The sequence below is a fragment of the Kitasatospora sp. NPDC024654 genome (genome assembly GCF_055559155.1).
Genome location: NZ_JBVHLF010000008.1, coordinates 49,975 through 105,968 on the forward strand (window position 1 = coordinate 49,975; position 55,994 = coordinate 105,968).

At 73.7% G+C, this 55,994-nt stretch carries 52 protein-coding genes and 1 riboswitch (1 of these 53 running past the window's edge); of the genes, 18 read left to right on the forward strand and 34 right to left on the reverse strand.

Annotation, left to right across the window (positions count from 1 at the left end):
* Positions 1-124 precede the first annotated feature (124 nt).
* The 15 genes from ACZ38L_RS07265 to rsmH form a co-directional block, all read right to left on the reverse strand.
* Complete coding sequence (locus ACZ38L_RS07265; RefSeq protein WP_465690095.1) at positions 125-1,456, reverse strand: DivIVA domain-containing protein; 1,332 nt, start codon at positions 1,454-1,456, stop codon at positions 125-127.
* A 49-nt stretch (positions 1,457-1,505) separates the two neighbouring features.
* Positions 1,506-1,796, reverse strand: coding sequence for a YggT family protein (locus ACZ38L_RS07270; protein WP_110665401.1), 291 nt, complete (start codon positions 1,794-1,796; stop codon positions 1,506-1,508).
* An 81-nt stretch (positions 1,797-1,877) separates the two neighbouring features.
* The gene (locus ACZ38L_RS07275) at positions 1,878-2,480 is read right to left on the reverse strand and encodes a cell division protein SepF (RefSeq protein ID WP_465690097.1); all 603 of its coding nucleotides are present in this window, start codon (positions 2,478-2,480) and stop codon (positions 1,878-1,880) included.
* Positions 2,481-2,737: 257 nt separating this feature from the next.
* Positions 2,738-3,487 carry a YggS family pyridoxal phosphate-dependent enzyme gene (locus ACZ38L_RS07280; protein ID WP_465690099.1) on the reverse strand — a complete coding sequence of 250 codons (750 nt, stop codon included), beginning with the start codon at positions 3,485-3,487 and terminating at the stop codon, positions 2,738-2,740.
* Between the two features lie 169 nt (positions 3,488-3,656).
* Positions 3,657-4,871, reverse strand: coding sequence for a cell division protein FtsZ (gene ftsZ, locus ACZ38L_RS07285; protein ID WP_465690101.1), 1,215 nt, complete (start codon positions 4,869-4,871; stop codon positions 3,657-3,659).
* A gap of 365 nt (positions 4,872-5,236) precedes the next feature.
* Positions 5,237-5,998 carry a cell division protein FtsQ/DivIB gene (locus ACZ38L_RS07290; protein ID WP_465690103.1) on the reverse strand — a complete coding sequence of 254 codons (762 nt, stop codon included), beginning with the start codon at positions 5,996-5,998 and terminating at the stop codon, positions 5,237-5,239.
* Positions 5,991-7,097 carry an undecaprenyldiphospho-muramoylpentapeptide beta-N-acetylglucosaminyltransferase gene (gene murG / locus ACZ38L_RS07295; protein WP_396561594.1) on the reverse strand — a complete coding sequence of 369 codons (1,107 nt, stop codon included), beginning with the start codon at positions 7,095-7,097 and terminating at the stop codon, positions 5,991-5,993. The genes ACZ38L_RS07290 and murG overlap by 8 nt, the downstream gene beginning before the upstream one ends.
* 6 nt (positions 7,098-7,103) lie before the next feature.
* Positions 7,104-8,474 carry a putative lipid II flippase FtsW gene (gene ftsW, locus ACZ38L_RS07300; RefSeq protein ID WP_465690106.1) on the reverse strand — a complete coding sequence of 457 codons (1,371 nt, stop codon included), beginning with the start codon at positions 8,472-8,474 and terminating at the stop codon, positions 7,104-7,106.
* A gap of 26 nt (positions 8,475-8,500) precedes the next feature.
* Complete coding sequence (murD, locus tag ACZ38L_RS07305) at positions 8,501-9,952, reverse strand: UDP-N-acetylmuramoyl-L-alanine--D-glutamate ligase (RefSeq protein ID WP_465690108.1); 1,452 nt, start codon at positions 9,950-9,952, stop codon at positions 8,501-8,503.
* On the reverse strand, positions 9,937-10,998 hold the full coding sequence (gene mraY / locus ACZ38L_RS07310) for a phospho-N-acetylmuramoyl-pentapeptide-transferase (protein ID WP_465690304.1): 1,062 nt from the start codon (positions 10,996-10,998) through the stop codon (positions 9,937-9,939). The genes murD and mraY overlap by 16 nt, the downstream gene beginning before the upstream one ends.
* On the reverse strand, positions 10,998-12,404 hold the full coding sequence (locus ACZ38L_RS07315) for a UDP-N-acetylmuramoyl-tripeptide--D-alanyl-D-alanine ligase (RefSeq protein WP_465690110.1): 1,407 nt from the start codon (positions 12,402-12,404) through the stop codon (positions 10,998-11,000). Before ACZ38L_RS07315 ends, mraY begins: the two co-directional genes overlap by 1 nt.
* Positions 12,401-14,098: a UDP-N-acetylmuramoyl-L-alanyl-D-glutamate--2,6-diaminopimelate ligase gene (locus ACZ38L_RS07320; protein WP_465690112.1), complete on the reverse strand. Its 1,698-nt coding sequence runs from the start codon at positions 14,096-14,098 to the stop codon at positions 12,401-12,403. Before ACZ38L_RS07320 ends, ACZ38L_RS07315 begins: the two co-directional genes overlap by 4 nt.
* Positions 14,099-14,101: 3 nt before the next feature.
* Positions 14,102-16,156 (reverse strand): peptidoglycan D,D-transpeptidase FtsI family protein, encoded by a 2,055-nt coding sequence (locus ACZ38L_RS07325; protein ID WP_465690114.1) that lies wholly within the window; start codon positions 16,154-16,156, stop codon positions 14,102-14,104.
* Complete coding sequence (gene ftsL, locus ACZ38L_RS07330) at positions 16,153-16,761, reverse strand: cell division protein FtsL (RefSeq protein ID WP_465690116.1); 609 nt, start codon at positions 16,759-16,761, stop codon at positions 16,153-16,155. Before ftsL ends, ACZ38L_RS07325 begins: the two co-directional genes overlap by 4 nt.
* Before the next feature lie 77 nt (positions 16,762-16,838).
* A complete protein-coding gene (rsmH, locus tag ACZ38L_RS07335; protein WP_396561608.1) occupies positions 16,839-17,804 on the reverse strand; it encodes a 16S rRNA (cytosine(1402)-N(4))-methyltransferase RsmH in 966 nt (321 codons plus the stop codon).
* Positions 17,805-18,147: 343 nt separating this feature from the next.
* Here rsmH and ACZ38L_RS07340 point away from each other — a divergent pair, with 343 nt between their 5' ends.
* The 4 genes from ACZ38L_RS07340 to ACZ38L_RS07355 all read left to right on the forward strand — a co-directional run bounded on the left by ACZ38L_RS07340 (position 18,148) and on the right by ACZ38L_RS07355 (position 23,745).
* Positions 18,148-18,690, forward strand: a complete 543-nt coding sequence (locus tag ACZ38L_RS07340) for a beta-class carbonic anhydrase (protein WP_396561610.1) — start codon at positions 18,148-18,150, stop codon at positions 18,688-18,690.
* 348 nt (positions 18,691-19,038) lie between these two features.
* Positions 19,039-20,013 (forward strand): AAA family ATPase, encoded by a 975-nt coding sequence (locus ACZ38L_RS07345; protein WP_465690306.1) that lies wholly within the window; start codon positions 19,039-19,041, stop codon positions 20,011-20,013.
* Position 20,014: 1 nt separating this feature from the next.
* Complete coding sequence (locus ACZ38L_RS07350; RefSeq protein WP_465690119.1) at positions 20,015-21,349, forward strand: DUF58 domain-containing protein; 1,335 nt, start codon at positions 20,015-20,017, stop codon at positions 21,347-21,349.
* Positions 21,346-23,745, forward strand: coding sequence for a transglutaminase TgpA family protein (locus ACZ38L_RS07355; RefSeq protein WP_465690121.1), 2,400 nt, complete (start codon positions 21,346-21,348; stop codon positions 23,743-23,745). Before ACZ38L_RS07350 ends, ACZ38L_RS07355 begins: the two co-directional genes overlap by 4 nt.
* Positions 23,746-23,838: 93 nt before the next feature.
* Here the strand turns inward: ACZ38L_RS07355 and ACZ38L_RS07360 are convergent, their stop codons facing one another.
* From ACZ38L_RS07360 to ACZ38L_RS07370, 3 genes are all read right to left on the reverse strand, one after another.
* Positions 23,839-24,228, reverse strand: a complete 390-nt coding sequence (locus tag ACZ38L_RS07360; RefSeq protein WP_465690123.1) for a DUF3040 domain-containing protein — start codon at positions 24,226-24,228, stop codon at positions 23,839-23,841.
* Positions 24,229-24,494: 266 nt separating this feature from the next.
* Positions 24,495-25,247, reverse strand: a complete 753-nt coding sequence (locus tag ACZ38L_RS07365) for a methyltransferase domain-containing protein (RefSeq protein ID WP_465690125.1) — start codon at positions 25,245-25,247, stop codon at positions 24,495-24,497.
* Between the two features lie 72 nt (positions 25,248-25,319).
* Positions 25,320-25,820 (reverse strand): SAV_6107 family HEPN domain-containing protein, encoded by a 501-nt coding sequence (locus tag ACZ38L_RS07370; RefSeq protein WP_465690127.1) that lies wholly within the window; start codon positions 25,818-25,820, stop codon positions 25,320-25,322.
* Positions 25,821-26,074: 254 nt separating this feature from the next.
* On the opposite strand from ACZ38L_RS07370, the gene ACZ38L_RS07375 reads away from it, so the two are divergent.
* On the forward strand, positions 26,075-26,677 hold the full coding sequence (locus ACZ38L_RS07375) for a DUF4126 domain-containing protein (protein ID WP_465690129.1): 603 nt from the start codon (positions 26,075-26,077) through the stop codon (positions 26,675-26,677).
* 32 nt (positions 26,678-26,709) lie between these two features.
* On the forward strand, positions 26,710-28,092 hold the full coding sequence (locus ACZ38L_RS07380) for a phytoene desaturase family protein (protein WP_465690131.1): 1,383 nt from the start codon (positions 26,710-26,712) through the stop codon (positions 28,090-28,092).
* 10 nt (positions 28,093-28,102) lie between these two features.
* Here the strand turns inward: ACZ38L_RS07380 and ACZ38L_RS07385 are convergent, their stop codons facing one another.
* Both ACZ38L_RS07385 and metF read right to left on the reverse strand, forming a co-directional pair.
* Positions 28,103-28,996 (reverse strand): hypothetical protein, encoded by an 894-nt coding sequence (locus ACZ38L_RS07385; protein ID WP_465690133.1) that lies wholly within the window; start codon positions 28,994-28,996, stop codon positions 28,103-28,105.
* Positions 28,997-29,112: 116 nt separating this feature from the next.
* Complete coding sequence (metF, locus tag ACZ38L_RS07390) at positions 29,113-30,027, reverse strand: methylenetetrahydrofolate reductase [NAD(P)H] (protein ID WP_465690135.1); 915 nt, start codon at positions 30,025-30,027, stop codon at positions 29,113-29,115.
* 182 nt (positions 30,028-30,209) lie between these two features.
* Here metF and ACZ38L_RS07395 point away from each other — a divergent pair, with 182 nt between their 5' ends.
* Positions 30,210-31,316 (forward strand): polyprenyl synthetase family protein, encoded by a 1,107-nt coding sequence (locus tag ACZ38L_RS07395; RefSeq protein ID WP_465690137.1) that lies wholly within the window; start codon positions 30,210-30,212, stop codon positions 31,314-31,316.
* Here the strand turns inward: ACZ38L_RS07395 and thiE are convergent.
* From thiE to ACZ38L_RS07410, 3 genes are all read right to left on the reverse strand, one after another.
* Positions 31,310-31,954, reverse strand: a complete 645-nt coding sequence (gene thiE, locus ACZ38L_RS07400) for a thiamine phosphate synthase (protein ID WP_465690139.1) — start codon at positions 31,952-31,954, stop codon at positions 31,310-31,312. The two genes, ACZ38L_RS07395 and thiE, sit on opposite strands and share 7 nt — an antisense overlap.
* Positions 31,954-32,310, reverse strand: coding sequence for an Rv2175c family DNA-binding protein (locus ACZ38L_RS07405; protein WP_465690308.1), 357 nt, complete (start codon positions 32,308-32,310; stop codon positions 31,954-31,956). Before ACZ38L_RS07405 ends, thiE begins: the two co-directional genes overlap by 1 nt.
* Positions 32,311-32,375: 65 nt before the next feature.
* On the reverse strand, positions 32,376-33,566 hold the full coding sequence (locus tag ACZ38L_RS07410) for an NAD(P)/FAD-dependent oxidoreductase (RefSeq protein WP_465690141.1): 1,191 nt from the start codon (positions 33,564-33,566) through the stop codon (positions 32,376-32,378).
* A 78-nt stretch (positions 33,567-33,644) separates the two neighbouring features.
* Positions 33,645-33,758, forward strand: a riboswitch (TPP riboswitch).
* Here ACZ38L_RS07410 and thiO point away from each other — a divergent pair.
* The 4 genes from thiO to pknB all read left to right on the forward strand — a co-directional run bounded on the left by thiO (position 33,752) and on the right by pknB (position 37,973).
* Positions 33,752-34,903 (forward strand): glycine oxidase ThiO, encoded by a 1,152-nt coding sequence (gene thiO / locus ACZ38L_RS07415; RefSeq protein ID WP_465690143.1) that lies wholly within the window; start codon positions 33,752-33,754, stop codon positions 34,901-34,903. (Overlaps the previous riboswitch by 7 nt.)
* Positions 34,900-35,109, forward strand: coding sequence for a sulfur carrier protein ThiS (gene thiS, locus ACZ38L_RS07420; RefSeq protein ID WP_396561637.1), 210 nt, complete (start codon positions 34,900-34,902; stop codon positions 35,107-35,109). The genes thiO and thiS overlap by 4 nt, the downstream gene beginning before the upstream one ends.
* A 5-nt stretch (positions 35,110-35,114) precedes the next feature.
* A complete protein-coding gene (locus tag ACZ38L_RS07425) occupies positions 35,115-35,912 on the forward strand; it encodes a thiazole synthase (protein ID WP_465690146.1) in 798 nt (265 codons plus the stop codon).
* A 123-nt stretch (positions 35,913-36,035) separates the two neighbouring features.
* Entirely contained in the window at positions 36,036-37,973 is a 1,938-nt protein-coding gene (gene pknB, locus ACZ38L_RS07430; protein WP_465690148.1) for a Stk1 family PASTA domain-containing Ser/Thr kinase, read from the forward strand.
* A 3-nt stretch (positions 37,974-37,976) separates the two neighbouring features.
* Here pknB and ACZ38L_RS07435 read toward each other — a convergent pair whose 3' ends face one another.
* Positions 37,977-38,606 (reverse strand): sulfite oxidase-like oxidoreductase, encoded by a 630-nt coding sequence (locus ACZ38L_RS07435; RefSeq protein WP_396561643.1) that lies wholly within the window; start codon positions 38,604-38,606, stop codon positions 37,977-37,979.
* A 228-nt stretch (positions 38,607-38,834) separates the two neighbouring features.
* Between ACZ38L_RS07435 and bfr the strand changes: the two genes are divergently transcribed.
* Complete coding sequence (gene bfr / locus ACZ38L_RS07440) at positions 38,835-39,314, forward strand: bacterioferritin (RefSeq protein WP_465690150.1); 480 nt, start codon at positions 38,835-38,837, stop codon at positions 39,312-39,314.
* Positions 39,315-39,333: 19 nt separating this feature from the next.
* Here bfr and ACZ38L_RS07445 read toward each other — a convergent pair whose 3' ends face one another.
* Positions 39,334-39,594: a (2Fe-2S)-binding protein gene (locus tag ACZ38L_RS07445; protein ID WP_465690152.1), complete on the reverse strand. Its 261-nt coding sequence runs from the start codon at positions 39,592-39,594 to the stop codon at positions 39,334-39,336.
* A 167-nt stretch (positions 39,595-39,761) separates the two neighbouring features.
* Entirely contained in the window at positions 39,762-41,096 is a 1,335-nt protein-coding gene (locus ACZ38L_RS07450; protein ID WP_465690154.1) for a class II 3-deoxy-7-phosphoheptulonate synthase, read from the reverse strand.
* Positions 41,097-41,394: 298 nt separating this feature from the next.
* Here ACZ38L_RS07450 and ACZ38L_RS07455 point away from each other — a divergent pair, with 298 nt between their 5' ends.
* Both ACZ38L_RS07455 and ACZ38L_RS07460 read left to right on the forward strand, forming a co-directional pair.
* The gene (locus ACZ38L_RS07455) at positions 41,395-43,362 is read left to right on the forward strand and encodes an anthranilate synthase family protein (protein WP_465690156.1); all 1,968 of its coding nucleotides are present in this window, start codon (positions 41,395-41,397) and stop codon (positions 43,360-43,362) included.
* Positions 43,363-43,412: 50 nt separating this feature from the next.
* On the forward strand, positions 43,413-44,069 hold the full coding sequence (locus ACZ38L_RS07460; RefSeq protein WP_465690158.1) for an NADPH-dependent F420 reductase: 657 nt from the start codon (positions 43,413-43,415) through the stop codon (positions 44,067-44,069).
* Here the strand turns inward: ACZ38L_RS07460 and ACZ38L_RS07465 are convergent.
* Positions 44,066-44,869 carry a 1-acyl-sn-glycerol-3-phosphate acyltransferase gene (locus ACZ38L_RS07465; RefSeq protein WP_465690310.1) on the reverse strand — a complete coding sequence of 268 codons (804 nt, stop codon included), beginning with the start codon at positions 44,867-44,869 and terminating at the stop codon, positions 44,066-44,068. The two genes, ACZ38L_RS07460 and ACZ38L_RS07465, sit on opposite strands and share 4 nt — an antisense overlap.
* A gap of 198 nt (positions 44,870-45,067) precedes the next feature.
* Here ACZ38L_RS07465 and ACZ38L_RS07470 point away from each other — a divergent pair, with 198 nt between their 5' ends.
* Both ACZ38L_RS07470 and ACZ38L_RS07475 read left to right on the forward strand, forming a co-directional pair.
* The gene (locus ACZ38L_RS07470) at positions 45,068-45,841 is read left to right on the forward strand and encodes an alpha/beta hydrolase (RefSeq protein ID WP_465690160.1); all 774 of its coding nucleotides are present in this window, start codon (positions 45,068-45,070) and stop codon (positions 45,839-45,841) included.
* Positions 45,842-45,871: 30 nt separating this feature from the next.
* A complete protein-coding gene (locus ACZ38L_RS07475; protein WP_465690162.1) occupies positions 45,872-46,429 on the forward strand; it encodes a hypothetical protein in 558 nt (185 codons plus the stop codon).
* Between the two features lie 7 nt (positions 46,430-46,436).
* Here the strand turns inward: ACZ38L_RS07475 and ACZ38L_RS07480 are convergent, their stop codons facing one another.
* The 5 genes from ACZ38L_RS07480 to ACZ38L_RS07500 form a co-directional block, all read right to left on the reverse strand.
* The gene (locus ACZ38L_RS07480) at positions 46,437-47,228 is read right to left on the reverse strand and encodes an endonuclease/exonuclease/phosphatase family protein (RefSeq protein WP_465690164.1); all 792 of its coding nucleotides are present in this window, start codon (positions 47,226-47,228) and stop codon (positions 46,437-46,439) included.
* Positions 47,229-47,297: 69 nt separating this feature from the next.
* Positions 47,298-48,242, reverse strand: a complete 945-nt coding sequence (locus tag ACZ38L_RS07485; RefSeq protein WP_396561661.1) for an ROK family glucokinase — start codon at positions 48,240-48,242, stop codon at positions 47,298-47,300.
* Positions 48,243-48,440: 198 nt separating this feature from the next.
* Positions 48,441-48,686 carry a DUF5304 family protein gene (locus ACZ38L_RS07490; protein WP_465690167.1) on the reverse strand — a complete coding sequence of 82 codons (246 nt, stop codon included), beginning with the start codon at positions 48,684-48,686 and terminating at the stop codon, positions 48,441-48,443.
* 95 nt (positions 48,687-48,781) lie between these two features.
* Positions 48,782-49,996 (reverse strand): ArsA family ATPase, encoded by a 1,215-nt coding sequence (locus ACZ38L_RS07495; protein ID WP_465690169.1) that lies wholly within the window; start codon positions 49,994-49,996, stop codon positions 48,782-48,784.
* 8 nt (positions 49,997-50,004) lie between these two features.
* Positions 50,005-50,436, reverse strand: coding sequence for an SRPBCC family protein (locus ACZ38L_RS07500; protein ID WP_396561667.1), 432 nt, complete (start codon positions 50,434-50,436; stop codon positions 50,005-50,007).
* 260 nt (positions 50,437-50,696) lie between these two features.
* Between ACZ38L_RS07500 and ACZ38L_RS07505 the strand changes: the two genes are divergently transcribed.
* Entirely contained in the window at positions 50,697-52,487 is a 1,791-nt protein-coding gene (locus ACZ38L_RS07505; protein WP_465690172.1) for an AMP-dependent synthetase/ligase, read from the forward strand.
* Positions 52,488-52,509: 22 nt separating this feature from the next.
* Here ACZ38L_RS07505 and ACZ38L_RS07510 read toward each other — a convergent pair whose 3' ends face one another.
* Complete coding sequence (locus tag ACZ38L_RS07510; RefSeq protein WP_465690174.1) at positions 52,510-53,649, reverse strand: glycosyltransferase family 4 protein; 1,140 nt, start codon at positions 53,647-53,649, stop codon at positions 52,510-52,512.
* 186 nt (positions 53,650-53,835) lie between these two features.
* On the opposite strand from ACZ38L_RS07510, the gene ACZ38L_RS07515 reads away from it, so the two are divergent.
* Entirely contained in the window at positions 53,836-55,239 is a 1,404-nt protein-coding gene (locus ACZ38L_RS07515; RefSeq protein WP_465690176.1) for a glycosyltransferase 87 family protein, read from the forward strand.
* A gap of 26 nt (positions 55,240-55,265) precedes the next feature.
* On the opposite strand, the gene ACZ38L_RS07520 is transcribed toward ACZ38L_RS07515, so the two are convergent.
* Positions 55,266-55,994, reverse strand: partial view of a hypothetical protein gene (locus ACZ38L_RS07520; protein WP_465690178.1) — the 3' portion only. It continues 408 nt past the right edge of the window; 729 of the gene's 1,137 nt are visible here — the last part of the coding sequence; its start codon lies off the right edge, out of view — the gene reads right to left on this strand; its stop codon occupies positions 55,266-55,268.

Below are 55,994 nucleotides of genomic sequence, written 5' to 3' on the forward strand. Positions count from 1 at the left end.
CTAGCCCTATCTCCGGAGCGAAGCCTGGTCGTTTGCCTCCTGTTCCCGCCCCCCCACCAGCCAGGGAAAGGAACGCCCCCCCCCTGGCGGGGGGGGGGCCCGCTTTCGTGCGGAAGGCGGCGGACTAGTTGTCGCCGTCCTCGTCGATCAGGAAGCCGCGCATCGGGGCCGGGGCCTGCTGCATCGGCTGCATGGGCTGCGGCGGCTGCGGGCGGACCGCGGCCATCGGCTGGGTCATCCCGGCCGGGGCCATCTGCGGAGCGCCGTTGCCCGAGGGCTGACCGCCGAACGAGGGCTGGCCGTTGCCGCCACCGAACGACTGACCGCCGCCGAAGGGCTGGTTGCCGCCGAACGAGGGCTGGTTGCCGCCGAAGGACGGGCTGCTCATCCCGGAGCCACTGGCCGGCGCCATCGACGACGCGGCCGGCGGCAGCGAGGCGGTGGCGGGGATCCGCGGCGGGGCGAGCGAGTCGTCGGCCTGCGACTCCAGCTGGCGCAGCTGGGTCTCCAGGTAGGACTTGAGCCGGGTGCGGTACTCACGCTCGAAGGCCCGCAGGTCCTCGACCTTGCGCTCCAGCGTGGCGCGGGCGGACTCCAGGGAGCCCATCGCGACCCGGTGCTTCTCCTGCGCGTCCCGCTCCAGGGCGTCGGCCTTGGCGCGGGCGTCGCGCTCCAGACCCTCGGCGCGACTGCGCGCCTCGCCGACGATCTTGTTGGCCTCGGACCGGGCCTCGGAGATCGCCTGGTCGGCGGTCTGCTGCGCGAGCGCCAGCACCCGGGCGGCGCTGTCGCCACCGGGGCCCTGCTGCTGCATCGGGTTGCCGCCGAGCGGGCCGCCCATCGGCTGCTGCATCGGACCGCCCATCGGGGCGAGCTGCTGCTGACCTCCCATGGTCTGACCCATCGGCTGCTGCATCGGGCCACCCATCGGGCCGCCCATCGGCTGCAGCATCTGGCCGCCCATCGGCTGCACCAGCTGCTGCTGGCCACCCATGGTGCCCATCTGCTGCTGGCCGGGCACACCCTGCATCGGGCCGCCCTGACCGGGAACGCCCTGCATCGGACCGCCCTGGCCGGCCGGGAGCTGCGGAGCACCCGACGGCAGGCCCAGCGGCTGACCGCCCATCTGCTGCTGCGGGCCGCCCATCTGCTGCTGCGGCTGCTGCTGCGGACCGCCCTGCTGGCCGGGGACCGGCGGGCCGGATATGGCAGCGGGGACCGGAGCACCCGGACGCGAGTCCTGCGGCGGCTCCTTGCGCATGTTCGCCTGGTTCTGCGCGGCGGCCCGGGTCGCCGCGGCCAGCTTGGCGCGCAGGTCCTCGTTCTCGCGGAGCAGTCGGGTCAGCTCGGCTTCGACCTCGTCGAGGAAGGCATCGACCTCGTCCTCGTCATAGCCTTCGCGCAGGCGGACGGTCGTGAACTGCTTGTTCCGAACGTCCTCGGGGGTCAACGGCATCTCTTCACCTCAACGTGATCGTCGGCACACTGGCATCCTGCCGCATCGCTCACCACGGCAGACGCTGCACGAGCGAGATCAGGACATACACAATGATCATCAGTACGAAGAAGGACAGGTCGAGCGCCACGCCCCCGAGACGCAACGGCGGAATGAACCGCCGAAGAAGCTTGAGTGGCGGATCCGTGACAGTGTACGTGGCCTCCAGGACCACGACCATGGCCTTCCCGGGACGCCACGAACGGGCGAACTGGAAGACCCAGTCCATGACCAGGCGGAACAGCAGAATGACCAGGAAGACGGTCAGTGCGTAGTAGAGCACTGCCCCCACGATCCCCATCGGGTATCCCTCTCCCAGTTCAATCCGGTGCCGCTCGATCACTCACTGTCCATCAGACCCACACATGACGTCGTGGCCGGGTCAGCTCTGGTTGAAGAACCCACCCTCGGCGATCCGCGCCTTGTCCTCCGCCGTGACATCGACGTTAGCAGGCGACAGCAGGAACACCTTCTGCGTCACGCGCTCAATGCTGCCGTGGAGACCGAAGACGAGTCCAGCCGCGAAGTCTACGAGCCGCTTCGCGTCGGTGTCGTCCATCTCGGTCAGATTCATGATCACCGGGGTGCCCGAACGGAACTGTTCCCCGATGGTACGGGCCTCGTTGTAGGTCCGCGGGTGCAGCGTGGTGATGCGGTAGGGCTCCCGCTCGTTGACGACCTTGGGCATGATCACCGGTGCGCTCTTCTCCAGACTCTGACGACGTTCGGGTGTGATGGACGACACGGGCGCCATCCGCGGCGACTCCTGCCGGATCGGCACGGCGGCCGGAACCGACTGGGGCGCGATCGTCGCGACCTGCGCCGGGGGCGCGGCCGCGGGTCGCGGGATGTCCTCGGTGCGCCCGGTTCGGATCGGCTCGGGGTCCGCGTCGTAGTCGTCGTCCGGGTCGTAACCCTGGCCGTCGTACGTCTCGTCCTCCACGAGGCCGAGGTAGACCGCCATCTTGCGCATTGCGCCGGCCATGCTCCTGTCCTCCGCTCTGTGGTGGATCGGCCCGTCACCGGCCGGACCCCGCCGGACCGTTACCCATTCGAGTACGGTGGTTCCGACGGGACCGCGGTCCGCTCACAGACTGTCAGACCACGGCCACTGAGCGCCGAGATTCCGTCAGTCCGTGCGCGTGGCCGCGGACATACGATCCACAATTGGTTGGCATCCTCAGGACGAATCATTGATTTGTCCTGATTTGTCCTGCAGTCTGATCTACTTACCCGGTGACGTTACCCGAGCGGTGACCGCACTCCGAGCACCGCCGTACCGATGCGTACATGTGTCGCTCCGGCGGCAACCGCCTGCTCAAGGTCCCCGCTCATCCCAGCGGACACCATCGTGGCAGCAGGATGGGCCGCGCGTACGGCGGTTGCGATTTCCGTCAGCCTCGCGAACGCGGCGGCGGGGTCGCCGGCCAGCGGTCCGGCCAGCGGAGCGACCGTCATCACACCGTCCAGGCGCAGACCCGGGGCGTCGGCGACGGCGTCGGCGAGGGCGAGCACGTCGGCGGGGGCGACCCCGGCCCGACCCTCCCCCGCGCCGGCCTCCTTGTCCAGCGCGACCTGGACCAGGCAGCCCAGTTCGGGACGCTCGGCCCGCAGCACGGCCGCTGACAGCGCCTCGACCAGCCGCAGCCGGTCCACCGAGTGCACCTCGTCGGCATATCCGACCACCGAGCGCACCTTGTTGGTCTGCAACTGTCCGACGAAGTGCCAGGTCAGCGGCAGGTCGGCGCAGGCGGCGGCCTTGGCGGCGGCGTCCTGGTCGCGGTTCTCGGCCACCTCCCGGACCCCGAGCGAGGCCAGCAGCCGGGTGTCCGAGGCCGGGTAGGTCTTGGTCACCACGATCAGGGTCACCTCGGACCGCGGGCGCCCGGCCGCCGCGCAGGCCGCGTCGATCCGCCGCTCCACGGCGCCCAGGCCGGCGCGCAGTTGCGCGAGCCGTTCGCCCGGGAACTCCTGCTCCTGCTGGTTCGTCATCTGCTGTGATCCCTCGTCGATCCGCCGCGCCACGGTGCCCCGGCGTCCGGTCCCGGCGCGCTCACGCCAAGGTGCCCGCCGCGCGGCACCGGTGGTGTCGCACGGCGGGCACCTTGGCCCTGCCAAAAATACTTCTTATTACTGTCGCCGCTACTCAGCGGCCGGCCCGCTACTTCAAGAAGTCGGGAACGTCCAGTTCCTCGGCCGGGCTCTCCACGTACAGCGGCCGGGTGGGCTGCACCTGCGGCGGCACCGGCGGGACCGACGGCTCGACCTTCGGGCGCTCCGGCGCGGCGGCGGGCTCATCCGAACGGTTCGTCACCGATCCGATCCCGCCGTACGGTCGGGTGGCCGGACGCTCCGGCGTCGCCGGGGCGGACGAGCCGGCGCTGGACGGGGTGGACTTCACCACCGGGTCGCGGACGATGGCCGGCGGCTGGCCGCCGTCGAAGCCGGCGGCGATCACGGTGACCCGGACCTCGTCGCCGAGCGCGTCGTCGATGACCGCGCCGAAGATGATGTTGGCCTCGGGGTGGGCCGCCTCGCTGACCAGCTGGGCCGACTCGTTGATCTCGAAGAGGCCGAGGTCGGAACCGCCGGAGATGGAGAGCAGCACGCCACGGGCGCCGTCGATCGAGGCCTCCAGCAGCGGCGAGGAGATCGCCATCACGGCCGCCGCCTTGGCGCGGTCCTCGCCGCGGGCCGAACCGATCCCCATCAGGGCCGAACCGGCGTCCGACATGACGGACTTCACGTCGGCGAAGTCGAGGTTGATCAGACCCGGTGTGGTGATCAGGTCGGTGATGCCCTGGACACCGGAGAGCAGCACCTGGTCGGCGGAGCGGAACGCGTCCAGCACGCTGACCTGCCGGTCGGAGATGGAGAGCAGCCGGTCGTTCGGGATGACGATGAGGGTGTCGACCTCCTCGCGCAGCCCGGCGATGCCGTCCTCGGCCTGGTTGGCGCGGCGGCGGCCCTCGAAGGTGAAGGGGCGGGTGACCACGCCGATGGTGAGGGCGCCCAGCGAGCGGGCGATGTTGGCGACCACGGGCGCGCCACCGGTGCCGGTGCCGCCGCCCTCGCCGGCCGTGACGAAGACCATGTCGGCCCCCTTGAGGACCTCCTCGATCTCCTCGCGGTGGTCCTCGGCGGCCTTCCGGCCGACCTCGGGGTTGGCACCGGCGCCGAGGCCCCTGGTGAGCTCGCGGCCGACGTCCAGCTTGACGTCCGCGTCGCTCATCAGCAGGGCCTGCGCATCGGTGTTGATCGCGATGAACTCGACACCCTTGAGACCGACCTCGATCATCCGGTTGATGGCGTTGACACCGCCGCCGCCGATCCCGACGACCTTGATGACTGCGAGGTAGTTCTGCGGTGCTGCCACGTCGAAGGCCTCTCGCCTCGAATTTCCGGGTCGGCTCCTGGGTCGCGGACGCCGACGGATGTCGATGGGTGGGGAGCCCGGTTCCTGACTGAATGTCCGAAATGGAGACCGCCGACCCGAACCCTAAACTTGACGTTGAGGGTTCATGCTGTGTCTGCGTCAGCTCACTGCGCTACACAGCCTGGTGACACAGGACACTAAGTCGCGGCGGGCCCGTGTTCAACGAACACGCCGAGCTTCCCTTTTTTCTTTTGAGCCTATGTGATCATCGAGCGCCGACAGGAACCGGGGTGACCACAAGGATCGGGAGTCACCGACGGTTGGTCAATGGTCCCCCCAGAGAGGAGAACCTACCCGATTGCGGGCTACCCCGAGATCGCCGGGGCGTCGGGGGCGCTCACGTCGTAGGTGGTGGCCTTGTGGGTCAGCAGTGCGAGCAGCACCTTGGCCTTGCGGTCGGTCCGCTCCGGACTCCCCCAACGGACGGTGGCCCCGCTGCTCAGGTGCAACTCGATGTCATCGTACGAACGAACCTGCAATGAACCCGCCTGCGCGGCCACCGCGGGCGGCAGGCCGGCGGCCACCTGGACCGCGGCGCGGACCAGATCGGCGGGCGGGAAGGCCGACAGGGCGTTCTGCCCGGCCGGGCTGAGCTGGAGTTCGACGACCGGAACGCCGGGCGGCGGAGTCGGCCCGGTGGCGAAACTCACCCCATCCGCATCCATTTGAGTGAACTTTCCGTCATCACCCTTGACAGCGGCGACCGCTTGGCGCTCCACCACCTTCACCTGAAGGGTGTGCGGCCAGCCACGCCAGACCTCCGCCGAGGCCACCCGGGGCAGCGCCTGGACCCGGTGCTTCACCGCGTCCAGGTCCACCTGGGCCAGCGGGCCGTGCTGGAGCGTCCCGATCGCCGTCCGCACCTGGTCCGCCGTCAGCTGGTCGTCCCGCAGACCCTGGACCGCCACCGAACGGACGTCCAGTACCGAGGAGAAGAAGACCACCCAGACGACCGACCCGAGCAGGACCGCGCCCAGTGCGGTGAGGACCACGATCCCCCGGCGGGAGAGGCGGAGACGAGGGAGCCGTTGCTCCTCGTCGTCCGCCCCCCGCCGGTCGTCAACCACGACGACGGCCGCCCCGAGCGGCGTCGATCGCCTCGTAGACCATCCCGACCAGCAGGTCGTCGGCGTCCCGACGGCCGAACTCGGCGGCCGCCCGGCTCATGTCCCAGAGCCGCTGCGGGTCGGTGAGCACCGGCAGCACGTTGCCCAGCACCCAGTCCGGAGTGAGCTCGGCGTCGTCCACCAGCAGCCCGCCACCGGCCTTGACCATCGGCTGGGCGTTCAGGCGCTGCTCGCCGTTGCCGATCGGCAGCGGCACGAAGGCGGCGGGCAGGCCGACCGCGGCCAGCTCGGCCACCGTCATGGCGCCGGCCCGGCAGAGCATCAGGTCGGCCGCCGCGTAGGCGAGGTCCATCCGGTCGACGTACGGCAGCGCGCGGTACGGCGGCATGCCGGGGATGTCGTCGATCCGCGGCAGCTCGTTCTTCGGGCCGACCGCGTGCAGGATCTGCACGCCGTACTGCTGCAGCCGCGGCGCGATGGCCTGGACGGTCTCGTTCAGCCGCCGGGCGCCCTGCGAGCCGCCGGAGACCAGCAGGGTGGGCAGCCGCTGGTCCAGGCCGAAGTAGGCCCGGGCCTCCGGACGCACCGCGTTCCGGTCCAGGGTGGCGATGGTGCGGCGCAGCGGGATGCCGATGTACCGCGAGTCGCGCAGCTTGCTGTCCGGGGTGGAGACCGCGACGAAGTCGCTGTACCGGGCGCCGATCTTGTTGGCCAGGCCCGGACGGGCGTTCGCCTCGTGCACCACGATCGGCACGCCCGCGCGCTTGGCCGCCAGGTAGGCGGGCATGGCGACGTAGCCGCCGAAGCCGACCACGACGTCCGCCTTGACCCGCTCGATGATGTCCTGGGCGGCCCGCACCGTGCCGCGCAGCCGGCCCGGCACGGTGATCAGCTCGGGCGTGGGCTTGCGTGGCAGCGGCACGGCCGGGATCAGCTCCAGCTGGTAGCCGCGCTCCGGCACCAGCCGGGTCTCCAGGCCGCGCTCGGTGCCGAGCGCGGTGATGCCGATGCTGGGGTCGTGCCTGCGCAGCGCGTCGGCGAGCGCCATTGCGGGCTCGATGTGTCCGGCGGTACCCCCGCCGGCGAGTACGACATGCACCGAAATTCACCGCTCCCTGCGCGGCGGCCGGGCGGCCGGGCGCGCTGTGGTTCGTCGTCGTGGCAGCACCCGGCGCAGACCTGTCCTGAACCGGGACTTCGAGCTCCGGGCGGCCAGGGCCGCCTTCGCCCCCGGCATGCTGCGTGCGAAGCAGAGCAGCATGCCCAGGGCGCACATGGCCGACAGCATGGCGGACCCCCCGTAGGAGAACAGCGGGAGGGGGACGCCCGCGATGGGCAGCAGTCCCAGCGCCGACCCCAGGTTGATCACGGCCTGGGCCATGATCCACGTGGTGGCGGCTCCCGCGGCGTACCTGACGAAGGTGTCCTTCGTGCCGATGGCCACACGGATACCCGCATACCCTAGTGCCGCGAAGAGACCGATGACCGACAGCGTCCCCACCAGACCCAGTTCCTCGCCGGTGGCGGCGAAGATGAAGTCGGTGTGCGCCTCGGGCAGCTGGCCCCACTTCTCGTAGCCCGCGCCCAGCCCGGTCCCGAAGATCCCGCCCAGCCCGAAGGCGTAGAGGCCGTGCAGGGCCTGGAAGCAGTCGGGGCCGGGCACCTGCTTGGTGATCCCGATGCAGGCCAGCCGGTCGAGCCGGTGCGGCACGGTGATGATCAGTGCGGTGCAGGCCACCACCGCGATGCCCAGGGTGGCGACGAACAGCCGCAGCGGTGCGCCGACCATCCAGAGCAGTGCGAAGACCATGGCGACCAGGATCATCGAGGTCCCCATGTCACCACCGAGCATGATCAGCAGAAGCAGCAGCAGGGCGCCCGGCACCAGCGGGACCAGCAGGTGCTTCCACTGGGTCAGCGTGCCGGCCTTCTGCTTGCGGGCCAGTAGGTCGGCCCCCCAGAGCACCAGCGCGAGCTTGGCGAACTCCGAGGGCTGGAGCTGGAAGAAACCGAAGTTCAGCCAGTTCTGGTTGCCGTTGATCCGCATCCCGATGCCCGGGATGGCCACCAGCACCAGCGCGCCGATCGCGCCCAGCAGCACCGGGTACGCCAGCACCCGGTGCACCGCCGGCGGCACCCGGGCCGCCGCCACCAGCAGCACGCTGCCCAGCAGCACCGCCACCAGCTGCTTGCGGAAGTAGTACAGCCCGGGCAGACCCTGGTGGATGGCGGTGATGTTGGAGGCCGAGAAGACCATGATCAGACCGAGCACCAGCAGCAGCGCCGACGCCCCGAGGATCAGGTAGTACGGCGTGAGCGGCCGGGCCAGCGTGTAGCGCAGCCGGTCGCGCAGCGCGCGCAGCCGGCCGGTCAGGCCCTCGGTCTTGAAGGTCGTGGTGGTCGCCGAGATGAAGTTCAGCCGGGAGGGGCCGCGCTCCGGCGGTGCGGTCGTCTCCGCCCTGCTCTGACCCGCCACCGCGCCGCCCCTCTCCCGTGTGCCCGCTACTTCGTCAGCTCCCGTACCGCCGCGGCGAACAGGTCGCCCCGCTCGCCGTAGTTGGTGAACATGTCCATCGACGCACAGGCCGGGGCGAGCAGGACCGTGTCCCCCGGCCGGGCCAGGCTCGCGGCCGCACGCACCGTCTCGGCCATCGTCACCGCGCCAGTCTCACCTTCGGCCGGTTCGATCACTGGTACATCCGGGGCGTGTCGCGCCAGCGCCTCACGGATCAGCGCCCGGTCGGCACCGATCAGCACGGCACCGCGCAGCCGGCCGGCCGCGCCGCGGACCAGGTCGTCGAACTCGGCGCCCTTGGCCAGGCCGCCGGCGATCCACACGATCGGCTGGTAGGCCGCCAGCGAGGCGGCCGCCGCGTGGGTGTTGGTGGCCTTGGAGTCGTCGATCCAGGTCACCCCGGCCACCTCGGCCACCCGGGCGATCCGGTGCGCGTCGGGCGCGAAGGCCCGCAGCCCGTCCCGGACCGCCTTGGTGTCCACCCCGTAGGCCCGGGCCAGCGCCGCCGCCGCCAGGGCGTTGGCGATGTTGTGCGGGGCCGGCGGGTTGACGTCGGAGACCGCGCCGATCTCGGCGGCGTTCTTCTGGCGGTCCGGCACGAAGGCCCGGTCCACCAGCAGGCCGTCCACCACGCCGAACTGGGAGAGGCCCGGTGCGTCGAGGCCGAAGCCGATCGCTCGGCAGCCCTCCTCGACGTCGGCCTCGCGGACCAGTTCCTCGGTGGCCGGGTCGGCCAGGTTGTAGACGCAGGCGACCTGGTTGCCCTGGAAGATCCGGCCCTTGTCGGCGGCGTAGGCCGCCATCGAGCCGTGCCAGTCCAGGTGGTCCGGGGCCAGGTTGAGCACCGCGGCGGAGTGCGGGCGCAGGCTGGGCGCCCAGTGCAGCTGGTAGCTGGAGAGCTCGACCGCGAGCACGTCGTACGGCTCGCCCTCTCCCTCGAAGCCGGCCAGCACGGCGTCCAGCACCGAGACCCCGACGTTGCCGACCGCGGCGGTCCGCCGGCCCGCGGCGGTCAGGATCGAGGCGAGCATCTGGACCGTGGTGGTCTTGCCGTTGGTGCCGGTGACGGCCAGCCAGGGGGCCGGCTCGCCGGTGGCGGGCAGCGGCTTGCGCAGCTGCCAGGCCAGCTCCACGTCGCCCCAGACCGGCACGCCGGCCCGGTCCGCGGCGGCGAAGAGCGGGCTGCTCGGCGGCCAGCCGGGCGAGGTGACGACCAGTCGGGTGCCCTCGGGCAGCGTGTCACCGTCGCCGAGGCGGACGGTGACGCCGGTCAGCTCGGCGGCCCTGGCCCGCAGCGCCGGGCCGTCGCCGCCGTCCACCACGGTGACCTCGGCACCGAGGTCGCGCAGCACCCGGGCGGCGCTGATCCCGGAGACCCCGAGGCCCGCCACGGCGACCGGCAGCCCGGTCCACTCCTGGATCGTCAACTGGTCACCCATCCCGCGTAGAAGAGGCCGAGGCCGACCGCGACGCAGAGGCCCTGGATGATCCAGAACCGCACCACGATCAGCACTTCGCTCCAGCCCTTGAGTTCGAAGTGGTGCTGTAGTGGCGCCATCTTGAAGACCCGCTTGCCGGTCATCCGGAACGAGCCGACCTGGATGATCACCGAGAGGGTGATGATCACGAAGAGGCCGCCGAGCAGCGCGAGCAGCAGCTCGGTGCGCGAGCAGATGGCCAGCCCGGCCAGTGCGCCACCGAGGGCCAGCGAGCCGGTGTCGCCCATGAAGATCTTGGCGGGCGAGGTGTTCCACCACAGGAAGCCGAAGCAGGAGCCCATCAGCGCGGAGGCCACCACCGCCAGGTCCAGCGGGTCGCGGACCTCGAAGCAGTTGGCGGTCGCGCTCAGCATCCGCGAGCAGGTCTGGCCGTACTGCCAGACGCCGATGAAGGTGTACGCGCCGAAGACCATCACCGACGCGCCGGTGGCCAGACCGTCCAGACCGTCCGTCAGGTTCACGCCGTTCGACATCGCCGCGATCATGAAGTACGCGAACATCACGAACAACACCGGGCCGATCGACCAGCCGAAGTCCCGGACGAACGAGAGGTGCGTGGAGGCCGGGGTGATCCCGCGGTTGTCGCTGAACTGCAGCGACAGGATCGCGAAGGCCAGTGCCACGAAGGACTGCCCGAGCAGCTTCGCCTTGGCCCGCAGGCCCAGTGAGCGCCGCTTGACCACCTTGATGTAGTCGTCCAGGAAGCCGACCAGGCCCAGACCCGCCGTCAGGAAGAGCACCAGCAGCGCCGAGGCGCTGGGCCGCTCACCCGCGATCGCCTTGGTGGCGAAGTAGGCGATCAGGGTGGCCAGGATGAAGGCGATCCCACCCATGGTCGGGGTCCCGCGCTTGCTGTGGTGCGCCTTGGGGCCGTCGTCCCGGATGTACTGGCCGTAGCCGTGCCGGGCCAGCAGCTTGATCAGGGCCGGGGTGCCGAACAGCGTCAGCACCAGCCCGATCATGCCGGAGTAGAGGATCTGCTTCATCACCGGGCATCACCACCGGCGAGTAGCGCCTCGGCGACCTTCTCCAGACCCACCGATCGGCTGGCCTTCACCAGCACCACGTCCCCAGGCCGCAGCTGACCGCGCAGCAGCTCGACCGCCGCCTCCGCGTCGGACACCAGCACCGACTCCTCACCCCACGAACCTTCGTTCCTCGCGCCCAGTTCCATGCAGGCCGCCTCGCGCCCGCCCACCGCCACCAGCTTGGTGACGTCGAGTCGGACCGCGAGCCGCCCGATGGCGTCGTGCTCGTCGAGGCTCTCCTCGCCGAGCTCCCGCATCTCGCCGAGCACCGCCCAGGTGCGGCGGCGCTCCGGACCGCGGCCCCCCATCGTCGCGAGCGCCCGCAGCGCGGCCCGCATCGACTCCGGGTTCGCGTTGTAGGCGTCGTTCACGATCGTGACACCATCGGCCCGCTCGGTGACCTCCATGCGCCAGCGGGACAGCGCACCCGCCTCGCCCAGGGCGGCGGCGGTGTCATCGACGGACAGTCCGAGCTCCATCGCCACCGTGGCGGCGGCGAGGGCGTTCGAGACGTGGTGCTCACCGTACAGGCGCAGCTGAACCGGTGCGGAACCGGCCGGGGTGATCAGCGTGAACGATGGACGGCCGGTGGAGTCGAGGCGAACATCCTGTGCGCGGACCTGGGCCTCCCGGCCCTCGCCGAAGAAGACCACCCGGGCCCGGGTGCGCGCGGCCATCGCCCGCACCAGCGGGTCGTCCGCGTTCAGCACCGCGACGCCGTCCTCGGCCAGCGACTCCACCAGCTCGCCCTTGGCCTCGGCGATGCCCTCCTTGGAGCCGAACTCCCCCAGGTGCGCGGAGCCGACGTTGAGCACCAGGCCGATCGACGGGCGCACCAGACCGGTCAGGTAGGCGATGTCGCCCTTGTGCCGGGCGCCCATCTCCAGCACCAGGTGCCGGGTGGACTCCTCGACCCGACTGACCGTCAGCGGCAGGCCGAGCTCGTTGTTGAGCGAGCCCTCGGTGTACACCGTCGGCCCGATCCGCTCCAGCAGCTGGGCGATCAGGTCCTTGGTGCTGGTCTTCCCGGCCGAGCCGGTCAGCGCCACGGTGCGGACCGCCTTGGCCCGCTCGGCCACCGCCCGGGTGAGCAGGCCGAGCGCCGTCTGGGCGTTCTCGACCAGCACCGCGGGCACCCCGACCGGCCGCTCGGCCAGCACCGCCACGGCACCCGCCGCGATCGCGCGCTCGGCGTAGTCGTGGCCGTCCACCCGCTCGCCGAGGAACGCCGCGAACAGGCCGCCCGGCTCGACCTTCCGGGAGTCGACCACCACCGGGGCGGTCACCTGGGCCTGCGGGTCCGTCACGTCGGCGAGACGGCCACCGGTGGCGGCGGCCACCTCGGCCAGGGTCAGTGCGATCACGGCTGCTCTACTCCTCGGTGGCCCTCGACGCCGGTCGGGTGGGTGCGGGCGATCGCCGCGCGCAGCACCTCCCGGTCGTCGAACGGGCGGATCTCGTCACGTACGTACTGGCCGAGCTCGTGCCCCTTGCCGGCCACCAGCACGGTGTCACCGGCGTGCGCCCGGGCCACCGCGGCGGCGATCGCCTCGGCCCGGTCCGGCACCAGCAGCACCTCGCCGCGCTCGGCCTCCGGCACCTCCAGCACGCCGCCCAGCATGCTGCCGAGGATCGCCAGGGCGTCCTCCGAGCGCGGGTTGTCGCTGGTCAGCACGGCGGTGTCGGCCAGCCGGGCGGCGATCGCGCCCATCGGGCCGCGCTTGAACGGGTCGCGGTCCCCGCCGCATCCGACCACCACGTGCAGCCGGCCCTTGGTGACCTCGCGCAGCGAGGAGAGCACCGCCTGCAGGGCGTCCGGCTTGTGCGCGTAGTCCACCACGGCCACGTAGGCCTGCCCGGCGTCCACCCGCTCCAGCCGGCCCGGCACGCCCGGCACGGCGGCCACCCCGGCCGCCGCCTCGGCCAGCGGCAGCCCGGCGGTCACCAGCACGGTGATCGCCGCCAGCGCGTTGGCGACGTTGAACGGGCCGGGCAGCGGGACGGCGGCGTCCGCCGACTGCCCGCCCGGGCCGACCACCCGGAAGGTCGAACCGATCGGACCGAGCTGGACGTCCACCGCCCGCCAGTGGGCCTCGGCCGCGCCGGTCGCGGAGAAGGTGGTCACCGGGATGGCGGCCTCGGCGGCCAGCCGGCGGCCGTAGGCGTCGTCCAGGTTGACCACCCCGGCCCTGGTCCGGCCCGGCTCGAAGAGCCGCGCCTTGGCCCGGAAGTAGTCCTCCATGTCCGGGTGGAAGTCCAGGTGCTCCGGGGTCAGGTTGTTGAAGAGCGCGACGTCGTACTCGACGCCGTCCGCCCGGCCGAACACCAGGGCGTGGCTGGAGACCTCCATCACCACCGCGTCCGCGCCGCGCTCGCGCATCACCGCGAGGATCGCGTGCAGGTCGGTGGCCTCGGGGGTGGTCCGCTCGCTCTTGATCCGCTCGGTGCCGACCCGCATCTCGACGGTGCCGATCACGCCGGGGGTCCGGCCGGCACCGCGCAGCCCGCCCTCGACCAGGTACGAGGTGGTGGTCTTGCCGTTGGTGCCGGTCAGGCCGAGGGTCAGCAGGGACTTCGACGGGTCGCCGTAGATCCGGGCCGCCAGCGCGCCCATCCAGGCCCGCGGGTTCTCCACCACCAGCAGCGGGACCCCGTGCTCGGCGGCCTGCTCGGCCCCGGCCCGGTCGGTCAGCACCGCGACCGCACCCGCCGCCACCGCCTGGCCGGCGAAGGCCGCGCCGTGGTGGTTGGCGCCGGCGAACGCCACGTACACGTCGCCCGGACGGACCGCGCGGGAGTCGTGGGTGATGCCGGTGACGGCGGCTCCGGCGACCTCCGGCAGGCCGAGGGTCGCGGCGATCTCGGCGAGCGGGGTCGGCGCCGCCGTGCTCGGGCGGGGCGGGGTCACACTGGTTTGGTCTGATTTCGGCACGGCGGGCAGGCTATCGGCCCCGGGGCCGTCGAGGCCAAGTGAGGCCCCGTCGGTCTCCTGGGACACCGGGGCCAGCGGACCCCCGGGTGTGAGCGGGTTCACAGCGCGGTCGGGCTCGGTGCTCATGGTTCAGGGCTTCCAGTCGACGGGCAGGTTGGGGGCCTCGCTGCCGCTCGGCGGCACCTGGAGGGTCTCCAGGGCGAACTCCATCACCTGTTTGAACACCGGCCCGCAGAGCGGGCCGCCGAAGTGACTGCCGGTGGTCGGGTTCTGGATGACGCAGGAGACGGTCAGCCGGGGCTGGTCGGCGGGTGCGAAGCCGATGAACGAGGCGGTGTACCCGTTGTAGAGGCCGGTCTTGGGGTCCACCCGGTTGGCGGTACCGGTCTTGCCCGCGACCCGGTAACCGGGGATCTGGGCGGTGTTGCCGGTGCCCTGGTCGTCGGTGACCACCGACTCCAGCATCTGGCCGAGCGTCTTGGCGGTCTGCGGGCTCACCACCCGGCTCTCAGCCGGGGCCGGCGCCGGGGTGTACTTGCCGTCCGGGCCGGTGGTGCCCTCGACCAGGGTGGGCGCGACCCGCACGCCGCCGTTGGCGATCGTCGAGTAGACCGAGGTGGCCTGCAGCGCGTTGACGGAGAGGCCCTGGCCGAACGGGATGGTGTACTGCTGGGTGCCCTTCCAGCTCTGCGGGTCGGCCAGGATGCCCCGGGTCTCGCCGGGGAACCCGAGCCCGGTCGGCTGCCCGATGCCGAACTTCCGCAGGTAGCCGCCGAGCACGGCGTTGGCCTCCGGCTGGGTCTTGCCCAGGTGCTCGGCGGCCTCGATGGTGCCGATGTTGGACGACTTGGCGAGCACGCCGTTCAGCGTCAGGTACCAGGTGCCGTGGTCCACGTCGTCGTGGAAGACCTGGCCGGCCCGGGTCAGCGTGCCGGGCACGGTGACGTGGGTGTCCCAGGTCGCCGCGCCGGTGTCCAGCACCGCGGCCATGGTCATCAGCTTGGCGGTGCTGCCGGGCTCGTAGGCGTCCTGCAGGGCCGGGTTGCCGAGCTGGTCCGGGCTCGCGCTGCTCAGGTCGTTCGGGTCGAAGCCGGGCGAGGTGGCCATGGCGAGGATCTGACCGGTCCGCACGTCCTGGACGATCACGTAGCCCTTCTCCGCCCCGGACGCGCTGACCTGGTCGGTGATGGCCCGCTGGGCGGCCCACTGGATGTCCCGGTTGATGGTCAGCCGCAGGTCGCTGCCGGGCACCGCGGGCTTCGTCGAGTCGGAGCCGGTGGGGATCTGCTGGCCGCCGGACTGCTCCGAGTAGCTGTAGCCGTCCTGGCCGGCGAGCTGCTGCTGGTACTGCAGCTCCAGGCCGCCCGCGCCGTCGCCCTGCGCGTTGACGAAACCGACCAGGTTGGACGCCAGGCCGTCGGCCGGGTAGATCCGCTTGCTGGTCAGGTCGCCGGAGAAGACCCCGGTGAGCGGGTTGACGCAGGAGTCGTCCAGGCTGCTCCGGCCGCCCTGGTCGGCCGGCTTGGCCAGCTGCGCCTGCTCGGCCCGGCAGGCCTTGGTGTTGATCTTCTGGCTGAGCGAGGCCTTGAGGTCCAGGATCTGGTTGCGGACCTGCGGGCTCTGCTTGAACGCCAGCGTGACGCCCCGGCTCTTCGGCGTGCGCAGCTTGGCGGCCAGCTTGTCCCTGGCCAGGCCCAGGATCGGCGCCAGCAGGTCGGCGGCCTGCTCCGGGCCGTCCGGGACGTGCAGCTGGTCCGCGGTGAACATGGTCGGGTCGGCGGTGATGTCGTAGGCGTCCACGGTGGTCGCCAGGGCCACGCCGTCGGAGGACGTTATCGAGCCGCGCTGGGCGGGCAGCACCACGTCCTGGTAGCGGTAGCGGCTGGCGTCCCGGCTCAGCTCGCCGGCGTCGAGGAGCTGGATCTGCACCAGCCGGCCGGCGAAGATCGAGAAGACCACGGCCAGTGCCACGGTCACCACCCGCAGCCGGCGGCGCGGGTCGGCCAGCTGGAGCCGGCGCGGCTGCGACCGGGCCGGTGGACGCGGGGCGGGCTTGCGCGGACGCTCGCCCGGGCGCGGGACCCGCTGCGGAGGGCGCGCGGTGCCGGCGCCCTTGCGCTGCTGGGGTGCGGCGGGCTTGCGCGGACGATCGTCCGGGGTCCGGGGGCGGCGCGGGGTCGTCATCGCGTGGCACCGCCGTTCGGCGACGGGGTGACCGGGTCCACCCGGATCGCGCCCTCGCCGGCGGCGGCCGGGGCGGAGGCGACCGGCGACGGGGGGGCGGGCGAGGCCGCGGTGGCCGGCGACTGGCTGGGCTGGCCGGCCGACTCGCCCGGCCAGAGGTCGGCGTTGGTGCGCGACACCGGCGGGCTGTCCTTGGCCGGCGCGGGCGAGCCGAGCACCTTGCCGTCGTCCTGCAGGAAGGCCGGGTCGCCCCCCGGCACCATGCCCAGCTGCCGGGCGTTGCGCTCCAGCGCGTCCGGCGCGGAGTTCTGCGCGATCTGCTGCTGCAGCTCCTGCTGCTGGTCGGTCAGCTGGGTGGTCTGCTTCTGCAGCTTGGACAGCTCGAAGGAGCCCTCGTTCAGCGCGGTGTTGAGCATCAGCAGTCCGAGCAGGCCGGCCGTGAGGAGCAGACCCATCAGGATCGCGAACGGTGCCCGCCCGCGGCCGCCGCGCGGCGAACGGCCCGGACGGACGGTGATCCGGGCCCGCCCCGCCTGCCCCGGCAGCAGTCTGCCCCGCTGGATGCCATCGTTGGCCGCCGGTACCGGCACCACGCTCTCCCTCACGCCTCGCCCGTCATCGCCCCCCGCACGGCCGTGCGGCCCCGGGTGCCCGCCCGCGTCCCACAGCCGATCACCCGCCGTCAGCGGGTCGCTCTGATCCTCTCCGCCACCCGCAGCCGCACGGGCGCGGCGCGCCGGTTCTGCTCGATCTCCTCCTCGGTGGCCAGCTCGGCCCCGCGGGTGAGCAGCTTCAGCCAGGGCTGGTGCTCCTCCGGGATGAACGGCAGCCCGGGCGGCGCGGTGCTGGTGGCGCCGGCGGCGAAGTACTGCTTGACCAGCCGGTCCTCCAGCGACTGGTAGGACATCACGGCGATCCGGCCGCCCACCGCGAGCCTGGCCAGCGCGCCCGGAATGGCCCGGTCGAGCACCTCCAGCTCGCCGTTGACCTCGATCCGCAGCGCCTGGAAGGTCCGCTTGGCCGGGTTGCCGCCGGTCCGCCGGGTGGCGGCCGGGATGGCGTTGCGCACCAACTCGACCAGACGCGCGCTGGTGGTGAACGGTTCCTTCGCCCGCTCCCGGAGGATCACCGAGGCGATCTTGCCGGCGAACCGCTCCTCGCCGTAGACCTTGAGGATCCGGGCCAGGTCGCCGTGGCTGTAGGTGTTGAGCACCTCGGCGGCGCTCAGCCCGCGGGTCTGGTCCATCCGCATGTCGAGCGGGGCGTCCTGGGCGTAGGCGAAGCCGCGCTCGGCCTCGTCCAACTGCATCGAGGAGACCCCGAGGTCGAAGAGGACGCCCTGGATCTCGGGGAGGCCGAGCCGGTCCAGCACCTCGGGGATCTCGTCGTACACGGCGTGCACCAGGGTGGCCCGGTCGCCGAACGGCGCGAGCCGCTCGGCGGAGAGCCGCAGCGCCTCCGGGTCACGGTCCACCGCCACCAGCCGCACCTCGGGGAACTGGGTGAGCAGCGCCTCGCTGTGGCCGCCGAGGCCGAGCGTCGCGTCCACCACCACCGCGCCGGGCGCGCTGATCGCCGGGGCGAGCGCGTCCATGCAGCGTTGCAGCATGACCGGTACGTGCTTGGGGTCCGGGCTGCCTGTGGCCATGCGCTGGTGCGCCTTTCCTCGGTACGGAGCCGTCCGCCGGGCGCGGACGGCGCCGGGGAGCTGTGATCCGACCATTTTGGCCCACCGCGACGGGTGGGCCGGACACCGCCCGGGGTCCCCGCCCGCTCGCGAGGGGGAAGGCTGTGACCGCCCGGCGCCGGGGAAGGTGCGCCAGGTGGCACGGAGCGGGACGAGGCCGCGGGCTGCTACTGCGGCCCAGCGTACCGCGCGGGGTCGCGCCGGCCGCGCCCCGCCACGCGCTCCCTATGTGCTCCATCACACCGGTGGGCCTGGTTTGGGCAGGACTCACCGCGACCAGCGAATTCCTACTAACGTCGTACCTATGACCGTCACCCCCGATCGGCCCGCCCCGGGCCGTCCCACGGCTCCGGCCACCGAGACGATTATCGATCGCTTCGTCGCCGCCAACCGCGAGTACGCCGTCTCCTTCCGGGACGGCGGCATGGACGCCCGGCCCGTGCAGAAGGTCGCCGTGGTGGCCTGCATGGACGCCCGCCTGGACCTCTTCGCGGCGCTCGGCCTGGAGCTGGGCGACGCGCACGTGCTCCGCAACGCGGGCGGGGTCGTCACCGACGACACCATCCGCTCGCTGACGATCAGCCAGCGCGCCCTGGGCACCCGCGCGATCGCGCTGATCCACCACACCGGCTGCGGCCTGCTCGGGCTGACCGAGGACTTCCGCCGCGAGCTCGAGCTGGAGGTCGGCCAGCGCCCGCAGTGGGCGGTGGAGTCCTTCGTCGACCTGGACGGCGACGTGCGCCAGTCCATGCAGCGGGTCCGCACCTCGCCGTTCCTGCCGCACACCGACAACGTCCGGGGCTTCGTCTTCGACGTCCACACCGGCCTGCTCCGCGAAATCCACTGACCTGACGTCAGGCCCGCCGCGACCTCGCCCGGGTCGGGCGCTTCGGGCAGCCGTCACCTGCTCGGGTGACTTCTGGCCACCGCTCAGGGAAGAATGCCGCTGCGGACCCGCGCCCCGCACCACCTGGGGCGGTCCGTCCGGGTACCCCGTTCCCGACCAGCCGGTTGCGATGGGCGACCATCGGTGAGCGGAAACGACTTCGGGGTGGGCCGGCTCCGATCGGACGGACCGGCGCGAGCAGGGCGAGGAGCAAATCGGGTGACGACCTACAACGAGCAGGCCCCTCTGGACGGGCGCGCCGGCAGGCCGCGGCCCGGCGCCGGGGCGTTCCCGGCCGGACCGGCCGGGTTGCCCGAGCTGGGAGCGGTGGTCAACCGGGTCCGGGCCTCGATCGAGAGCGTCATCGAGGGCAAGCCGGAGGCCGTCCGGATCGCGCTGACCGTGATGCTGGCCGAGGGGCACCTGCTGCTGGAGGACGTGCCGGGCGTCGGCAAGACCATGCTCGCCAAGGCACTGGCCCGTTCGGTGGACTGCACGGTCCGCCGGATCCAGTTCACCCCCGACCTGCTGCCCTCGGACGTCACCGGCACCAACGTCTTCGACCAGCAGCGGATGGACTTCGAGTTCCGCCCCGGCGCGATCTTCGCGCAGATCGTGGTCGGCGACGAGATCAACCGCGCCTCGCCGAAGACCCAGTCCGCGCTGCTCGAGTCGATGGCCGAGCGGCAGGTCACCATCGACGGCGAGACCTACGAGCTGCCCTCGCCGTTCATGGTGGTGGCCACCCAGAACCCGGTGGAGATGGAGGGCACCTACCCGCTGCCCGAGGCCCAGCGGGACCGCTTCATGGCCCGGATCTCGATCGGCTACCCCAGCCCCGAGGCCGAGCTGGCGATGCTCGACGTGCACGGCGGCGCCTCCCCGCTGGAGGACCTGCAGCCGGTCGCGCACGCGCACGACATCCTCAAGCTGATCGACGTGGTCCGCGCGGTGCACGTGGCCGACAGCGTCCGCCGCTACGCGGTCGACCTGGTGGCCGCCACCCGGACCTCCCCCGAACTGCGGCTCGGCGCCTCGCCGCGGGCCACCCTGCACCTGGTCCGGGCCGCCCGGGCGGCGGCCGCCCTGGCCGGGCGCGAGTACGTGCTGCCGGACGACGTCCAGGCGCTCGCCGTCCCGGTGCTGGCCCACCGCCTGCTGCCGACCGCCGAGGCCCAGCTGGCCCGGCGCGGCGCGGAGCAGATCATCCGGGACCTGGTGGCCCGGTTGCCGATCCCACGTCCGCAGCAGCCCCACCCGCAGGGCCCGGCGCGGCGAGGCTGAGGTGGCGGAGCAGGATGACCCGTCCGGGTTCCGGGCCGGGCTGCGCGGCCTGACCACCCGCGGCCGCGCGTTCCTGGCCGCCGGCCTGACCGCCGTGGTCTGCTCGTACCTGCTGGGCCAGGCTCCCCTGCTGCGGGTCGGCGTGCTGCTGGCCGCGCTGCCGCTGGCCGCCGCCGTGCTGCTGGTGCGCACCCGCTACCGGGTCGCCTCCGGGCGCCGGCTCACCCCGCACCGGGCCACCGCCGGGCAGGAGGCCCGGGTGCACCTGCGGGTCGACAACGTCTCCCGGGTGCCCACCGGGCTGCTGATGCTGGAGGACATGGTCCCGTACGTGCTCGGGCCGCGCCCGCGCTTCGTGCTGGACCGGGTCGAGCCGCGCGGCCACCGCGAGGTCTCCTACCGGGTCCGCTCCGACCTGCGCGGCCGCTACCGGCTCGGCCCGCTGCGGCTGCGGCTCTCCGACCCGTTCGGGATGTGCGAGCTGACCCGCGCGTTCAACGCCTCCGACGTGCTCACCGTGGTGCCGCAGGTGCTGCCGCTGCCCGCGGTGCGGGTCTCCGGCGAGTGGGCGGGCTACGGCGAGAGCGTCTCCCGGGCGCTCGCGCAGGCCGGGGACGACGACGCGGTGCCGCGCGAGTACCGGTACGGCGACGACCTGCGCCGGGTGCACTGGAAGTCCACCGCGAAGTACGGCGAACTGATGGTCCGGCGCGAGGAGCAGCCGGTGCGCGCCCGCGCCACCGTACTGCTGGACACCCGCGAGATCGGCCACCACGGCAGCGGCCCGGCCGGCTCGTTCGAGTGGGCGGTGAGCTGCGCCGCCTCGGTCGCGGTGCACCTGCTGGAACGCGGCTTCCGGACCCGCCTGCTGACCGACACCGGTGAGTCGCTGCCGGACACCGCGGGCCTCACCGTCGGCTCGGTCGGCGAGTCGGTCGGTCTGGTGCTGGACGCGCTCGCCGCGGTGGAGCTGTCCGACGGCGCCGGACTCGACCGGGCCGAGGAGGCGCTGCGGCTGGAGGGCGAGGGCCTGCTGGTGGCGATCCTCGGCACGCTCGACGAGGAGCGGATCGCGAGCCTGGGCCGGCTGCGCCGGCGGGCCGGCACCGCGGTCGCCTTCCTGCTGGACACCGGCAGCTGGACCGGGCTGGGCCGGCCCCTCCCGGACGACGGGCGGGAGAGCGGCCGACCGCTGCGGCTGCTGCGCGAGGCCGGCTGGACCGTCCTGCCGGCCCGGGCCGGGGACGCCGTACCCGATCTCTGGCGGCAGCTGGACCGATACGCCCAGGCGGCCGGCGCCGACCGCGGCCCGACCCGGAAGGGGGCGAGCGGATGACCGCCGGCGCCCGGCTCACCGTCAGCGCCACGGCCGCCACCGGCCTGGCCACGCTCAGCCTGACCCCGCTGCTGAAACCGGCCGGTTGGCTGGTGCCCGCGCTCTTCCTGCTGCTGGTCAACGCCCTGGTCGGGATGGGCCTGCGGCGGGTCGCGCGGCACCCGCTGCTGGTCGTGGCGGGCCAACTGCTGGTGCTGTGCTACCTGCTGTTGCTCGGCGCGGTGCGCCCCTCGCTGATCGGCGGCCTGCTGCCCGGGCCGGCCACTCCCGGCGCGGTGAGCGACCTGCTCAGCTCCGCGGGCAGCGACATCCGGCTGTACGCCATCCCGGCCCCGGCCACCCCCGGCCTGCGGTTCCTGCTGATCGCCTCGGTCGCGGTGGTCGCGGTGCTGGTGGACGCCCTGGCGGTGACCCACCGGCGGGCCGCGCCGGCCGGGCTGCCGCTGCTGGCGCTCTTCACCGTCGGCTGCGGGCTGGCCGGGAGCAGTGGGGCGGCCTGGCTCTGGTTCCTGCTGGCCGCCACCGGCTACCTCGCGCTGCTCTACGCCGAGGGCCGCGACCGGCTCTCCCGCTGGGGCCGGGTGTTCCGCGGCCCGACCGCCGGGAACGGCCCGGACAGCACCGCACTCGCCGCCGGCGGGCAGCTGATCGGCGTGCTGGCCCTCGCGGTGGCCCTGATCCTGCCGGGGCTCGCCCCGAACCTGGACCTCAGCCTGATCAACCGCAACCCCGACGCCGGCGCCGGCAACGGCGACAGCATCGACGCGCTGAACCCGGTGGTCTCGCTCGCCGACGGGCTGCGCGACCAGCGCAGCGAGGACCTGATCCGCTACCACAGCGACAGCCCCGACGCGGCGAGCTCCTACCTGCGGATCACCTCGCTGGACGACTTCACCGGGGTGGAGTGGAAGCCCAGCCAGCAGGACACCGAGCCGGTCCCGGGCACCCTGCCGCCCCCCGACGGGCTCTCCACGGCGACGGCCAGCAGCACCATGCAGACCCAGGTGGTGGTCAGCAACCAGCTCAGCACCCAGTGGCTCCCCGCGCCCTACCCGATGACCCGGGCCGACCCGTCCGGCGACTGGCGCTACGAGCCGGTCAGCCGCTCGCTGATCGGGGACTCCGGCCAGAAGGCCACCGGCCTCTCCTACACGGTCACCTCGCTGCTCCCCAAGCCGACCGCCGACCAGCTCCGCCAGGCCGGCCCGGCGCCGGCCTCGGTGACCAGTCGCGACCTGGCGCTGCCGAGCAACCTGCCGAGCGTGGTGCGCAGCACCGCGTTGCAGGTCACCCAGGGGCTGGACGACGACTACGACAAGGCGATGGCGCTCCAGGCCTACTTCGCCACCTCCGGGCTGTTCACCTACAGCTCGCAGGTGGACCCGGGCACCGGACCCGCCGCCATCGCCAAGTTCCTGCAGGACAAGAAGGGGTTCTGCGTGCACTTCGCCGCCTCGATGGCGGCGATGGCCCGCACGCTGGGGATCCCGGCCCGGGTCGCGGTGGGCTTCGCTCCCGGCCGGTCCCTCGGCAACGGCAACTACGTGGTCGGCTCGCAGGACTACCACGCCTGGCCCGAGCTGTACTTCCAGGGCGCGGGCTGGCTGCGCTTCGAGCCGACGCCGACCCGGGGCACCCCGCCGGACTACTCCGGCAACCTGCCGGCGCCGGCCACCAGCACCCCCACCGACGGGCAGAGCGCGGTGCCGTCCGGCCAGCCGACCGCGCTGCCGGCCACCGGCGGCGGCTGCCCGGCGCAGCTGAGCCGGGCCGGGGACTGCCCGGGCAAGCAGGCGCCGGTGACCACGACGGCCACCGGTTCGACCGTCGGGGGCAGCACGGTGCTGCCGGCGCTGCTCGCGTGGGTCGGCGGGGGGCTGCTCGTCCTGCTGCTGCTCCTGCTGCCGATGCTGTGGCGGGCCCGGCTGCGGCGCGGTCGACTGGGTGGCGGGCGGCGGCCCGGGGCGCCGGACGGCGGGCTGACCGACGCCGCGGTACTGGCTGCCTGGACCGAGCTGGTCGACTCGGCCTGGGACCTCGGCATCCTGCCGGACGAGGCCCACAGCCCGCGGCACACCGGTCAGTGGCTCACCGAGGCGGCCGGGCTGGACGGCCCGGCGCGGGAGGCGGTGGGACGGGTGGCGCTGGCCGCCGAGCGGGTGCTGTACGCCCGCGATCCCGAGCCCTCGGCACCGCTGGGGGCCGACGTCGGCACCGTCCGGGACGGTCTACGGGCCGCGGCCGGGCGGCGGCAGCGGCTGCGCGCGGTGCTGCTCCCGGCCTCGCTGGCCCGGCCGGTCCGGCAGGCGCTGGACCGGCCGGCGGTCCTGCGGCAGCGCGGGCGGGCCGGGGCGGACCGGGCGCTGGCCGGGCTACGGCGGGGTCGGCACGGGTAGGCCGGGCCGGAGGCCCGGCCCGAACAGCACGGTGGGCGGGAAGTCCCCCCGGGACTGCCCGCCCACCGTGCTGGTGTCGCGGAGCCGCTCCGGTCAGAAGCGGCCGTCGTGCTCGTCGCGGCGGCGCTGCCAGCGCTGTTCCATCCGGTCCATCACGCCGGCCTTGCGACGGGCCGGCGGAGCCGTGCGGTACCCGGCGCCGGGGCCGACGACCGGATGGCGCCGCCAACCGGCGACCGCGAGGACCGCGCAACCCAGCATCACCAGAAAGCCCACGACACTCACCCAGATCAGCTGGGTGACCATGCCCCCCATCAGGAGGGCGACACCCGCGGTGAAGCCCGCGGCGGCTTGGTAGACCCGTCGGCGGGTGTAGGTGCGCAGGCCGGTTCCCTCGAGCGCCGTCGCGAACTTGGGATCTTCGGCGTACAGCGCTCGCTCCATCTGGTCGAGCAGTCGCTGCTCGTGCTCCGAGAGCGGCACGGAGTCCTCCTACTCGTCGGTCGCGGGGCGACCGGTCCGCCACCTGGCCTTGTCGTGGTCCATATGCCCCATGCGTCTGGCCGTCATGCGTGTCAGGCTTTACCCAGATCATACGGGCCCGGGACCCGGTCCGGAGTGGGCGGCGGATCGTCGTGTCCGCTCGATCCCCACCCGTTCCGCACTGATCCCGCACGCTGCCAAACGTGCCAACACCCGGTTGAGTTTCCGGTTGATCGGAGTTGATCGGCACAGTCTCCGGGTGGCGCTCAGGTCAGCGCGGCGAGCAGGTGCAGCTGGGTCGCGACGGCGTGGAAGGCGGGCTGCTGGGCGGCCGCCTCCTCCAGCCTGAGCAGCGCCTCCATCGCACCGGGTTCGGTGTCCACCAGCACGCCGGGCACCAGGTCGGCGAAGACCCGAACCCCGTGCACCGACTCGACCCGCAGGCCGGCCGCGACGGCCAGCCCGTCCAGCTCCTCGGCGGTGAAGCGGCGGGGCATCGGGTCGCCGGCGCCCCAGCGGCCGTCGGGGGCCGCCAGCACCGCCTGGGCCTCGTCGAAGTGGCCGGCCAGCGCCCGGGCCAGCACGGCGCCGTTGCGGTTGGCCGCGAGCAGGCTGACCAGGCCGCCCTTGCGCAGGGTCGTGGTGAGGTGGCCGAGCGCCTCGGCCGGGTCGTCCACCATCTCCAGCACGCCGTGGCAGAGCACCGCGTCGACCGAGCAGGGGGTGATCACCTCGGGCAGCGTCTGGGTGTCGCCCTGGACCGCGCGGACCAGGTCGGTCACCCCGGCCTCGGCGGCCCGCCGTTCCAGCGCGAAGAGCGCGTCCGGGCTGGGGTCGACCACGGTGACCCGGTGACCGAGCCGGGCCACCGGCACGGCGAAGTTTCCGGTGCCGCCGCCGGTGTCCAGGACGTCCAGCACCGGCTGGTCCAGCTCGGCGACCCGCCGCTCCAGGGCCGTGCGCACCACCTCCCAGACCACGGCGGTACGCAGGGCGCTGCGGGGACGCGTCGGGTACACGGTGAGCTCTCCTCCGAGACAGGGGCCGGACGGGACCAACCTTAGGCCCTCGCCACCCCTGGTCACGCTCGGTCAACCACCGCCGGTTCCCGAGCCACCGAGCCGCAGGATCCGCTCGACCAGCCGGACGAAGAGCGCGGTGTTCCGGACCAGGTCGTCGGCGTCCCGGATGCTGGCGGCGCCCCGGATGCCGGCCTCGGCGGCTGCCCGTTTGGCCGCGCCGGCCGCGAAGTACCCGGCCCACTCGGCGAGTTCGGGCGCCACCTCGGGCAGCACGGACCAGGCGCTGCGAATCGCCCGGCGGCGCCGCGGATCCCGCTCGGGGCGGCCCCGGACGGCGAGCACGGCGGCGGTGGTGCGCAGCGCGGCGAGGTGCGCGGTGGCGTACCGCTCCAGCGGGTCCTCGGCGGCACCGGCCCGGACCAGGGTGCGCCGCGCCTGGGCCAGCAGGTCGCGGGCGGCGGGCGGCGCCCCGGCCCGGAGCAGCACCGGGTGGACGTCGACGGAACGCAGCGGGAGCTCTCCCGCGGCCTCCGGCTGGGAGGTGCCCCCATGGAGCTCGGTCACGGTCATGGTCTCCCCCGGTCCAACTGCGGGCGGCCGCGGACCGGTCGGCCCGCACTCCCATGCTGTCGCCCACCACTGACAGTCCCCGGGGGCGCCGAACGGTCAGCCGGTCCGGCCCGGCCCGGGCGATCAGCGACACGCCCTGCCGGAACAGGTCGTCGGCTCCCTCGGCGGCCGGCGGGATCGCGAGCTCCAGCACGGGGCGGGGTAGCGTGGCGGGCGGCGGTGGCGGATGACGGCCGCCGGACGGGGAGGACGTCGTGACCATCGTTCCGCTGATCTTCACCAGCGGGTGGGCCAGCGGGATCAACGCCTACGCCGTGGTGCTGATCCTCGGGCTGCTGGGCAGGTTCGGCGGGGCCGGGACGGTGCCGCCGGCTCTGGAACGCACCGACGTGCTGGTCGCGGCGGCCGTGCTCTTCCTGTGCGAGGCGGTCGCGGACAAGGTCCCGTACCTGGACACCGTCTGGGACGCCGTGCACACCGTGATCCGGCCGGTCGCCGGCGCCGTGGTGGCCGCGCTGATCGCCTCGCGGCATCCCGGCTCGCTCGGCGAGCTGGCCGCCGGCGCGCTGGGCGGGACGACCGCGCTGGTCAGCCACCTGGTCAAGGCCTCGCTGCGGATGGCGGTGAACACCTCGCCGGAGCCGGCCGGCAACATCGCGCTCAGCATCGCCGAGGACCTGACGGTGGCCGGGCTGGTCACCCTGGCGGTCTTCCACCCGTGGGTGGCGGGCTCCGTCGCGGCCGGGCTGCTGCTCCTCGGGCTGCTGCTGGTCCGGCTGGCGGTCGGCCGGATCCGCCGCTTCCTGGCCCGGCGCCGCGAGCGGCGGGCGCCGCGGGCCACCGCGGTCACCGCCTGAGCTGCGGGGACGGTCCCCTAGGATCAACAGCCATGGCACGGATCGTCATCATCGGAGCGGGGATCAGCGGGCTGGCGGCAGCGGCGCGGCTGGCCACCATCGGCCACCGGGTGACGGTGTACGAGGCCGCCGAGACCTACGGCGGGATGCTCGGGCAGTACCGCCGGGACGGCTTCGCCTTCGACACCGGACCGACCCTGCTGACCCTCCCCGCGGTCTACCGCGACCTCGCGTTGAAGACCGGCAAGGAGCCGCTGGAACAGTTGGTCGAACTCGCCCCGGTCGAGCCGGAGAGCCACCACCTGTTCGCCGACGGCTCGTCCGCGCGGCTCCCGAACGCCTCCCGCGGCGGGGTCGGGCAGGCGCTGGACACCGCGTTCGGGGCCGGCGCGGGCGAGCGCTGGGGAGCGGTGACGAACCGTGGCCGGTCGGTCTGGGAAGCCACCCGGCGCCCGCTGCTGGAGGAGCCGCTGCCCGCCGACCCCGGCCCGCTGCGCACCGACCCGTACCCGGCCCCGCCCCGGCGCGGGCTGGCCCGGCTGCGCGGCGGCGCGCCGACCCTCGCCCGGGTCGCCGAGCGCGAACTCGACGGGCACCCGGCGCTGACCGCGCTGCTGGAGGAGTACGCGCTCCGGTTCGGCTTCGACCCGCGCACCGTGCCGGCCGGCGCCACCGTGATCCCCTACATGGAGCAGTCCTTCGGGGTCTGGTACGTCCGCGGCGGGATGCGGGCGCTGGCCGAGGCGGTCTACCGGCGCTGCGAGCTGCGCGGGGTGGAGTTCCGGTTCGGCGAGCGGGTCGAGCGGCCGGCGGCGGCCGACGCCGTGCTGCGACCCGGCCCCGGCGACCCCGCGCTGCCCGGCCGGGTCAGCGTGCTGCTCGCGCTGCGCGGCCCGCGCCCGGACGGCACCGCGCACCGGACGGTGGTGCACGCCGCCGACCGGGCCGACGAGCTGGACGCGCTGTTCGGCCGGACCGCCCGGCTCTGCGCGCGCCCGACCGTGCAGGTGCTGCGCCCGGACGACCCGACGCTGCGCCCCGACGACGCCCACGAGACGGCCACCCTCACGGTGACCGTGCCCTCGCGGGCCCGGTTCGACTGGAGCGCGCCCGGCGTCGCCGACCGGTTCGCCGACGCGCTGCTGACGCACGTCGACGCGGCCGGGCTCGGGCTGCGCGAGCGGGTGCTCTGGCGGGTGGTGCGGAGTCCGGCCGACACCGAGCGGGAGACCGGCTCCCCCGGCGGTGCCGTGCCGCGGCCCGCGCTGGCGGGGGCGGGCGGGGCGTTCCTGCTGCCCGGCAACGCCGCGCCGGGTGGCGGCTACCTGATCGGCGGCGCGGCGCACCCCGGCGGCGGGCTGGCCCGGGCGGGCATGTCGGCCTGCGTCACGGCCGGCCTGATCGGCCCGGCCTGACGCCGCGCCGTTACTGCGGCCAGCCCCCCGGCTGCGGCTGGTACTCGTGGCCGGGCTGCTGCGGGATGCCGCCGTACTGCTGCTGGTAGCCGGGCTGCTGGTAGTCGGGCTGCTGGTAGTCGGAGGGCCAGGCGGCCTGCTGCTGGTAGCCCTGCTCGGGGTAAGGCTGCTGCTGGTAGCCCTGGCCGTACTCCTCCGGCTGGTAGCCGTAGCCCGGCTGCTGCTGCCAGGCCGGATCGGCGAACTGGTAGCCCTGCTCGGGGTAGGGCTGGGGGGCGTACGGCACGCCGTACGGGTCGACCGGGTACTGCTGCTGCTCCGGGTACGCCGGATAGCCCTGCTCCGGGTAACCGGAGCCGGCGTACGGGACCGCGCCGTACTGCGGGTAGCCGGCCGGCTGCTGCTGCTCGTACCCGACGGCCTGGTAGACGCCGTAGTCGTCCGGGCCCACCGGGCCGTCCAGCCCGTCGCTCACCGCGTCCTCCGCGGACTCCGGCAGGAGTTCCTCGGCGGGCTCCTCGATCGGCCCGACCTCGCCGACCGGCACGTCCGCCGCCACCGCCTCGGCGCCCGCCACCGCCGCCCCGCCGGTGAGCGCGCCCAGCAGCGGGACCCTGGCCAGTGGTCCGGGCAGTGAGCCGTCCGCCGCGCGCAGCGACCAGCCGGCCGGCTTGCCGCGCTTCACCGCGAGGGTCACCAGCACCTGGCCGGCCGCGAAGACCACCGCGCCGACCCCGATCAGCACCACCGAGCGGGTCGCCATCCCGGCCACCACCAGCAGGAACCCGCCGAGCGCGGCGCCCCGCCAGTGCAGCGGCGCACGGTTCTGCAACAGCAGCTCGGCGACCAGCCAGAGCGCGACCACCGCGAGGGCCGCGTACAACACCAGCATCCCGATGCCCATCAGCGACCTCCGCCACAGCCCGGCGCGCGGCACGCGCGCGTGCCGCGACTGTACCCGTTCGACCGCCGCCGCCCCACATCCGCGCCCGCCGCGGCGGATGCCCGGGGCCCGCCGGCTCAGCCGCGGTGCAGGCCCAGGTTCTGGTAGATCTGCAGGGTCGCGGTCGAGCCGTTGAGGGTGATGAAGTGCAGACCGGGCGCCCCCTCGGCGAGCAGCCGCTCGGACATCGAGGTCGCGTGTTCGATGCCGACCTCGCGCAGCGCCGCCGGGTCGTCCACCGCGGCCCGCAGCCGGGCCTCCAGCTCGGCCGGGAACGCCGAGCCGCTGAGCTGCGGGAACCGCTCCAGCTGCTTGGCGTTGGTGACCGGCATGATCTCCGGGATGATCGGCACCTCGCAGCCGGCCGCGGCGACCCGGTCGCGCAGCCGCAGGTAGTCCTCCACCTCGAAGAACATCTGGGTGATCGCGTAGTCGGCACCGGCCCGGACCTTGGCGACGAAGTGCCGGATGTCGTCGTCCCAGTTGAGCGAGCGCGGGTGCATCTGTGGGAAGGCGGCCACCCCGACGCAGAAGTCCCCGATGCCCTTGATCAGCTCCACCAGCTCGTACGCGTAGCCGACGCCCTGCGGGTGGCGCACCCACTCGCCCTGCGGGTCGCCGGGCGGGTCGCCGCGTACCGCGAGGACGTTCCGCACGCCCTGGTCGGCGTAGTGGCCGATGATGTTGCGCAGCTCGGCGATCGAGTGGTCCACCGCGGTGAGGTGGGCGACCGGGGTCAGTGTGGTCTCGGCGGCGATCCGGCCGACCATGTTGACGGTGCGGCCGCGTGAGGACCCGCCGGCGCCGTAGGTCATGCAGACGAAGTTCGGGTTGAGCGCCTCCAGCCGGCGGATCGCGTCCCAGAGCTTCTGCTCCGCGGCCTCGCTGCGTGGCGGCATGAACTCGAAGGAGTACGAGCGCTGGCCGGCCGCCAGCAGTTCGCGGACCGTGGAAGCGCGGTCGGTTCTGGTGGAAGAAACACCGAGTGCCATGTTCGCAGATTAGCGGCCGACGCTCGGCCGCGAACAAACCTTGTCCACCAACTGAGACATGAGGTCCACCACCTGCGGCGCGGCCCACCCGGTGGATGGGACGCGACAGGGGTGGATCAGCCGCGCGAGTTCGAACGGAGCCCGGCTACCCTGAGGTCACCCCAGTGATTCCGGAGACACCCGTGACCTCGCCCAGCCCGACAGCCGTCCAGCCCCTCGACGTCGAGGCGGTCCGCGAGCGCGTCAACACCGCGCTGGCGGAGTTCATGGCCGGCCAGCACGCCCTGCTCGGCTCGATCTCGCCGGGCCTGCTGCCGGCCGCCGAGGCCCTGCGCGAGTTCCTGCTGGACGGCGGCAAGCGGCTGCGCCCGGCGTTCTGCTACTGGGGCTGGCGCGGCGCGGGCGGCGCGGCGGAGAGCACCGGCATCGCGCACGCGGCTGCCGCGCTGGAGCTGCTGCAGGCCAGCGCCCTGGTGCACGACGACCTGATGGACCGCAGCGACACCCGGCGCGGCCTGCCGTCCGTCCACCGCCGCTTCGAGGCGCTGCACCGGGACAGCGGCTGGCGCGGCGACCGCGAGCAGTTCGGGGCGGCCGCCGCGGTGCTGCTCGGCGACCTGCTGCTGATCTGGTGCGACGAGCTCTTCGTCCGCTGCGGGCTCGACCCGGCGGCGGTGCTGGCCGCCAAGCCGGTCTTCGACCTGATGCGCACCGAGGTGATGGCCGGTCAGTACCTGGACGTGCTGGAGCCGGTGGCCGGCGACTCCACCGACGCCGGAGCGCTGGACCGGGCGCAGACCGTGCTGCACTACAAGTCGGCGAAGTACACCATCGAGCGCCCGCTGCAGGTCGGCGCCCGGCTGGCGGGGGCCTCAGACCGGCTGATGGCGGCGTACTCGGCGTTCGGCCTGCCGCTCGGCGAGGCCTTCCAGCTCCGCGACGACCTGCTCGGGGTGTTCGGCGACCCGGCGGTGACCGGCAAGCCCGCCGGCGACGACCTGCGGGAGGGCAAGCGCACCCTGCTGGTCGCGCTGGCCATGCGCGGCCTGCCGCCGGCCCGGGCCAGGCGGCTGGACGAGCGGCTCGGCGCCCCCGGGCTGGGCGCGGCGGAGATCGCCGAGCTGAGCGAGCTGGTGGCCCGCAGCGGCGCGGCCGAGCGGGTCGAGGAGCGGATCGAGGCGCTGATGGCCCAGTCGCTGGCGGCCCTGGACGCGGCCCCGCTGGTGGACGACGCGGCCCGGACCACGCTGCTCGCGCTGGCCCGGGCCGCGACCGTCCGCCGTTACTGAGCCCTCAGCCGGGCCGCCAGCTCGGCGGCCGCCGCCCCCGGGTCCTCGGCCGCGGTGATCGCCCGGACCACCACCACCCGGCGGGCGCCGGCGGCCAACACCTGGTCCAGGTTGCCCAGGTCGATCCCGCCGATGGCGAACCACGGGCGGTCCGTCACCTGTCGGGCGGCGTACTCGACCAGACCGAGCCCGGGTGCGGGCCGGCCGGGCTTGGTCGGCGTCGGCCAGACCGGGCCGGTGCAGAAGTAGTCCACCCCCGGCTCGGCGACGGCCGCGGCCACCTCGGACTCGGCGTGGCAGGAGCGCCCGATCAGCACGTCCGGGCCGAGGATCGCCCGGGCGTGCGGCACCGGCAGGTCGTCCTGCCCGAGGTGCAGCACGTCGGGCCGGGCGGCGTGCGCCACGTCGGCCCGGTCGTTGACCGCGAAGAGCTTGCCGTGCCGCCGGGCGGCGTCCGCGAAGACCTCCAGGTACTCCAGCTCCTGCCGGGCCTCCAGGCCCTTGTCGCGGAGCTGGACGATGTCCACCCCGCCGGCCAGCACGGCGTCCAGGAACTCCGGCAGGTCGCCCTGCTCGCGCCGGGCGTCGGTGCACAGGTACAGCCGGGCGTCGGCCAGCCGGGCGCGCGGGTCCGTCATCAGAGCGCCATCGCCTGGGCGCGCCGCTTGACCTCGGTGCCGCGGTTCTCACGCAGCGCCTGGATCGGGCTGCCGGGCAGCGACGGGTCGTCGGTGAAGAGCCACTCGAGGATCTCCTCGTCGGAGAAACTGCCGTCGCGCAGCACCGTCAGGGTGCCGGCCAGGTGCTTGACCAGCCCGCTGTCCTCGATGAAGGCCGCCGGGACCTGGAGCGAGCGGTTGGGGCCGCGGCGGACCGCGATCAGCCGGTGGTCCTTGACCATCTGGCGGACCTCGGTGACCTGGACACCCCATCGCTCGGAGATGTCCGGCAGGTAGAGCCAGTCCTGGACAAGGGATTCGATCTTGGATTCCATCTCACTCACGGCACCAGCCTGCCATCCCGGCGACCCCCCGCGCACCAGCGGCCCGGCGGCTGACCTCACAGCGCGGACTTCAGCGGCACCTCGGGGTCGGCCGCGCGCTCCGGATCCAGCACCACGGCCCGCTCGATCAGCCGGCGGCCCTGCGCCAGGTCGCGCGGCCGGTCCACGGCGAGCACCGCGACCAGTGCCCCCTCGCGCAGCCAGAGCACGCTCCACGCCGGGTCGGTCGGGGAGCCGCGCCAGAGCAGCCGGTCGGCGCCGCCGTGCCGGCCGGCGTACTGGACCATCCGGCCGAACTGCTCGGACCAGAAGTACGGCACCGGGTCGTACGGCGCCTCCGCGCCCAGCAGCGCGGCGCCGACCGCCCGGCCGGAGTGCAGCGCGTGGTCCCAGTGCTGGACGGAGATCCGCTCGCCGAACCGGGCCGAGGGGTAGCTGGCGCAGTCGCCGGCCGCCCAGACCCCCGGCAGGGAGGTGCGCAGCCGCTGGTCGGCCAGCACGGTGCCGGCCGGGTCCAGCTCCACCCCGGAGCCGGCCAGCCAGCCGGTGGCCGGCCGCGCGCCGACCCCGACCAGCACCTCGTCCGCGACCACCCGCTCGCCGTCCGCCAGCAGCACCGCGCCCGGCTCGACCGCCGCCACCCGGGCGCCCAGCCGCAGCTCCACCCCGGCGGCCCGGTACCACTCCCGCATCGGCGCGGTCAGCTCGGCCGGCAGCGCCCCCGGCAGCGGCGCGTCGGCCGCCTCCAGCACGGTCACCGCGCAGCCCAGCTCCCGAGCCGCGGTGGCCGTCTCGGCCCCGATCCAGCCGGCGCCGACCAGCACCAGGTGCCGCCCGGGCCGCAGCTCCGTGCGCAGCGCGAGCGAGTCCGCCAGGGTCCGCAGCGTCCGCTCGCCGCTCGCGGCGGGCAGCCGCACCGGGTCCGCACCGGTGGCCAGCACCAGGTGGTCGTAGGCCAGCTCCCCCGCGTCGGTCTGCAGCAGGCCCGGCGCCAGGCCGGTGGCCCGACGGCCGGTCAGCAGCTCGACGCCGAGCCGCTGCCAGTCCAGTTCGTACAGCGTGCTGTCGGTCTTGCCCAGCAGGACGTCCTTGGAGAGCGGCGGCCGGTCGTACGGCGCCCGCGGCTCCGCCCCGACCAGCGTCAGCGAGCCCTGCCACCCCCCTTCGCGCAGCGCCAGGGCGCACTGCGCCCCCGCCAGCCCGGCGCCGACCACGACCACCCGATCCGTGCTCTTCAGCTCAGCCATTCGGCCACTCTAACGAGCACCGCAATACCACCCTCCGTACGCACCCTCGGCCGCCCCGGGGGCCGGCGATAAGGTGGGGTGAGACATCACGGGAGCCCGGCGCACCGGGCTGAGAGGCGGGCTGCGGCGGCCCGCGACCGTCCGAACCTGATCCGGGTCATTCCGGCGAAGGGAGCATCCGCATCGTGGCACGCACATCCACCGACGTCCTGGTCGTCGGCGGCGGCGTCATCGGCCTCGCGGTGGCCTGGCGCACCGCACAACGCGGCCTCGCGGTGACCGTCCTCGACCCCACCCCCGGTGGCGGCGCGGCGCAGGTGGCGGCCGGCATGCTGGCCCCGGTGACCGAGCTGCAGTACGGCGAGGAGCCGCTGCTGCGCCTGGGCATCGCGTCGAACCAGCGGTACGCCGCGTTCGCCGCCGAGCTGACCGAGGCCACCGGCCTGCCCACCGGCTACCGGGCCACCGGCACGCTGGCCGTCGCGCTGGACTCCGACGACCGGGCCGAGCTGCGCGAGCTGCACGGGTTCCACCAGCGGCTGGGCCTCGACTCGCAGTGGCTGACCGGCCGGGAGGCCCGCCGGCTGGAGCCGATGCTCTCCCCCGGGGTGAGCGGCGGCCTGCTCGTCACCGGCGACCACCAGGTGGACGGCCGCCGGCTGTGCGCCGCGCTGCTGGCCGGCTGCGAGCGGGCCGGGGTGCGGCTGCACCGGGACCGGGCGGCGGAGCTGCTGGTCACCGCGGGGCGGGCGGCCGGGGTGCGGCTGCCCGACGGCAGCGAGCTGACGGCCGGGCGGCTGGTGCTCGCCGCCGGCCCGTACAGCCACCGGCTGGCCGGCCTGCCGGAGGGGGTGCTGCCCGCGATCCGCCCGGTCAAGGGCCAGATCCTGCGGCTGCGGATCCCCGGCCCGTACGCGCCGTTCCTCTCCCGCAACGTCCGCGCGGTGGTCCGTGGCCAGCACCTGTACCTGGTACCGCGCGCGGACGGCGAGCTGGTGATCGGCGCGACCACCGAGGAGCAGGGCTACGACACCACGGTCACCGCGGGCGGCGTCTACGAACTGCTGCGCGACGCGCACCAGCTGGTCCCGGGCGTCACCGAGCTGCCGCTCACCGAGACCGGCGCGGGCCTGCGCCCCGGCTCGCCGGACAACGCCCCGCTGCTCGGCCCGACCGCGCTGCCCGGGCTGGCCGCCGCCACCGGCCACTACCGCAACGGGGTGCTGCTCACCCCGGTCACCGCCGACCTGCTCGCCGCCTACCTGGCCGAGGGCACCGTCCCCGACCTCGCCGTCCCGTTCTCCCCGCTCCGCTTCACCCAGAGGGCCGCCGCATGAACCCGATCCAGCTGACCGTCAACGGCGAACCCCGCGAGGTCGCCCGGACCGCCACCCTGGCCGAGGTGGTGGCCACCCTGAGCACCGCGCACTCCGGGGTGGCCGCCGCGCTCAACGAGACCGTGGTCCCGCGCGGCTCGTGGGCCCGGACCCCGCTGGCCGCGGGCGACCGGGTGGAGATCCTCACCGCCGTGCAGGGGGGCTGAGCGGCATGGCCGACGACACCCTGACGATCGCCGACACCACCTTCACCTCCCGCCTGATCATGGGCACCGGCGGCGCGCCCAGCCTGGACGTGCTGGAACAGGCACTGCGGGTCTCCGGCACCGAGCTCACCACGGTGGCGATGCGCCGGGTGAAGGCGGACACCCAGGGCTCGGTGCTGGACGTGCTGTCCCGCAACGGGATCCGGGTGCTGCCCAACACCGCGGGCTGCTTCACCGCCGGCGAGGCGGTGCTGACCGCCCGGCTGGCCCGCGAGGCGCTCGGCACGAACTGGGTCAAGCTGGAGGTGATCGCCGACGAGCGGACCCTGCTGCCCGACCCGATCGAACTGCTGGACGCCGCCGAGACCCTGGTCGACGACGGCTTCACGGTGCTCCCCTACACCAACGACGACCCGGTGCTGGCCCGCAAGCTGGAGGACGTCGGCTGCGCCGCGATCATGCCGCTGGGCTCGCCGATCGGCTCCGGGCTCGGCATCCGCAACCCGCACAACTTCCAGCTGATCGTGGAGAGCGCCAACGTGCCGGTGGTCCTGGACGCCGGCGCGGGCACCGCCTCGGACGTGGCACTGGCGATGGAGCTGGGCTGCTCGGCGGTGATGCTGGCCTCCGCGGTGACCCGGGCTCAGGAGCCGGTGCTGATGGCCGACGCGATGCGCCGGGCCGCCGAGGCGGGCCGGCTGGCGTACCGGGCCGGCCGGATCCCGCGCCGCTTCCACGCCGAGGCCTCCTCGGCGATGGCCGGCCGGGCCGACCTCGACCACCGTGAGCGGCCCGCGTTCTGACGCCCCGACAACCGTCCCGCGCCCTTGGCCCAATGTCACGAGCGGGGCACAAGCGGGGCACAACGGCCCCGGACGCGGTGTCACCCGGGACACCCGCCGGGGTCACCCCCCTACACTCCTCTGGTGGACACGACGTTGAACGACCCCCTGCTGGGCACGCTGCTGGACGGCCGCTACCGGGTCGAGCAGCGGATCGCGGCGGGCGGCATGGCGACCGTCTACCGGGGCACCGACACCCGGCTCGACCGGGTGCTGGCGCTCAAGGTGATGAACCCGGGGCTGGCCGGGGACGCCGAGTTCACCGCGCGTTTCATCCGCGAGGCCAAGGCGGTCGCCCGGCTCTCGCACCCCAACGTGGTCAACGTCTTCGACCAGGGCGCCGACCAGGGTGTGGTCTTCCTCGCGATGGAGTACGTCCCCGGGCGCACCCTGCGCGACGTGCTGAGCGACCGCGGCGCGCTCTCCGTCCGGGCCGCGTTGGACGTGCTGGAGCCGGTGCTGGCCGCGCTCGGCGCCGCGCACCGGGCCGGGTTGGTGCACCGGGACGTCAAACCGGAGAACGTGCTGATCAACGACGGCGGCATGGTCAAGGTCGCCGACTTCGGCCTGGTCCGGCTGCTCTCCGGCACCGAGGCGACCGGTTCGAGCGCCACCACCCCGGGCGTGGTGCTGGGCACCGTCTCCTACCTGGCCCCCGAGCAGGTCCAGCCGGGCGCCGCGACCGACCAGCGGGTGGACGTCTACGCGGCCGGCATCATGCTGTACGAGCTGCTCACCGGCAGCAAGCCGTACGCCGGCGAGAACCCGATGCAGGTGATCTACCGTCACCTGCACGAGACCGTCCCGGCCCCCTCGCTGACCGTCCCCGGCCTGCCGCCCGAGCTGGACGCGATAGTCGCCGCGGCCACCGCCCGCGACCCGCGGGCCCGTCCGTGGGACGCGGTGGAGCTGCTGGCCGCCCTGCAACGGCTGCGGCGCACCCTGACGCCGGCCCAGCTCGACGCCGAGCCCCCCGCCTCCAGCCGGCCCACTCCGCGGTTCGCCACCAACGAGGCGACCTCGGTGATCCCCGCGCCGCCGCCCGAGCGGACCGCCGTGCTGGACCTGCCGGCGGACGCGACGATGCGGCTGCTCCGCCCGCGCCCGTACCACGAGCCCACGCCGGCCCGCCGGCCGATGCGGCCGGCCGGCAAGCGGCGGCTGATCTGGGGTTCGGTGCTGGCCGCCGTGGTGGTCGTGGTCGCGGCGGTCAGCTACCTGCTCTCCGGCGCGGTCTACGCGACCATGCCGAGCGTGCTCGGCGAGACCCAGGCGCAGGCCGTCACCACGCTGGCCGGGGCCGGGCTGCAGGGCCGCTTCGTGCAGGCGTTCAGCGAGAACGTCCCGGCCGGCCAGGTGGTCAGCTCCGACCCCGGGGTCGGGGCACGGGCCCGGAAGAGCGATCCGGTGACGGTGACGCTCTCCAGGGGGCCCGAGCGGATCGCCGTGCCGGACGTCACCGGCAAGCCGCTGGCCCAGGCGCAGCAGTTGCTCGGCGCGGCCCGGCTGACCCCGGGGACGACCAGCCAGGCCTACAGCCCGACCGTGCCGACCGGCTCGGTGATCTCCACCAACCCGGCCGCCGGCCAGCAGCTGCCGGTGAACGCGCCGATCGCGCTGGTGGTCAGCCAGGGCCCGGCGCCGGTGGCGGTGCCGAGCGTGGTCGGCCAGCCGGTCGCGCAGGCGCAGTCGGCGCTGACCGGGGCGGGCTTCAAGGCGGCGCTGGGCGGCCAGGCCTACTCGGACACCGTCCCGTCCGGCTCGGTGACCGCGCAGGACGTCACCGGCACCGCTGTGCCCGGCTCGACGGTGACCCTGACGCTCTCCAAGGGCCCGCAGCCGGTGACCGTGCCGAACGTGACCGGGATGAGCGAGTCGGACGCCACCAAGGCGCTGGGCGCGGCCGGGTTCCAGGTGAAGAGCACCGGCTTCAACTTCCTGGGTCTGGGCAGCGTCTCCGGGCAGAGCCCGGCGGCCGGCCAGCAGGCGCCCAAGGGCAGCACGGTGACCATCAACTTCTAGGACTCAGCGCAGCGGCCCGTCGCCGGGTTCCTCCTGGTAGGAGTAGCGCTGCTCGGCCCACGGGTCGGCGAGGTTGTGGTAGCCGCGTTCCTCCCAGAAGCCGCGCCGGTCGGCCCGCATGTACTCCACCGCCCGCACCCACTTGGGGCCCTTCCAGGCGTACAGCTGCGGGACGACCAGTCGCACCGGGAAGCCGTGCTCGACGCTCAGCGGCTCGCCGTTGCGGTGGGTGGCGAAGACCGTGCGCGGGTCGGCGAAGTCGGCCAGCCGCAGGTTGGCGCTGTAGCCGTACTCGGCCCAGACCATCACATGGGTCACCCCGGGGGCCGGCGGGACCAGTTCAAGCACGGTCCGTCCGGCGACGCCGCTCCACTCGCTGCCGAGCATCGAGAAGCGGGTCACGCAGTGCAGGTCGGCCCGGACGGTGACCCGCGGCAGGGTATGGAAGCCCGCGTGGTCCCAGCTGTGCTTCTCCGCCGAGGCGGTCGCTCCGAACACCTGGAAGTCCCAGGTCAGCGGCTTGAACCGGGGTACCGGGCCGTAGTGCAGGACGGGCCAGCCGCGCTGCAGGCGCTGCCCGGGTGGGAGTCTCGGGTCAGACGGTTGCGGTGGTTCTTGTTCGGACTGACCCATGGCTCCATGGTGACAGACGGCGGACGAACACCACCGCGCGCCCCTTTCCGTGGGCACGCGCCGGAACGCACCCCCCCGGCGGGGCACTTGGGCGGGACACTTGCTGGCAAAACGGATAATCCGCCACATATTCGGATGAGCGTGAGCTTACTGGAAATACCACCTGTGGCGATGCCACCATGCGTCCAGCCCGTTCCACTTGTGACTTGTGAGGCAGGAAGGCACACCATGCAGGGCGACCCCGAGGTCATCGAACTCCTCAACGAACAGCTCACCGCCGAGCTGACCGCGATCAACCAGTACTTCCTGCACGCCAAGATGCAGGAGAACTTCGGCTGGACCAAGCTCGCCAAGTACACCCGGCACGAGTCCTTCGACGAGATGAAGCACGCCGAGGTCCTCACCGACCGGATCCTCCTCCTCGAGGGCCTGCCCAACTACCAGCGGCTCTTCCACGTCCGGATCGGTCAGACGGCCAAGGAGATGTTCGAGGCGGACCGGCAGGTCGAGATCGAGGCGATCGACCGGCTGCGTCGGGGCATCGTGGTGATGCGGGCCAAGAACGACGTCACCTCGGCCAACGTCTTCGAGGACATCCTGGCCGACGAGGAACACCACATCGACTACCTCGACACCCAGCTGGAACTGGTGGAGAAGCTCGGCGAGGCGCGCTACCTGGCCCAGCAGATCGAGCAGCCGGAGACCTGAGCGGCGAGTCGGCGCGGCCCTACGCGGCCCGGCGCACCCGCTGCGGCCGGGACGGCTCAGCGGCCTCCGGGTCCGCCAGGCCGAGCCGGGCGGCCAACCGGGCGGTCGGGCACGGCCGCGCCCCCTGCTCCCCCAGCAGTGCCTGGATCCGCCGCACGCAGGAGCCGCAGTCGGTGCCGGCCCGGCAGCCCTGCGCGATCGAGCGCGGCGAGTCGGCGCCGGCCTCGATGGCCTGCTTGACCTGGTCCTCGGTGACCGCATGGCACATGCACACGTACATAGCGGACTCTCCCGGGGTGGTGCGGTGATGGGCGGGCACGGACGGCACCGCACCATTGAGCTAAGCCTTACCTTACCTGGCTCCCGGGGTACGAAGAAGCCCCTCCGGTCCTCGATTCGCCGAGGTCGGAGGGGCCTTCGTCACACTCGCGCCGGTCCGCGCCGGGCTCAGTGGCCGCGGTACATCTCCGCCACCAGGAACGCCAGGTCCAGCGACTGGCTGCGGTTGAGCCGCGGGTCGCAGGCCGTCTCGTAGCGCTGGTGCAGGTCGTCGACCAGCACCTCGTCGCCGCCGCCGACGCACTCGGTGACGTCGTCGCCGGTCAGCTCCACGTGGATGCCGCCCGGGTGGGTGCCGAGCCCGCGGTGCACCTCGAAGAAGCCCTTGACCTCGTCGAGCACGTCGTCGAAGCGGCGGGTCTTGTGGCCGGTCTCGGCCTCGAAGGTGTTGCCGTGCATCGGGTCGCAGATCCACACCGGCTGGGCGCCGGAGGCGGTGACCTTCTCCACCAGGGCGGGCAGGTGCGTGCGGATCTTGCCCGCGCCCATCCGGGTGATGAAGGTGAGCCGGCCGGGCTCGCGATCCGGGTCGAGCCGCTCGATCAGGGTGAGCGCCTCGTCCACCGTGGTGGTCGGACCGAGCTTGACGCCGATCGGGTTGCGGATCCGGGAGGCGAACTCGATGTGCGCGCCGTCCAGCTGGCGGGTGCGCTCGCCGATCCAGACCATGTGGCCGGAGACGTCGTACAGCTCGCCGGTGCGGGAGTCCACCCGGGTCAGCGCGGTCTCGTAGTCCAGCACCAGCGCCTCGTGCGAGGAGAAGAACTCGACGGTCTTGAACTCCTCCGGAGTGACCCCGCAGGCCTGCATGAAGCTCAGCGCGTTGTCGATCTCCTTGGCGAGCTGCTCGTAGCGCTGGCCGGCCGGGGAGTTGCGCACGAAGTCCTGGTTCCAGGCGTGCACCTGGCGCAGGTCGGCGTACCCACCGGTGGTGAAGGCGCGGACCAGGTTGAGCGTCGCGGCGGAGGCGTTGTACATCCGCTTCAGGCGCTCCGGGTCCGGGCGGCGGGCCTCGGGGGTGAACTCGAAGCCGTTCACCGAGTCGCCGCGGTAGACCGGCAGGGTCACACCGTCGCGGGTCTCGGTCGGCTTGGAGCGGGGCTTGGAGTACTGGCCGGCGATCCGGCCGACCTTGACCACCGGGACGGAGGCCGCGTACGTCAGCACCGCCGCCATCTGCAGCAGGGTCTTCAGCTTGTTGCGGATCTGCTCGGCGGAGACGCCGTCGAAGGCCTCGGCGCAGTCACCGCCCTGCAGCAGGAACGCCTCGCCACGCGCGACGGCCCCGAGCCGGGCGCGCAGCTGGTCGCACTCGCCCGCGAAGACGAGCGGCGGATACGAGGCGAGGTCCGCCAGAGCGGTGCGCAGCGCCTCAGGATCCGGCCATTCAGGCTGCTGCGCCGCGGGCAGGGACTGCCAGGAGTGGAGATTTGTCACGGTCACGATGCCAAGGCTACGGGGTGTGACAAGCGATTTGTGACGGTTGCCCGATGGGTGAGACGTCCGGTGAACAATTTCCCCCGCGTCGCTCACCCGGGCGGTCCATCGGCTACGCTCGCAGCCATGCACGCGCAGCACACCTCCTCCTGGTGGTGGGCCAGCCCTTCCGGCGGCCCACCGATCGCGCGTACCTAGACGACACGACGGCCGCCCCTCCGGGCGGCCGTCGGCGTTCCACCGGCAGGCGGCCCCCCGGACCGGCATCCGCCCCCCTGACCGCCCCTCCGGAAGGACGCCGCACGTGACCAGCCCCACCGCCACCGGACCCACCGCCGCCGGCCTGCTCGCCCGCCTGACCGCCCCGGACGCGCCCGCCTTCGCGCTGCTGCACCGGCGGGCCCCGCGGCTGGCCCCGGACACCGTCGAGCTGCTGATCGGCGAGGTCGGTCCGTACCGGCGACTGGCCGACCTGCCGGTCCCCACCGGCCGCCCCGCGGACGGCGCACCGCGGCACGACCTGCTCGCGCTGATCCCCTACCGGCAGATCCGTGAGCGCGGCTTCGCGGCGCACGACGACGGCACCCCGCTGCTCGGCCTCGCGGTGACCGAGCAGTACGCGCTGCCGCTGGCCGAGCTGGCCGCCGCGCTGCCGCGCCGGCCCGTCACGCTGCGCGACGGCGGCTTCGACCTCGACGACGAGAGCTACGCCGGGATCGTCCGGCGGGTGATCCGGGACGAGATCGGCAACGGCGAGGGCGCCAACTTCGTCATCCGACGCGACTTCACCGCCACGCTGGCGGACTTCTCCACCGAGCTGGCGCTCACCCTGTTCGGCCGGCTGCTCGACCAGGAGCGCGGCGCCTACTGGACCTTCCTGGTGCACACCGGGGAGAGGGTGCTGGTCGGGGCGTCGCCCGAGGTGCACGTGCGGCAGAGCGGCGGGACGGTCGTGATGAACCCGATCTCCGGCACCTACCGCCACCCGGCCGCCGGCGCCGACGTCGACTCGCTGCTCGACTTCCTGCACGACCGCAAGGAGCTGGAGGAGCTCACCATGGTGGTCGACGAGGAGCTCAAGATGATGTGCACCGTCGGCGACCTGGGCGGCCAGGTGCTCGGCCCGCGGCTCAAGGAGATGGCCCACCTCGCGCACACCGAGTACGAGCTGCGCGGACGCACCTCGCTGGACGTCCGCGAGGTGCTCCGGGAGACCATGTTCGCGGCGACCGTCACCGGCAGCCCGGTGCAGAACGCCACCCGGGTGATCCAGCGCTACGAGACCGGCGGGCGCGGCTACTACTCCGGCGCGCTCGCCCTGATCGGCCGCTCGGCCAGCGGCGCTCAGCAGCTGGACTCGCCGATCTGCATCCGCACTGCGGACATCGACCCGGCCACCGGGCGGCTGGTGGTCCGGGCCGGCGCCACCCTGGTCCGGCACTCCGACCCGGCGTCCGAGGTGGCCGAGACGCACGCCAAGGCTGCGGCGGTGCTGGCCGCGATCGGGGCCCGGCCCGCCGCCCGCCCGGCCGCCCACCGCGCCGTCCCCCGACTGGCCGACGACCACCGGGTGCAGGCCGCGCTGGACTCCCGCCGGGCCGGCCTGGCGCCGTTCTGGCTGCGGATGCAGCAGCCCGCCACCGTCTCCGAACCGGAGCCGACCCTGGTGGTGGACGGCGAGGACACCTTCACCGCGATGCTGGCCCACCTGCTGACCTCGCTCGGCCACCGGGTCGACGTGCTGCGCCACGACACCCCCGGGCTCGCCGAGCGGGTCGCCGCGCACCGCGGCCCGCTGGTGCTGGGCCCCGGCCCGGGCGACCCGGCGGACCCGGCCGACGCCAAGATGGCGCTGCTGCGGCCGATCGTCGCGGACGCGCTGGCGGCGGTCCGCGGCGGCCGGCGCACCGCCCCGCTGCTCGCCGTCTGCCTCAGCCACCAGCTGCTGAGTTCCCGGCTCGGCCTGCCGCTGCACCGCAAGGCGGTGCCGTACCAGGGCACCCAGGAGCGGGTCGACCTCTTCGGCGAGCCGCAGACGGTCGGCTTCTACAACACCTTCACCGCCCGCTGCTCCGACGCCGACGCGGCCCGGCTCGCCGCCGAGGGGATCGAGGTGGCCCGCGACCCGGGCACCGGGGACGTGCACGCACTGCGCGGACCGGGCTTCGCGAGCGTGCAGTTCCACCCCGAGTCGGTGCTCACCCGGGACGGCGTGGGCATCGTGGCGGGCCTGCTCCGTCCGAGCGTCACCGGCGTGGCCGCCCCGCGCTGACGGCGCGTCCGCCCGGTTCGGCCGGCCGGGGGTCGGGCACACTGGGCGGCATGCGCTTCGGAATCCTCGGCACCGGCACGGTCGGCCAGACCCTCGGGAGCAAGCTGCTGACGCTGGGCCACGAGGTGACCCTCGGTTCCCGGAGTGCCAACAGCCAGGCGGGGACCGCCTGGGCGCAGGCCTCCGGCCCACGCGCCCGGGCGGGCAGCTTCGCCGAGGCCGCCGAGTTCGGCGAGCTGGTGATCAACGCCACTCCGGGCACGGTCGCACCGGCCGCACTGGCGGCGGCCGGCGCCGAGCGACTGAACGGCAAGGTCCTGCTGGACGTCTCCAACCCGCTGGTCTTCGCCCCCGACGGCTCGGTCACCCTCGACCCGGTGAACACCGACAGCATCGGCGAGCTGATCCAACGGACGTACCCGCGGACCCGGGTGGTGAAGGCGCTGAACACGCTGGCCGCGCCGGTGATGGTGACCCCGGCCCGGGTGCCGGGGCGGCACCAGCTCTTCGTGGCGGGCGACGACCAGCCGGCCAAGCAGCAGGTCACGGAGCTGCTGGTCTCGTTCGGCTGGCCGGCCGAGGACATCCTCGACCTCGGCGGCATCCAGTCCGCCCGGGGGATGGAGATGCTGATGCCGTTCTGGCTGAACCTGATGCGCCACTACGGGCACACCGACTTCAACTACGGCTTGCAGGTGGCCGGTTAGGCCTTGTTCTCGTTCTCCTGCTCGGCCTTCTCGGCCTTCTCCTGCTCCTGCTGGGCCTTGAGCGCCGCCTTCTGCTCGGCGCGCTGCTCGGCCTGGACGGCCCGGCGCTCGGCGTCGGCCCGCTTCTTCTCCTCGGCGATCTGCCGCTTGGCCGCCGTGGCGTAGACGTCCACGTACTCCTGGCCGGAGAGCCGCATGATCTCGTACATCACCTCGTCGGTGACCGAGCGCAGGATGAAGCGGTCGTTCTCCATGCCCTGGTAGCGGGAGAAGTCCAGCGGGCGGCCGATCCGGATCCCCGGCCGGATCCCGAAGTTGGGGATCACCTGACCGGGCGGCTGCACCTTCTCGGTGTCGATCATCGCGACCGGGATCACCGGGGCGCCGGTGGCCAGCGCGACCCGGGCCAGGCCGCCGACCTTGCCGCGGTACAGCTTGCCGTCGGGCGAGCGGGTGCCCTCGGGGTAGACGCCGAACAGCTCGCCCCGGTCGATCACCGCGACCGCGCTGCGGATCGCCGCCTCGCCCGCGCCGCGCACGCCGGAACGGTCCACCGGCAACTGGCCGACGCCCTTGAAGAACGCGGCGGTCAGCTTCCCCTTGAGACCCGGGGTGTTGAAGTACTCCGCCTTCGCGATGAAGGTGACCCGGCGCTTCATCAGCGCGGGCAGGAAGAACGAGTCCGAGAAGGAGAGGTGGTTGCTCGCGATGATCGCGGGCCCCTCGTCCGGGATGTTCTCCGCACCCTCCATCCACGGCCGGAAGAAGATGCGCAGCAGCGGTGCGACGATCATCTTCATCAGTCGGTAGAACAACCCGGGCCTCCTGTATTGCGGACCGGTCGATCCTAATGCCCCGGCGACCCCCCGGCGCACCGGCGGGGTGTACGAGCCGGGCGGGGCGTGGGACGATGCCGCTCCCGGGCCACTGCTGCCGCACGGCCGGCGCCCGGGTCCGTCGCGGGCCCCGGCGCCCGCACCGAGCCCCGAGGAGCCCGCATGCCGCTGCTGCCCGGCGCCGAACCGTACCACCGTCGCGGCGGCCCGGTCGGCGTACTGCTCTGCCACGGCTTCACCGGTTCCCCGCAGTCTCTGCGCCCGTGGGCCGAGCACCTGGCCGACGCGGGGCTGACCGTCTCGGTGCCGCTGCTGCCCGGCCACGGCACCCGCTGGCAGGACCTCCGGGTGACCCGGTGGGAGGACTGGTACGCCGAGCTCTCGCGGGAACTGCTGCTGCTCACCGAGGAGTGCGAGCGGGTCTTCGTGGCCGGGCTGTCGATGGGCGGCGGGCTGGCGCTGCGGCTGGCCGCCGAGCACGGCGACCGGATCGCCGGCGTCGTCGTGGTCAACCCCTCGGTGCGCTCGGACAATCCGGCGAGCGTGCTGCTGCCCGTGCTGCGTCACCTGATCCCCAGCCGACCCGGCGTGGTCGGCGACATCGCCCGCCCGGACGCGGTGGAGATCGGCTACGACCGGTACCCGCTGAACGCGGCCTGGTCGCTGGCCCGCCTCTGGCGCGAGATCCAGCGCGCGCTGCCGCGGGTGGACCAGCCGCTCCTGCTGCTGCGCAGCCCGCGGGACCACGTGGTATCGCCGGCGAACTCCGCCCTGGTGCTCGCCCGGATATCCTCGATCGACGTGACGGAGCGGCTGTGCGAGCGCAGCTTCCACGTCGCGACCCTGGACCACGACGCCGACCTGATCTTCGAGGAGACCCTCGAGTTCGTGCGGCGGCTGGCCCCGGACGCGAAGGCCGACGACCACCAGGGCTGAAGGGCCGGCAGTGCACACAAGGCAGCACCGATGAGCGGGGCGACCAGCGGCGACGAGGACCGCCCCAAGGACCGCGAGGGCGAACCCCAGCCCGCCTCCGCCACCCCTGCCCCCGGCAGCCAGGCCGAGCAGGACGCGATCTTCGCCGCGCTCGTGGCGCAGTTCGACGACCCGGTGGACCTCACCCGGCCGGACTGGCCCGAGATCGAGAACCTGCGCGCCAGGAACGAACGGAACGAACCCGACAACCGGACCGACCTGGCCGGCTTCACCCCGCAGTCCCGCCCCCGCCCCGCGGCCGGCCCGCGCGACTGGGACGCCGCCGAGGACCCGGACGAGGGCCACTACGTCCCGCCGGAGCCGCCTCCCCTCCCCCAGGCGGACGTCACCGCCAAGTTCGCCTGGATCGCCGTCCTCGGCGGCCCGGCCCTGCTCCTCTTCGACGCCCTGGTCTGGCGCGAGGTCGCCGGCTGGCCCGCCTGGGTCGGCATGACCGCCTTCCTCGGCGGCTTCGTCACCCTGGTCGTCCGCATGAAGGACCACGACGACAACGACCCCCCGGACCCCCACGGCGGCGCCGTCGTCTGACGGTCGGTCAGCCCCGGGACCCGCCGCCCGCCGGGACGCGTAGCACGGCGACGACCGGGAGGTGGTCGGTGGCGGCGAGGAGGTCGGCCGGGGGAAGGGGTGGGACGCCGCAGGCGAGGACGCGGATGGCGGGCGTGGCGAAGACCGCGTCGAGGCGCTGGAAGGGGTCGCCGGGGCGGGAGGTGTACTCGTCACCCCAGGGGGCGGTGGCCCAGCCGTCCTGGTAGCGCTCGGCGAGCCACTGCCAGCCGGGGTCCTCGGGGTGCTCGTTGAAGTCGCCGCCGATCACCGCGTGCTCGAGTCCGGCCTGCTGCTCGGGGAGCAGCCGGAACTGGTCCTGCCGCTCGGGCGGGTTGACGCTGAGATGGCAGCTGGTCAGCGCGAAGGGGGCGGCCCGGCCGATCCGGACCACGGCGGTGGCGAAGCCGCGGGCGTGCAGGCCGCGGCGCTTGGGGAGGAGCCGGTCGGCGCGGCGGAGCACGGTCGCCCGCAGCGAGCCGAGCAGCAGCGGGCCGGCGGCCGCGCGGCCGCCGCCGGAGAGGATGACCGTGCCGGTGCGCCGGGCCAGCCAGGCGGCCTGGCCGGCCGGGCGCCAGTAGCGCGGGGACTCCTGGATGCAGACGAGGTCCGGCTCGCAGGCCCGGATCACCCGGACCAGCGCGCCCCGGTCGTCGCGCTGCGAGCGGATGTTGTAGGTGAGTACCCGGATCACCTCGGCGCCGTCGGGTTCCGGACCTGAACGCGGCAGGTCCGCGAGCGGGTGGGCGATCGGAGCGGAGTGCGTGAGGTCGGAGGTCACCCGTGTCACGCTACCGGCGGGGTAAGGGGCGCACCCCCCATCCCGCCGGAAAGGCCCGCCCGGAACGGGTCAGTGGGTGCGGGCCAGGTCGGCGGCGCCGACGATGCCCGCCGCCGAGCCCATCGAGGCCAGCACCACCTCGGCACGCGGCCGGTGCATGCCACCGGTCAGGTACTTCTGGAACGCCTTGGCGACCGGGTCGAGCAGCAGCCGGCCGGAGTCGGAGACCCCGCCGCCGAGCACGAAGACGCCCGGGTCGAAGAGCGCGGCGAGGTCGGCCATGCCGCGGCCCAGCCAGTCGGCCAGCTCCCCGTAGCACTCCAGGGCGAGCGGGTCGCCGTCCTCGGCGGCCTCGGTGATGTGGATGCCGCGGATGGTCTCGGCCACCCCGTCGTTGAGCTCCAGCATCCGCTTGCCGGCCACCTGGTCGGCGGCGGCCTTCTCCCGGCCGTAGCGGCGCAGCGCCCGGCCGGAGCCGTACTGCTCCCAGCAGCCCTTGCCGCCGCAGCCGCAGTCCAGGCCGTCCGGGACCATGTTGAGGTGGCCGATCTCGCCGGCCACCCCGAACCGGCCGCGGTGCAGCCGGCCGTCGAGCACGATGCCGCCGCCGATGCCGGTGCCGACGGTGATCAGCACCATGTCGGTGTACTCGGCGGCCGCGCCGAACCGGAACTCGGCCCAGGCCGCGCAGTTGGCGTCGTTCTCGACCACCGTGCCGAGGCCGGTGAGCTCCTCGATCCGTGAGCGCAGCGGCTCGTTCTCCCAGGCGATGTTGGGCGCGAAGATCACCGTGGAGCGTTCCCGGTCGACGAAGCCGGGGGCGCCCACGCCGACCGCGGCGGCGTCGGGGTGGGCGGCCTTGAGCTCGCGCACCGCCTGGGCGATGGCGTCGACCGCCCACTGCGGGTCCGCCGGGGTGGGCACCCGGGTGCGGGCCAGGATCTCGCCGTTCTCATCGACGACGCCGGCCGCGATCTTGGTCCCGCCGACGTCGACGCCGATGGTCAGAGCCATGTGTCCCTCAGTCATTCGCTCGTGCCTGATGAGCGGAACGGTATCCGCCCGGCCGTGCTCACGTACACACCGTGCCATACATTATCCGAAGCCATGGCTGCGGGACCCCCGCCGTGAGGCTTCAAAAGTCGTACGATTCAAGGCATTCGGTAGCGCACTCGTGCCTCTCGGTGACCGGCCGCGGGCAGCCCGGAAGGGTCACTCGTCCAGGTCGATGCGTTCGGACTCGGCGGTGTCCCCGGCCGCCCAGCGCCGCTCCTGGCCGGCCACCACGGCCCGGTAGGCGGCCAGCAGCTCGGTCCCGGCGGCGGCCAGATGGCCGTACACCTCCGGATAGTCGGCACGGAACCGGCCGAGCAGCTGCTGGGCCTGGTCCCCCACCGCGCTGGTCAGCTTGCGGACCTCGTCGGCCAGTGGGTTGTCGACAGGATCTGAACCGTTCATGACGGGCCTCCTCGCTCGGCGGGCGTCCGCGCGCCCACCCCGGACGCGGTCGCGTCCGCGCGACCGACGCTACCGGTCCGGCGCCCCGCGAGGAGCTACGAGCGCGGCCACAGCTCCGGGTCCGGGGCGAACCGCACCGTCAGCTCGCCGTCCCGCAGCCCGGCACCCGCCACCGTGCAGCGGCGCAGCGCGGAGGGCAGCGGCAGGATCCGCCGGTACGGGCCGAGCCCGACCACCAGCTCGTCGCCGCGCCGGACCAGCTCCAGGTCGGCCCGCTCGGCGCCGGGCACGGCCAGCCGCCAGAGCAGCACGCCGTCCTCGGCCAGCCGGTTCTCGGCGGTCCAGGGCCACTCGGCGGCCGGCTCCGGGCCGGGCCCCTCGCCGTACAGCTGACGGGCCAGCTCCGGCAGGTCCTCGGCCAGCTGATCGGCGATCAGCAGCGGCAGCCCCGGCGCGAGGGCGGCCAGCCGTTCGCGCTCCCGGACGGCCTGCCCGGCCAGCCACGGGTCGGCGGAGTCCAGTGCGGCGGCGGGCAGCGCCCGGTGCGCGACCAGGGCGTCGACCCGGTGCCCGAAGAGCGCCAGGCCGGCCCGGGCCCGGCGCAGCCCGTCCGGACGGCAGCCGCCGGCGTCGGCGACCAGCCGCACCGAGGTGGCCGGGGACTCGATCACCGCACGGGCCGCGGCGAGTTCGGCGCTGGTCCAGGCGCGGGCCCGGTAGAGCCAGTCGGCGGGTATCGGGACGCCGACCGCCGCGGCCAGCAGCGGGCGTAGCGCGCGGGCCGCCTGGCGCTGCTCGGGCAGCAGCCGGGCCAGGTAGCGGTCCAGCTGCTCGGGCAGCGCGAGGGCGGCGGTCAGTTCGGCGGGCGGCGGTCCGGCGGCGACCACCTGGTCCCACTCACCGGGCGTCCGGCGCAGCGCGCGCAGCAGGGCCAGCTGCCGGGCCCCGGGCAGGGCGGTGAGTTCGTCCTCGTCCAGCGGGTCGACGCCGAGCAGGTCGAAGCCGGTGCGCAGCTTGTCGCCGAGCCCGTCGAAGGCCCGGCGGAAGGCCTGCTGCTCGTCGAGCCGGACCGCCCAGCAGCCGTCCGCGACCGGGACGGGTCGCTCGTCGAGGCGCACTCCGAGCAGCGCGTCCAGCTGTCGGTGCGGGTCGTCGGCGGCCAGCAGCAGGGTGCGCCGGCCATGCCCGGCGGCGTGCAGGGCGGTGGCGGCGGCCACCTCGGGCACCCCCGGGCCCTCACCGCTGACCAGCACCGTCCGGGTCTGCGCCGGATCGGTTCGGGACGACTCGGTCCGCGCGGGTGGCGTCATCGAGCCGCTCAGCCCTCGACGCGCTTCTTCAGCCCGGCCAGCGCCCGGTCGATGATGACCTTCTCGGCCTTGCGCTTGATCATGCCGAGCATCGGGATCTTGACGTCCACCGCGAGCTGGTAGGTGACCTCGGTGCCACCGGCGGCCGGGGCGAGCGCGTAGGAGCCGTCCAGCGAGCGCAGCATCTGACTCTTCACCAGGGTCCAGGAGACCTCGCGGTCGTCGTCCCAGGTGTAGGCGAGCACGTGCTCGTCGCGGATCGCGCCGGCGTCCAGCAGCAGCCGGACCTCGCTGGCCCGGCCCTGGTCGGTGCGGCCGAGCACCTCGACCTCCTTGACCTCGCCGGTCCACTGCGGATAGGCCTCGAAGTCGGCGATCACCGCCATCACCTCGGCCGGGGTCGCCTCGATGACGATGCTCGACCTGGTGTGTTCCGCCATGGGTGGGCCTCCGCGTTGTCCCGTGCCACTCGTCAGGTGCCCTGGAAGGCTATCGCGGACGGCACCCCCCGCCGCCCCGCGGTCCGGGGCCCCGGGGCTACCCGCGGGTCACCGGGGCGCTGCCGTAGGGTGCGGATCGGGACGATCCCCCACTCGGCGACCGGTGTGACACTGCGAACACCACACCCGACCCCTCTACCCGATTCCCTTACCGGGCAGTAACGTCCTGCCGTCCCGCAGCGTCGCAGACAGGAGCAGCAGTGCTCGACTTCAGCCTTCCGGCCCGCTACCAGGTCCCGAGCGGTGGCAACCTCTCGGACCTGGTCCACCAGAACGCCGCCGAGCACCCCGGTGTCGCGGTGCTCAGCCGGAAGGTGGAGGGCCGCTGGCAGGACGTCACGGCGGCGGAGTTCCTGGCCGAGGTGCACCGCACCGCCAAGGGCCTGATCGCCTCCGGCGTGCGCCCGGGCGACCGGGTCGGCGTGATGTCGCGGACCCGCTACGAGTGGACGCTGCTGGACTTCGCGATCTGGACCGCCGGCGCGATCACCGTGCCGGTGTACGAGACCTCCTCCGCCGAGCAGGTGCAGTGGATCCTCGGCGACTCCGGCGCGGTCGCCGTGATCACCGAGTCCGACTCGCACGCCGCCGTGCTGGAGTCGGTCCGGGACCAGCTGCCCGAGCTGGTGCACACCTGGCAGATCGAGCTGGGCGCGATCGCCGAGATCGGCAAGCTCGGACGCGGCGTCAGCGACGCCGTGCTCACCGAGCGCCGCTCGGTCCCCACCGAGGACTCGATCGCCACCATCGTCTACACCTCCGGAACCACCGGCCGTCCCAAGGGCTGTCAGCTGACCCACGGCAACTTCCTGGCCGAGCTGGGCAACGTGACGGCCCGGATGCCCGAGCTGTTCCGCACCGGCGAGAGCTCGGTCCTGCTCTTCCTGCCGCTGGCCCACGTGCTGGGCCGGATCGCCGAGATCGCCGCGGCGATCGCCCCGATCAAGCTCGGTCACGTCTCGGACATCAAGGACGTCACGGCCGAGCTCGCCGCTTTCCGGCCGACCCTGATCCTGGGCGTGCCCCGGGTGTTCGAGAAGGTCTACAACACCGCCCGGGCCAAGGCGCAGGCGGACGGCAAGGGCAAGATCTTCGACCGCGCCGCCGAGACCGCGATCGCCTACAGCCGGGCGCTGGAGCAGGGCGGCCCGGGCCTCGGCCTGCGGCTGCGGCACGCGGTCTTCGACCGCCTGGTCTACGGCAAGCTGCGGGCCGCCCTCGGCGGCCGGGCCACCCACGCGATCTCCGGCGGCGCGCCGCTGGGCGAGCGGCTCGGCCACTTCTACCGCGGCATCGGCTTCACCGTGCTGGAGGGCTACGGCCTGACCGAGACCTGCGCGGCCACCGCCTTCAACCCGGACGACAAGCCGAAGATCGGCACGGTCGGCCAGCCGCTGCCGGGCTCCGCGGTGCGGATCGCCGACGACGGCGAGGTGCTACTCAAGGGCCCGCAGGTGTTCACCGGCTACTGGAACAACCCCACCGCGACCGCCGAGGCGCTGCGCGACGGCTGGTTCGCCACCGGCGACCTGGGCTCGCTGGACGACGAGGGCTACCTCACCATCACCGGCCGGAAGAAGGAGATCATCGTCACCGCGGGCGGCAAGAACGTCGCCCCGGCCGTGATCGAGGACCGGATCCGGGCCCACCCGCTGATCGGCGAGGTGATGGTGGTGGGCGACCGCCGGCCGTTCATCGGCTGCCTGGTCACCATCGACGAGGAGTTCCTGCCGCGCTGGCTCGAGCTGAACGACCGGCCGGCCGCGAGCCTGGCCGAGCTGCGCGACGACCCGGCGCTGCTGGCCGCCGTCCAGGAGGCGGTGGACGACGGCAACAAGGCGGTCTCGCACGCCGAGGCGGTGAAGAAGTTCCGGATCCTGGACACCGTCTTCTCGGAGCAGAACGGCTACCTCACGCCGTCCCTCAAGCTCAAGCGCAACGTGGTGCTCAAGGACTTCGCGGCCGAGGTCGAGGCGCTCTACCAGCGCTGAGCACCGGGATCGGGCGCGCCGCTCACCCTCCCGCGAGCAACGCGCCCAACCGCCCGGCCAGCAGGTCCCAGCGCCAGGCGTCCTCCACCCAACGCCGCCCCGCCTCGCCCAGCTTGCGGCGCAGCTCGGCGTCGCCCAGCAGCCGGACGATCCGCTCGGCCGCCGCCCCCGGCGAGCCGCCCGGCACCACGTACCCGGTCTCGCCCTCCAGCACCGCGTCCGGCGCCCCGCCGGAGTCGCCGGCCACCACCGGCAGCCCGGTCGCCGAGGCCTCCAGGTAGACGATGCCCAGGCCCTCCACGTCCAGCCCGCCGCGCCTGGTCCGGCACGGCATCGCGAAGACGTCCCCGGCGCCGTAGTGCGCGGGCAGCTCCCGCCACGGCACCGCGCCGGTGAACCGCACCGAGCCGGCCACCCCGGTCGCCTCCGCCAGCCGGCGCAGGTCGGCCAGGTACGGGCCCCCTCCGACGATCAGCAGCACCGCGTCCGGCTGGGCGGCCAGGATCCGGGGCATCGCGGCGATCAGCGTGTCCTGCCCCTTGCGCGGCACCAACCGGGAGACGCAGACCACCACCGGCCGGTCGGCGAGCCCGAGCCGGGCGCGCAGTTCGGCGCCGCCGGAGTCGGGGTGGAAGGTCCGCTCGTCCACGCCCGGCGGCAGCTGCACCATCCGCGCCGCGGGGCCCGGGCCGACCGCCCGGGCGATCCGGCTGCGGGTGTACTCGCCGAGGTAGGTCAGCGTGTCGGTGCCCTCGCCGATCCGCCGCAGCAGTTGCCGGGAGGCCGGCAGCTGGGCCCAGGCGGCCTCGTGCCCGTGCGTCATGCCGAGCAGCCGGTGCGCACCGGCCCGACGCAGCGCGGGCGCCATCAGGCCGAGCGGTGCGGCGGCGCCGAACCAGACCGAGTCGCAGCCCTCGGCCCGCAGCAGCTCGGCCGCTCGCCGGGTCACCCGGGGGGTCGGCAGCAGCATCGACGTCCGGTCGCGGACCACCGGGAACGGCTGCTCGGCGTCGAACGCCGCCATCTCGCTCCGGTCGCGCCAGGATGAGGCATACACCACAATCGAGCCGGCCGGCTGCCGGACGGCCATGTTGTGGACGAAGGCCTGGATTCCCCCTGGCCTCGGGGGAAAATCGTTGGTGACGATGAGGGTTCTGGGCATCTGGGCGCGGCTCGCTCGGTCGGGGGGTGCACACTTCACCACTGGCTGATCCGTACCATAGGTCACCATGCCCACCCGCCGGGAACGGACGGAGGCAGCGGAACCGTTTCCCCCCTGAGTCTGTCCTAGCCGACGTGGGTGCGGGCAGGCGAACGGGCGTGCGGAGCTGAACGAGGGAGCGAGTTGGTGTTGGCGGAGGACGGCCCGGCCGGCCAGGACGGCGGCGGCAGCAGCACCGGCAACCTCGCAGTGGCGGAACCCCCGGTCGCGGTCGGTGCCGGCGGCGCGCTGCCGCAGCCGGCGCGGCGCCCCGGGGCGGTGTGGACGATCGGCGCCTCCTGGGTCGCCACCCGGGTGCTGATCGTTCTGATGATCAGCGGAGTGCTGCGGATCAGCAACCTGGACGTCACCACCGACGTCTCGGTGATCTACCACGGCTGGTACCAGGTGTTGCAGACCGGCACCTTCCCGATGGACGACGTGACCTGGCAGTACCCGCCGGGCGCGGCCCTGGTGATGCTGCTGCCGGGCCTGCTGCCGTGGTCCTACCTGGTCTCCTTCTGGGTGCTGTGCGGCGTCTTCGACACCCTGGCGATGGGCATGCTGCTCCGGCACGGGATGCGCCGCGGCCGGTCGTTGGCGGGCTGCTGGGTCTGGGTGGTCGGCGTGCCGCTGCTGGGCCCGACGGTCTACTGCCGCTACGACATCCTGGTCACCGCGATCGCCGTGGTGGGCCTGCTGGTGCTGCTGCGCCGCCCGGTGCTGGGGGGCATACTCCTGGGCGTCGGCGGGCTGGTCAAACTCTGGCCGATGCTGCTGCTGGCCGGCACCCCGCGCGGCCGGCGCACCCACCGCTCCTGGACCGCCGCCGCGGTCAGCGTCGCCACCCTGCTCTTCCTGATCGCCGCCGGCATGAACGGCGCCTTCCAGTTCCTCACCTACCAGGCCGACCGCGGCATCGAGGTGGAGTCGCTGGCCGCGGTCCCGCTGCACCTGGCCCGGCTGTTCGGCGGCTGGCACGGCCTGGTGATGATGAACTACGGCTCGGTCGAGTTCCTCGGCCCCTGGGTCGGCGTGATCTCCAAGGTCGCGGTCGGCCTCACCGTGGTCGGCTTCGGCTGGCTGCTGCTCTGGCGGGTGCGGGCCCGCCGCTGGCAGGCCTCGACCACGTACGACGCGGCGCTCGCCGCGTTGCTGGTCTTCACCGTCACCAGCCGGGTGATCAGCCCGCAGTACCTGGTCTGGCTGGTCGGCGTCGCAGCGGTCTGCCTCACCGTGCGGGGCACCACCCAGCGGCCGGTGGCGGCGATGATCCTGGTCGCCACGGTGCTGACCACGGCCGAGTTCCCGATGATGTTCGGCCAGATCACCAGCAGCGCGCCGTGGGGCGTGGCGGTGCTGACCGCCCGCAACCTGACCCTGCTCGCGGCCACCGTGCTCTCCTGCCGCCGGCTGTGGCGCTCCACGACGGGCACCGGCCCGCAGCCGCCCGCCGACGCCGAGCCGGCCGAGCCCGAGCAGCCGTCCTACCCGGTCCGCCCGGGCATCGCGTACGAGCAGAGCCTGCTGGACGACATCCAGCGCGGCTGACGCTCCGGCCCGGCCGGCGAACGGCGTCAGCCCAGCTGGCGGACGGTCTCGGCGATCCACTGCCGGGTGAAGGCGGCCAGCGTGCAGCCCAGCTGCCGCTGGAGGACCTGGTCCAGGTCGACGCCCGGCCCGGCCGCACCGACCGCCCGGTAGAGCGCGACCAGCTTGGGCTGCCCGTAGCTGCGGGCGATCAGGTCGCAGGCCAGCCAGCCCTGCTCGTACGCCTGCGCGATCCCCGTCGAGCCGGCCCGGAAGTCGGCGTCGACGGGCAGCGCGCTCGGGATCCGGCCGGCCGCCACGTCCGCGGCCAGCTCCGGGGCGATCTGCCGGGCGGTGCGTCCGGTGGCCAGGTAGCCGGTGTAGTCGGCGACCCCCTCGGAGAGCCAGAGCGGGGTCCACGGGTGGGTGTCGGCCCGGGTCGCCACGTGGGTGGCCTCGTGCGTGGTGACCACCTGCTTGCCGACCGCGCTGAGCTCCCGGTAGACGGCCGGATTGACCATTATCCGGTCGGCGGGGGTGTGCACCGGCGCCCCGGCGGCCGCGCTGGTGACCGCGGCCATGTCCTGGTAGGCGTCCGGCGAGACCGCCAGCAGCTGGGCGAACTGGTCCTCGGTGGCGGGCAGTTGGAGTACCAGCCGGCCCGCCCAGTCGGTCCCCCAGACCCCGCTCACCGCGGGCACCGCGCGGTCCGCCACACCGGCCAGCTCGGTGAGTTCGGCCTGCTCGGCCGGGCCCAGCACCAGGCAGAGCCGGCC

Excerpts from the sequence above, each read along its gene's own strand:
- ACZ38L_RS07265 (WP_465690095.1), bottom strand. The coding sequence starts at position 1,456 with ATGCCGTTGACCCCCGAGGACGTTCGGAACAAGCAGTTCACGACCGTC.
- ACZ38L_RS07270 (WP_110665401.1), bottom strand. The coding sequence starts at position 1,796 with ATGGGGATCGTGGGGGCAGTGCTCTACTACGCACTGACCGTCTTCCTG.
- ACZ38L_RS07275 (WP_465690097.1), bottom strand. The coding sequence starts at position 2,480 with ATGGCCGGCGCAATGCGCAAGATGGCGGTCTACCTCGGCCTCGTGGAG.
- ACZ38L_RS07280 (WP_465690099.1), bottom strand. The coding sequence starts at position 3,487 with ATGACGAACCAGCAGGAGCAGGAGTTCCCGGGCGAACGGCTCGCGCAA.
- murD (WP_465690108.1), bottom strand. The coding sequence starts at position 9,952 with ATGGGTGACCAGTTGACGATCCAGGAGTGGACCGGGCTGCCGGTCGCC.
- mraY (WP_465690304.1), bottom strand. The coding sequence starts at position 10,998 with ATGAAGCAGATCCTCTACTCCGGCATGATCGGGCTGGTGCTGACGCTG.
- ACZ38L_RS07320 (WP_465690112.1), bottom strand. The coding sequence starts at position 14,098 with ATGAGCACCGAGCCCGACCGCGCTGTGAACCCGCTCACACCCGGGGGT.
- ACZ38L_RS07325 (WP_465690114.1), bottom strand. The coding sequence starts at position 16,156 with ATGACGACCCCGCGCCGCCCCCGGACCCCGGACGATCGTCCGCGCAAG.
- rsmH (WP_396561608.1), bottom strand. The coding sequence starts at position 17,804 with ATGGCCACAGGCAGCCCGGACCCCAAGCACGTACCGGTCATGCTGCAA.
- ACZ38L_RS07340 (WP_396561610.1), top strand. The coding sequence starts at position 18,148 with ATGACCGTCACCCCCGATCGGCCCGCCCCGGGCCGTCCCACGGCTCCG.
- ACZ38L_RS07355 (WP_465690121.1), top strand. The coding sequence starts at position 21,346 with ATGACCGCCGGCGCCCGGCTCACCGTCAGCGCCACGGCCGCCACCGGC.
- ACZ38L_RS07370 (WP_465690127.1), bottom strand. The coding sequence starts at position 25,820 with ATGACCGTGACCGAGCTCCATGGGGGCACCTCCCAGCCGGAGGCCGCG.
- ACZ38L_RS07380 (WP_465690131.1), top strand. The coding sequence starts at position 26,710 with ATGGCACGGATCGTCATCATCGGAGCGGGGATCAGCGGGCTGGCGGCA.
- ACZ38L_RS07385 (WP_465690133.1), bottom strand. The coding sequence starts at position 28,996 with ATGGGCATCGGGATGCTGGTGTTGTACGCGGCCCTCGCGGTGGTCGCG.
- metF (WP_465690135.1), bottom strand. The coding sequence starts at position 30,027 with ATGGCACTCGGTGTTTCTTCCACCAGAACCGACCGCGCTTCCACGGTC.
- thiE (WP_465690139.1), bottom strand. The coding sequence starts at position 31,954 with ATGACGGACCCGCGCGCCCGGCTGGCCGACGCCCGGCTGTACCTGTGC.
- ACZ38L_RS07405 (WP_465690308.1), bottom strand. The coding sequence starts at position 32,310 with ATGGAATCCAAGATCGAATCCCTTGTCCAGGACTGGCTCTACCTGCCG.
- ACZ38L_RS07410 (WP_465690141.1), bottom strand. The coding sequence starts at position 33,566 with ATGGCTGAGCTGAAGAGCACGGATCGGGTGGTCGTGGTCGGCGCCGGG.
- thiS (WP_396561637.1), top strand. The coding sequence starts at position 34,900 with ATGAACCCGATCCAGCTGACCGTCAACGGCGAACCCCGCGAGGTCGCC.
- ACZ38L_RS07425 (WP_465690146.1), top strand. The coding sequence starts at position 35,115 with ATGGCCGACGACACCCTGACGATCGCCGACACCACCTTCACCTCCCGC.
- ACZ38L_RS07435 (WP_396561643.1), bottom strand. The coding sequence starts at position 38,606 with ATGGGTCAGTCCGAACAAGAACCACCGCAACCGTCTGACCCGAGACTC.
- bfr (WP_465690150.1), top strand. The coding sequence starts at position 38,835 with ATGCAGGGCGACCCCGAGGTCATCGAACTCCTCAACGAACAGCTCACC.
- ACZ38L_RS07445 (WP_465690152.1), bottom strand. The coding sequence starts at position 39,594 with ATGTACGTGTGCATGTGCCATGCGGTCACCGAGGACCAGGTCAAGCAG.
- ACZ38L_RS07460 (WP_465690158.1), top strand. The coding sequence starts at position 43,413 with ATGCGCTTCGGAATCCTCGGCACCGGCACGGTCGGCCAGACCCTCGGG.
- ACZ38L_RS07465 (WP_465690310.1), bottom strand. The coding sequence starts at position 44,869 with ATGAAGATGATCGTCGCACCGCTGCTGCGCATCTTCTTCCGGCCGTGG.
- ACZ38L_RS07470 (WP_465690160.1), top strand. The coding sequence starts at position 45,068 with ATGCCGCTGCTGCCCGGCGCCGAACCGTACCACCGTCGCGGCGGCCCG.
- ACZ38L_RS07475 (WP_465690162.1), top strand. The coding sequence starts at position 45,872 with ATGAGCGGGGCGACCAGCGGCGACGAGGACCGCCCCAAGGACCGCGAG.
- ACZ38L_RS07485 (WP_396561661.1), bottom strand. The coding sequence starts at position 48,242 with ATGGCTCTGACCATCGGCGTCGACGTCGGCGGGACCAAGATCGCGGCC.
- ACZ38L_RS07490 (WP_465690167.1), bottom strand. The coding sequence starts at position 48,686 with ATGAACGGTTCAGATCCTGTCGACAACCCACTGGCCGACGAGGTCCGC.
- ACZ38L_RS07495 (WP_465690169.1), bottom strand. The coding sequence starts at position 49,996 with ATGACGCCACCCGCGCGGACCGAGTCGTCCCGAACCGATCCGGCGCAG.
- ACZ38L_RS07500 (WP_396561667.1), bottom strand. The coding sequence starts at position 50,436 with ATGGCGGAACACACCAGGTCGAGCATCGTCATCGAGGCGACCCCGGCC.
- ACZ38L_RS07510 (WP_465690174.1), bottom strand. The coding sequence starts at position 53,649 with ATGCCCAGAACCCTCATCGTCACCAACGATTTTCCCCCGAGGCCAGGG.